Genomic DNA, 57,671 nt, shown 5'->3' on the forward strand with positions numbered 1-57,671 from the left:
GCCGGACGAAATCAGTTACGTGCTTTTCGGTAAAGGAACTGCCTTTGATGAAGTGGTGGACATCGAAGCTGTAGACGGCAGTGACGGATTTAAGATCGACAATAGTGGCAACGGTTTTTTAACCTTTGTCGGTACCATCGGCGACATCAACGGTGACGGCATTGACGATTGCTATTCTGAAAACAATATCATTTTTGGGTCCGAAGACCCTTTTTCAAGTTTTCTCCTTCAAAGTGATTTGGATGGAGACAATGGATTTGTCATTGAAAATTATGTACTCTGTGCGGCTCCCGCCGGAGATGTCAACGAGGATGGTATCGATGATTTGTATTTATCAGGCTCTCAAGCCAACTACATCATATTCGGAACCAAAGAAGGCTTCCCTTCATTGCTGGATCCCTCAACATTAGATGGCATAGATGGATTTCAACTCACGGGACTGAACAACGCAAACATTGGGCGACCCATGGATGCCGGAGATCTGAATAATGACGGGAAGGTTGATTTTTTTACCGATCATTGGTCAGCCCCTGGAAATGTGTACGCCATTTTTGGAGGGGACTATTTTCTGATGCCGTTAAATGATGGATACCCAAAAGCAGAAAATATTACCGATCAGGGGTTTGATATAATAGTCAGCACCCAGGAAAAAGGCACTGTACACTATGCACTTTTTACCAGCGATTATGCCACAGTAGTAGATCATGCGCGAATTTTAAGCGGAGAAGAATCCGTCAGTCATGGAAATTTTGAGGCAGCTACTGCTCATACGGAAATCACCAAGGTGTTGACTGGTCTTGATGCGGGCACTACTTACAAACTCTATCTGTTTTTTGAAGATGAAGTAGCACTCCAGGGTGAAATCCATCTGGTCGATAACATTCGAACTAAAGATGTACCTGAAACTGAAAGAGATGCACTTATTTCTTTATATACAAGTGCGGGAGGAAAAGACTGGACTGACAATACCCATTGGCTGACCGATGAGCCTGTGTCCACCTGGACAGGAATTACTACGTACGGCGGACATGTCACCGAAATAAACCTTTCTGGCAATAGTCTGTCGGGTACCATTCCAATACAATTGGAAGATCTTAAAGAGCTCACAACTCTCAACCTATCAGACAATAATCTTTCTGGAACCATTCCTGATTTGACAAGTCTTCCCAATTTTAATCAGCAGTTTCTCATTCAGAATAATGCTTTTCAGTTTGGAGACTTCGAAAATCAATTTGCGGCCTATGCATCCTCATTTGTTGTATTTACTTATAGTCCTCAGGCCAAAGTGGATGACGTCGAGACCGTGGAAAAAGCCCCTGGAGAGAGCGTAACCCTAACAACCATGGCTTCTGGCTCAGCCAATGAGTACCAATGGTATAAAAATGGAAATCTTATCCCGGGAGCCATATCTTCAAGCTTGGCACTAGAAAGTTTTAACACAGAAGATGCGGCAGAATATATGGTTCAGATTACCAGTACAATCGTAACCGGGCTCACGTTGGAAAGAAACGATATATCTCTTGTTGTTGGCGCGGACACTGAGGCGCCTTTAATTAATTGTCCTGAAAACCAGCAATTGGAATGCCACCAGACGCTTCCCGATTATACAGCACTGGCTGAAGCCAGTGATAATAAAGATGAAAACCCAGATATATCTCAGACCCCTATCGCAGGTAGTCCGTTTACGGATGGCATGGTGGTCACATTGACGGCCACAGACGCCAGCGGCAATCAAAGTACTTGCAGTCTGACAGTAGGCCTTTCTAATGCTCCTACCGTGTCCAACCCGTTAGCCGATCAAGTTATCCCGATGGACGAGGCCTATCAATCGGAAATACCAGTCAACACGTTTACGCAAACTGACACAAATGTAGTTGTGTGGTCAGCAACTTTAGAAGATGGCACAAGTCTCCCCGACTGGCTGAGTTTTAATTCTGACACGAGACAATTGTCTGGTATGCCAACCACGGAAGTTTCTATGGCCATTCAGGTCACTGCCACTTACCCGTGCAACTATATCCTTGCTGATGATTTTGGACTGAATACTGCTGATGAAGTTCTGGCGATTGATACCCCGGTTCTGGTTGGAGACTATTTGGCTTATCCAAACCCCGCCAACGACTTTCTGAAAATTAAACTCAATCATGATCTGAAGGGCGCCTATCAGATCTCTCTCATCAACCTCTCAGGAAAAGAGGTCTACCACAGTCAATTCACAAAGTCTAAGCAACATCATATACTTGAAATGAATGTAAAAGGTATACCGGCCGGCAGCTACATCTTGAAAATATCAAATAATGCAACCATAACAACAATGAATGTTCTTATTCGGTAACGAATTTGAGATTAATAACTAAGTGCATGCCTCAAAAGAGGTGTGCACTGTTATTATTTGACCAAAGTGTCCCCTCAGTTCGAGCATGCTGTGTATGCCAAATTTATTTGGCCAACAAACGAGTAGACTAAAGCATCAGGCTCACTAATCAATCACATTTAACATTTAATTCCTGATGGCTTGTCTTGCGACAGCGAGATTCCCGTCCTTATCTATTGGCACAGGTAAATATTTGTGCCTGTACGTGTTGGTTGGCATTGGTTTCTCTCATATGCTTCCTAGCTATTCGATATCGTGATTACAAAAAAACCAATACTTCTTAAATCAGCATGGATAGAATTATCTCCAGGACTTTCTGAATATGAGTTGATGGCATTATCGTTTTAGGAATAAAAAAACCTCCAACACTTGCGTATTGGAGGTTTGACCGTGGGCCCACCTGGGCTCGAACCAGGGACTTTCTGATTATGAGTCAGATACTCTAACCAACTGAGTTATAGGCCCTTCAAAATAGTCTGTTCGACTGCCTTGAATTTGGAGGTGCAATGTTACATATTTGCCCAAAATTACACAAACAAACAGGTGAATATCAAAACAATAATTTTTGATCTCGGTGGTGTTATTATTGATTTGGACTTCAATAAGACTCCTGAGGCATTCAGTCGACTCACTAGTTGGAAAACCGAAGACATTATTCCGCTTTATTTTGAACCTGGCCTCTTTCAGGATTACGAAAAAGGACTGATCTCCGATCAGGAATTAAGATCGGGTATCAACAGTTTGTTTGGTACAAATCTGACAGACCAGCAAATTGATGAAGCTTGGTGCGCCATGCTCGGCAGTGTGCCAAAAGCCAGGTTAGATTTTATGAATCAATTCCGTAAAGACTACAAAGTCATCGTGCTTAGCAATACCAACGCGATTCACGTAGATTCGTTTAACCAAACCATCCAAAGGGTTTCTGATAAAGACTCTCTGGAAGCTTTTGCGGATGAAGTATACTTTTCACATGAACTCCATATGAGAAAACCGGATTTGGAAATCTATGAGGAAGTATTGAAGCTATCCGGAATTTCGGCCGAACAAGCACTGTTTCTGGATGACACTCAAGCCAACCTGGATGGTGCGGCACAGCTCGGCATCCAAACCCTACTCATTACCCAACCAAATCATATTTTTAACTTAACAGCGCATGTTTAAGGATAAAGCAGAGAAAGTAAAGGTTATTCAGATCGGTTTGTTTGTGGTCACATTGATTGTAACCACCTTCGCCGGGGCTGAATGGATGACAGGTAAGTCATTGTTCTATGGTGAAAACACAATCACAAAAAACGAATTGCTCAACGGCTTGCAGTTTTCCATACCCTTTCTTTTCATTCTTACAGTTCATGAATTTGGCCATTATTTCATGGCCCAATACCACAAGGTGAAAGTGACGTTACCTTTCTACATACCCTTATGGCTAGGCTTTTTGCCAGGTTTTCCATCTCTGGGTTCTATGGGTGCTTTTATCAAAATTCAGGATATCATAGATAGTCGCAAGAAGTACTTTGATATTGGAATTGCAGGGCCCTTGGCTGGTTTTGTGGTAGCACTGTTGGTATTGTTTTATGCTTTTTTGAATTTACCGGAAAGGGAATCTATCTATGAGATTCATCCTGACTATGAAGCCTACGGCCTGGATTATGCGGAGCACGTTTATACGTACGAACATCATCTGAGCCGTCATCGTGATTTCTATCTCGAGGATCGAGTAAAAGATTCGCTGGCACACATTCAGACATACGGATCGACCTATAACTGGGGTTATCCAGATTTTGAGCCCCTCCCCGTATACTACAGTTCAGCCTTGGGCAATAATTTATTGTTCATTTTCCTCGAATACCTTCTGGTGTCTGATGAATCCAAAGTCCCAAATGCCTTTGAATTAGGCCACTACCCTTGGCTTTTTGCTGGGTTTTTAGCGCTCTTTTTTACTTCACTCAATTTACTTCCCATTGGACAGCTGGACGGAGGGCATATTCTGTATGGTTTAATTGGTTACAAGCAACACAAATTGGTCTCACAAGTCATATTTATTGGCTTCCTGTTCTATGCCGGGCTCGGCCTCGCCAACCCACATCGCTTATCCGACGGGCTTGTCCACGAAATCATCTATTTGGGTTTTTTATTCCTTTGCTTCACCAAATTTACTCCGCAAAACAAGGACCGGTTCACCTATGCCTTGGGGTTATTTTCAGCACAGATGGCACTGAATTTCTTTTACCCAATGCTAGAAGGTTATTCGGGATGGTTATTGTTTGCTTTTTTATTGGGTCGGGCACTTGGTATTTACCATCCACCGGTAATGATCGATCAGCCCTTAGATCTAAAAAGAAAAATATTGGGATGGGTCTCTCTGGGGATATTTGTTATTTCTTTCAGCCCAAAACCATTTGAAGTAATTGAGTTTCACAGCAACGAGGTCAAGTCCGAAACGCCAAGTATTCTGTCAGATATAAATCCTTCGCCATATTTCACCCGAATAGACATACCAAATTCACGCCCCCTGGCCTCAATTAATTCCATAAATTCAGGTGTTGAAATCAAGGTATTAGAGGAATCTCCATTGGGGTCAAAAAACTGAGATTTGAATGCTCTTACGGCCTCCATTCTGGTTTCCCAAAAGGCCGAAACATCTACCACAAAATCAGGTTTATGAAAGTCTGTTTGAATGTAGTGGTATAGGTTCTTGATATACCAATTTTGCTGCTGCGCTCCATCCAATTCGGTTTTTACATTTTTGAGCCCAGCCAAAAATGTTGCGCGTTTGACCACCTGAGCAGCTTTACCATGATCAGGGTGACGGTCGGCCAATGCATTTGCCAGAATCGTGTCCGGTTGATATTGCCGTATCTTCTGTACCACTCCCAACACGTGTTCATCATCATTTCTGAAAAATACATCCTGATATCTTAGATTCTCACGAATAATTAATCCCAGTATCTCACCTGCAGCCGCTGACTCTGTATCTCTAATCTCCGGGGTACCGCGGGTACCCATTTCTCCTCTGGTAAAATCTATTATTCCTACTTTTTTACCACTGGCAATCAATGATAGTATGGTTCCTCCACAGGACAGTTCTGCGTCGTCAGGGTGTGCGGCAAAAACAAGAACGTCTAATTTCATCTGTTTATAATTTGTTTCTATCAGTCAGGTAGAACTCTCAAGAAATCCAATTCTAATTAAGTAATACGAAGGCGTCGACCTACCCTCAAGATAGTACTTCTTCTAATCCCATTCAAACGGCAAATTTTATTAATAGATACACCATATCGATAACTAATATGACTCAGGGTATCCCCACTTCTCACGCGGTGATATCGAATCTTTCTGGCTTCAGTCAGATAAGAAAAAGTCTCCGGTGTTACGATAAGCGTTGTAGTTCGAATCGTATTATTGTCAAAATCAAAAACTTCTTTTGGGTTGAAGGCGTTGCCCTGGTAGCGTAGTTCAAAATGCAGATGAGCTCCAGTACTTCTTCCTGTGTTTCCTCCCAAGCCAATCACGTCTCCCGCCTTTACCATATCTCCGGGTTTAAGCAATCGTTTGCTCAAGTGACCGTAAAGTGTTTCCAGTCCGTTGTAATGCCTTATCAGGATGTAATGTCCGTAGCCATATCGATCATATCGAGCGAGACGGACAATTCCATCAAAGGCCGTACGTACAGAGTCCCCTATCTTTAAGCGTAAATCATCGCCATAGTGCCATCTCCACCTTCGTAGGCCAAAAGGAGAAGTTACCTCGGTTTTTGGAATTGGTAAAGACCAATCCAGAGAAGGGTTGTCAAATGTAAGTGAAAGGGCAAGAGTGTCTGCAAACTTTTCTCCATCAATTTCATAGGGATTCACCTTTGTCGTACTCCAAACGCTGTAGTATTCACGCAGGGTGACCCATACAGAATCTACCATCAGCTGCTCTGTCACCTGCACGGGCACGTCATAGGCCAGTACAACTTCAGCTGTGTCCTCATGTGCAAGGCTTAGCTCTCGCTGAAGAGATATTTCCTCTTCCATAGCCAGGCTATCCCAATAGGTATCTTCAATAACAAAGATATCCTCATCGATTTGGACAGTGGTGTCCTCAGGATTGATTGCAACTATTTCTTTGTTTTTAAACTTAAAAAAATCCTTCAGCTTTTTTTTCTGGCTGAAGGATTCTGTGACCATGCTCAATGACATCGTCAAAATGATAAGAATTAATCTTAGCATGAAATATTATTGTTCTACACTTTCAAATTCTTTGGCTGCCAAAAATCTTTCAGCATCCAAGGCACCCATACATCCGGTACCTGCGGCAGTTACTGCCTGGCGATAAACGCGATCTGCTGCATCACCGGTCACAAATACGCCTTCTACTTTGGTTTTTGATGTACCAGGTTCCACGATCAGATACCCCGCATCATCCATTTCTAAATAATCCTTGAAAATGGCAGTATTCGGTGTATGGCCAATGGCCACAAAAAATCCACTAATAGGAATTTCTCTCTTTTCACCTGTTACCGTATCGACCACTCGCATCGCCTCAACTTCATCTTTTCCTAATACCTCATCGGTGGAAGTATTCCAAAGCACTTCAATGTTTGGCGTATTCAGTACACGCTGCTGCATGATTTTAGAGGCACGCATTTCGTCTCTTCTGACCAACAAGTAAACCTTTGGACAAATATTAGCCAAATAGGTAGCTTCTTCAGCTGCGGTGTCACCACCACCAACTACGGCTACTTCTTTGCCCTTATAAAAGAATCCATCGCATACAGCACATGCGGACACACCGACGTTCAATAGTCTTTTCTCAGACTCTAGTCCTAAATACTTTGCACTCGCTCCTGTTGAAATAATTACAGCCTCAGCTGTGATCTCGTGTTTCTCATCTACGATGACTTTGTGAGGATAGCCCGAGAAGTCAACGGAAGTTGCCAAGCCAAAACGGATTTCAGTTTCAAATCTTTCCGCTTGTTTTTGCAAGTCAGTCATCATTTGAGGTCCATTTACTCCATCAGGATAACCCGGAAAGTTTTCTACATCATTAGTAGTTGTTAGCTGTCCGCCTGGCTCCCCTCCTGTGTACAATACAGGCTTTAATCCGGCTCTTGCTGCATATATAGCTGCGGTATAACCCGCTGGCCCTGAACCGATAATCAATACTTTTACATTCTCTTGAGTCATTATTTCAATACTTCTATTTAAAAATGATTTTGCAATTTAGCATGAAGCTAATCGACTATAAAACATTTGATACCAAAAAAAGTTTACACAGATAGATAATATTTATCTATATCGTCATAGGCTTAGGTTAAACAAAAAACCACGCCTTTCAGCGTGGTTTTTATCTATAATTTTAAGAGGCTGTTAATTAGCCTTCGCTTTTCTCAGGTTTTGGCAAAAGTGCTTTTCTAGACAATCTGAACTTACCTGTCTTCTTGTCAATTTCTATCAGCTTCACTTTTATTTCTTCGCCCACTTCCAGTACGCCTTCCATGTTTTCTACTCTCTCCCATTTGATTTCAGAGATATGCAACAAACCGTCTTTGCCTGGCATGAATTCGATAAACGCACCAAATGGCATGATCGATTTCACTTTGCCTTCATAAGTCTCTCCTACATCTGGCGTAGCCACAATGTTGTTGATTCTTCTCAAAGCCTCTTCCATGGCACCACCGTCAACAGCGAATACGTTCACGATTCCGTTTTTATCGTCTTCGCTCACAATCACGGTAGCACCAGATTCTTTTTGAATCTCCTGAATGATTTTACCACCCGGACCGATTAATGGACCGATCATTTCTTTCTCGATTTTGATGGTCTTAGATCTTGGTGCATGAGGTTTCATATCCTCTCTTGACTTGGTCATGGTCTTTCTCATTTCTCCAAGGATATGAGCTCTACCCGCCTTCGCTTGCATCAACGCTTCTGTCAATACTTCGTATGACAAACCATCTACTTTGATATCCATTTGGCAAGCAGTGATACCATTGTCGTTACCCGTTACTTTAAAATCCATATCTCCCAAGTGATCTTCATCACCCAAAATATCAGATAGGATCGCATATTTTCCAGTTTCAGGATCAGAGATCATGCCCATGGCAATACCAGATACAGGCGATTTCAAAGGAATACCTGCATCCATCAAAGCCAATGAACCAGCACATACTGTAGCCATAGAAGACGAACCGTTTGATTCCAAAATATCAGAAACCACACGAATGGTATAAGGATTGTCTTCAGCCTGTGGAAGCATCGGTTTGATGGCTCTCCAGGCCAGGTTACCATGACCTATTTCTCTTCTTCCAGGACCTCTGTTAGGTCTTGCTTCTCCCGTAGAGAATGCCGGGAAGTTGTAGTGCAAGAAGAACTTGTTATATCCTGAATGAACTGCTCCATCCACCATTTGCTCATCAAGCTTGGTACCTAAGGTTACACTTGTCAATGATTGAGTTTCACCTCTGGTGAATACTGCAGACCCATGTGCTGATGGCAAGTAGTCTACTTCTGACCAGATCGGTCTGATTTCGTCCAATTTACGGCCATCAAGTCTCAATCTAGTATCGAGGACACACTGTCTGATCGCTTCCTTTTCTACATCGTGGTAGTAGGTCGCAATCAATCCTTCGTTGTAAGATTCGCCTTCTGGCAATTCCGGAAGTGCTTCTTTGTAGGCATCAATAATCGTAGCAAATTTCTCCTTTCGGATTTCTTTGTTAGGATTACCTTCTTTAGCTACTGCATATACAGCATCAAAAGTCTTCGCTTTGATATCAGCTCTCAATTCTTCATCAGGAGCCTCTTCGTGATCATATTCTCTTTTCTCAGTCTTTCCAACTGCTTCGGTCAACTCGATCTGAAGTTTACATTGGTCAATGATCGCTTCATGACCCGCTTTGATAGCTTCAATCATAGTCTCTTCAGACACTTCGAGCAACTCACCTTCCACCATCATGATATCATCCTTAGTACCAGCGATAATCATATCTAGTGCGGCCCCCTCCAATTGAGTTTTCGTTGGGTTGATGATAAATTCACCATCCTTCTGAGTTACTCTTACTTCCGAAATAGGGCCTCCAAAAGGAATATCTGATACTGCCAATGCAGATGAAGCAGCAAATGCAGCTAAAGCATCTGGTAGATCATTCTCATCAACCGATATCAATGAAATAGCTACCTGTGTTTCAGCATGGTAATCGCTTGGAAACAAAGGTCTCAAAGCTCTGTCAACTAACCGACAAACCAAAACTTCGTTGTCGGACAGTCTCCCTTCTCTTTTCAAAAAGCCCCCCGGGATTTTTCCCGCTGCAGCAAATTTTTCCTGATAATCAACTGACATTGGAAGGAAATCAACTCCTTCTCTAGCTTCTTTATTGGACACTACTGTGGCTAATAACATGGTTTTACCCATTTTCACTACTACAGAACCATTAGCCTGCTTGGCTAATTTTCCGGTCTCTATAGTAATCTCTCTGCCGTCTTTTAATTTGACGGTCTTAGTTACTACGTTTAATGACATAAATAATTTTTTAAATTTTGACTAAAAATTGAGTGTGAGTGAGTGTCAAAATTTGAAATTAACGAGTGAGAAAGAACAAAAAAGGAAGCCTGTGATTGACTTCCTTTTGCGCATATTTTTATTTTCTTAATCCTAATTCAGCGATAATCGCTCTATATCTTTCGATATCACTTTTGTAAAGATAATCGAGAAGACTTCTCCTCTTTCCTACAAGCTTCAAAAGTCCCAACCTAGTAGAGTGGTCTTTTTTGTGTGACTTCAAATGATCTGTCAAGTGATTGATTCGGTAAGTAAAGAGAGCGATTTGAGATTCCGCAGAACCTGTATCCTTCTTAGACTTCAACCGACCATGATTCGCGAAAACCTCTTCTTTCTTATCTGTTGCTAAATACATGCTTAGTAAAAAGTTTAATTAATTATTTTTTTTCGAACGGCAAAATTAGGCATTCAATACTTTAAAACAAAGTTTTGAAGATTTATGATTTGTCATTTCTTCTTGACTGCCACCAGCCCCTTATATTTTCAATCCAAACACTATAAAAGTCCGCATCAAAAATCTTGGCGTCCTTGCGCGCTTGTTTGAGAAAAAATATGCCAACCGGAAATAATATAACATTAGCCATCCATGCGGCATAGAGTCCATCAACAACCCCACTTTTTGCCCATTTATCACCTACACTTGTAAGCACATAGAATATGATGAAAAAGAAGATCGAAATAATAACTGGAAACCCTAGCCCTCCTCGTTTGATTATCGCGCCTAAAGGGGCTCCTATCAAGAACATAGCTATACATGAAAAGGCCTGCGCATACTTTTTATATTTTTCCACTACATGAGAATCCAATGAAGTTTTCAAGCCCTTCATTCTGAGAACTGTACTATTTAGTGTGGATTTCACATTCCTGGCATTGCCCACAGCTCTGGAAAGCACCTGGTCTCTTACTCCCAATTTCTTATATATACTATCCATTTTGAATTTGACCACCGCTATCAAAGAGTCATTGGTAATCAGCAGATTATCAACTCGCAGTTTCTTTTTCTTCTTTCTTTCAGTCTGGCTATTCTTTGGTTTCAAATTCGCAGCGACTAATGCAGCAACTTTCCCCTTCTTAACATTCGACTTTTTCGATACTTTCAACTCGGAAGAAGTATCCTGTTTGGCATTTGCCAGCTCAGAAGGCTTAGACTCGCCGAGTATAGCCGGTATTGTATCCAGCTTCAATTGTTTTCTCAGCTCTTTGAGTGAATCAAGATATTCCTTTTTTTCAACCAGCTCAATTGGCGGCTCTATGTAACCACCTAAGTGTAATTTATAGGAACTTGCAATAGTAGCATATACCTTGAATTTAGAATCGAGTATGGAACTACTCATGGAATCTATACTCTGAGTCAGTGCCTTGATTCCTTTCATGTATCGGTTGTCTGCAAATAAACTCTCGTCGGTATCGTTCAAGTCAAAAGAAGCCAAACTGAATACCAGATCCATATTGGCAAATTTGGTGCGCACAAATTGACTGATTTCATCTTTGCCCCTTCTCCCTGATTTTTTCTTTTCTTCTTCTATATAATGGTTCCCATTATATAGGTCCATTTTAAGATATCGGTCGCCCATAAAGGAATACATTCTGCATGAATCAGCAATAATCACTCTTTTGTTTCCATCCCCAGCCGTATGATCGTATATAATTATATCTTTGATAGATACCCCATCCGGGTATTTTTTACTGATTTTTATACTGTATTTAGGTATACCATTATAAAACTGTCCCTCTCTGAGATCTAATGACGGTTTGGTTTGTTTGATATCATAAAGTAAGCTAAACGCACGCAAATTGGCTGTTGGGACCACCTGATCACTCAATACAAAGGCACCAATGGCCAGCATGACACAGAAAACGAAAGCGGGTAGTATGATGCGCAGCAAAGAGATCCCCGAACCTTTGATAGCAGTAAGTTCAAAGTGTTCACCAAGTTTGCCATAAGTCATCAATGATGATATCAGTACCGCCAGCGGTAAAGCCATGGGCATCTGGTTGATACTAAAATACCCCATCAGTTCGGCCAACACCATAAAACCCAGGTTCTTTCCTATGAAATCATCAAAATACTTCATCATATAGACTAAAAGAAGTATAAAGACCGCAACGAGAAACGTGACTATGAATGGCCCGATAAAAGATTTCAGAATAAGTTTATCGAGTTTTTTCATGCGGAATAAAACATATAGATGAATGAGTAATTCAAAGTACCTGGATAATATTAATCATATTTGTAGAACCGCGGAATTTAGTGCGTTTGGCAAAATCAACCACAATCCATAACAGAATAACTAAAAACAATAATGCTGCCACAAAAAATATCCTTTTAGACTTATTCATTGACTTCTATATTTCGTATAGCCGATTGTACAGAGTGGAGCAAATTTCACATTAATAAATGATAATATAAAGGGAATCTCAGATTGTCGGACAATTTAGCCATACGGAAAATTATTCATATAGATATGGATGCCTTTTATGCTTCCGTAGAACAAAGAGATAATCCTGATTTAAAAGGCAAACCTGTTGCCGTAGGAGGCAGTAAGTCGAGAGGTGTGGTAGCCGCGGCTTCCTACGAGGCTAGAAAATTTGGCGTTCGTTCGGCCATGCCTTCGGTCACCGCTTATCGCAAATGTCCTGATATTGTCTTCGTCAAACCTCGGTTTGATGTTTATAAGGAAGTTTCGCAAGTCATTAGAGGTATTTTCTTTGAATATACCGACCTAGTAGAGCCCCTGTCCTTAGATGAAGCCTATTTGGATGTAACTAATAATAAAATCGGCCTTCCGTCTGCAACACTTATCGCCCAGGAGATTCGAAAGAAAATATTCGAATCTACTCAACTGACATGTTCTGCTGGAATCTCAATTAATAAATTTCTAGCCAAAACCGCCTCAGATATCAATAAACCGGATGGCATGAAGCTCATCAAACCAGAAGAGGCGGTTGATTTTATTGAAAAATTGAAGGTTAAGGATTTTTTTGGCGTCGGTAAAGTTACGGCTGACAAAATGAGGAGAATGGGAATTCATACAGGAGCAGATCTAAAAAGTAAGTCACTTGGGTTTCTCAGTAAAAATTTCGGTAAAAGCGGCTCCTACTATTTCAACATTTGCAGAGGCATAGATGATAGACCGGTCAACCCTAACCGAATCAGAAAGTCAGTGAGTATTGAAAACACATTCGACAATGATCTAACAGACGTGATCGAGGTAGAAACGGAGCTACAGACTCTGGCGGAAGGATTGGAAAAACGCTTATTAAACAATACCATCCAGGGCAAGACGGTCAATATCAAAATAAAATACTCAGACTTCGAACAAGTAACTCGTAGTAAAACCTCCACGCAATGGTTAGGCAAAAGTTCTGAAATAGAACCTCTTTGGAAAGAAATCATACGAGACAAACAATTGGTTGAAAAACCCATTCGACTGTTGGGTCTGGGGCTGTCCAATCTAAATAGTGAGGAAAATGAAACTCAGGGCCTACAACTTACACTTGAATTTTGATCCAAGCTTAACTTACTTTGAGGTTTTTTGAGCCAAATGAGCTTGTGAGCTCTCAAAATCTTCTGGTGTATCAATGTCGTTCCAATAGTAGCCCACCACTTCAATGACACGTGCCTTTTTCTCTGCAGCTAAATGAGTAACCAAGTTAGATATTGATAGTTTCTGATTGGTGGCGATGTGATCGAGCACGTCAAACACATCCTTTTTTACGTAAAAAAGGCCTGTATCATAATAATTATAGCCTTCAATTTCTTTACCAATTCTATTGATATAGTCATCAGCATCAACTTTGGTTACATCTTCCAAATCTATGTGCTCATTGTGCTTACCAGGGATATCAACTGCAAGCTTCAGGAATGCACCTTTATCAAATATGAGTTTGGTTTTCAGGTCATTGAGAAATGCCTCTTCATAATAATGATCGGCCATGGTAAAGAAAAATTCTTCATCTCCGAGCTCATGCACCCAATCTTTGGCAGCATAAAGTGAATAACCATTCTCAAGTTCAAACTTTTCATTATAGATGGTCGTGATATTCGCATCATACTTCTGACGAATCTCATCACATATCTCCTCCAAGGCTGGTCTGTGAAATCCAGTAATTACGGCAAAATCTGTGACGCCTATCTTCTGAAACTGGTCTATGTGGCGTTCCATAAGGCTTTGACCACCAACGGTCAACGCGGATTTGGGTTGCCCATAATTCAAACGTAAGTTTTTGCCAGCAGCGAGTATTACACAAACCATATAGTGATTGTAATCAGTTGATAGGAATGCGCAATGTTAGCGAATTATGAACGATTAATTATGGAATTTGTGATGAAATTAGGCTGATTCCTGAGTGGCAAATTGGAATTCTAATTGCTTCACAAAGTCTTCGTCCATGAATTTTTGCGCCAGCATCACAATTGCGATTGGTACCAATTTAATCAGACAAACGATAAGGTACAGATCAAAACGCCCCATGATGCTAAACAGCATAATTAAAGTGCGGTGCGTATTGGTTCCACCCACGAGTGCCCACCAAAACATAATTGGATTAAATGTTGATCTGTATTTTTCTATAAATCTCTCTCGGTTACCATTATTGAAAGCCGCATCTTCATAAATGTCTCTCATTTCCTCAGTCCGAGTAACCAGCATCCATTGTCTTTTTGTATAATCGATTTCTAAAGAGCGGAAGAATTTGTTCCAAAATCCAGTTTCATCAGCGACTTGAGGAAGCTCTCCTACTTTCTTCACTTTAGAGCTTTTGGATCCAGCTACATAGTACAAAAATTCGCTTTTGTAAAAGTCATAGATTTGAGAAGTGAAGATATGAGACACCACACCCGCCGGGATGGCTAAAAGAAATATCGACCAACCCATCTCTCCTTGCACATAATAAGCACATGCGGCCAGGTAACAGGTAATAAAAATAGCACTATCAATAAAGCCGTCTATAAATCGTCCCAGCTCCGTAGATTGCCCTGTCATTCTTGCAAGTTGACCATCCGCACTATCCAGTACTCCAGCTATAGTTATCAATATTGAGGCCCAAACCGTAATTACCCAACTGTCTTGGTAGAATAGCATATATCCACCGGCCACGCCAACAATCAGACTGATGATAGATACCTGGGTAGGAGTCATATTAAGGAACTTACCCAACTTGGCAAAGTATAAACCAAAAAACCGACTAAACGCGAGATCAAATCGCTCTTCGATATCAATAAGCTTAATAGTGGATTGAACTTCTGCGTTGTGATTCTTGAAGTGGCTCCTTATGCTACGTAACATTTAATGCGTATTAGTGTTGTCAATTCGGTCAATTGAACGCTGACTTCCTTTGCGGCTGCAAATTTAGACAAAATCTGCAACTTTTAGCTCTACCTCTATACGTCGGACTTTTGAAAAAGATATTTCATATTTATTACCGACGCCACTACATGACAAAGCTTGCTGATACCAGCGAACAGTAGTGGGACAAGGTAACTGCGTTTACCCCCCAAACTTTTTTTCAAAAAACTATTCGCAATATCTGGTTGTAATATTTTCCCAATAAAATCTTGGACTATTTCTTGATTTTCAGTAATCATTACTACTTCTTCTTCAAAGTAATAGCTGATAAAATCAAAGTTGCTGCTACCACAGATCAGCTTTTTCCCATCTATAAGGATAGCCTTCAGGTGTGACATCCTTCCCTGGTATTCATAGAAATTAAAATAACCCTTCATCAGTTCATTGGTCAGAATGGCTTTGAATATATTCTTATTATTGATCCCCGGAGAGACGATATCTAATCGTACGTCATCACCTTTATGATTTCTAGTATAACTGAGTAGTGGATCAGACACATAAGGAGAAAAGATTTGTATTGACTCTTTAGCTTCGTCTATATTTTTGAAAATGTCCTTGTAAATGTCCCTGCTGCGATAGCCATCCAGATAATACATTTTGGTATCGCCTAATTCATTGACGGTAGATTGATCATCTTCTGTGACAGATCTGTGAAAGTCATTGGAAAGCGATTGTACCATCTCTTCACTATTCATCTCGATCATCATATCATGCCACTCAAAATTGTGTTCGCAAAAATTGAGACCTCCTATGAAGGAGACTTTTTCGTCTATCACAACCATTTTCTTATGATTCCGATGCGGGTATTTCAAAAACAAGAAGCCTAACGGATTGGTATACTTTACTTTGATACCATGCGCTTTGGCTTTTTCGATAATGGCAGCAGTGTTTTTAACCTCCTCTCTGAAAGCCTCGTCCCTAAAATATGCCCCACTATAAATGAATTGGTCATTGATCACAAACTTAGAATATGAATCCAGACACAACTGAATGTCTTTGGCTGGCGAAGCCATCAATGTATCAATCAGCCATTCGCCTACAGAATCGCCCTCAAATGACATGGCCTGAATGTAAATACTCTTTTGTGCCTGAGCAGCTAATACTTCAAATCGCTCTTTGAAAGCATCTGAATCTACCAATACCTGTCCGGTCATTCTTCTATTTGTGTTTCAAATTTGAAAGTGGCAAAATTAGCTTAAAAGCTCAATTCCTCCTGACTTGCAATGTACAATTGCCAAAAAATGATAACTAATGCTTGAGACTCTTCAAAATATTGTTTTTTTGCGTCTTCAATTAAGTATCCCATTTTTCTATGAAGATAGCTCAAGTATGTCCGTATGACTGGTCTCGACCTGGAGGTGTAAAAGCACACATTGAAAACCTGGCTATTTACCTTCGAAAGATGGGGCATGAGGTGAAGATAATTGCGCCCAATGTAAATGCAGAATCCATAAGCGACTCCAATGTGAAACTCATTGGCAAAGGAAGAAGCACCAATCTTTGGGGTGGAACTGAGATCGACATCAACATCGCTAAAGGAGAGGAAGTAGAAGAGCTCAAGCGCTACCTCAATGAAGAAGCCTTCGACCTGCTGCACTTTCACAATGGCTGGACTCCGTTCATGACCTATCAGGTTAGATATTATTCCAAAGCCAAACATGTAGGCACCTTTCATGACACGCCAGCAGATAACTTCCTTGCACAAAAATTTGTTGGCCCAATTCTGATGCCTTTGGCAGCAAGTCTGGTTTGGAAAGTGGCGGATCATATGATATCGGTGTCGGAATCTCAGGCCAGGTATGTTAAATCCTTCTTATCTAAGAATCCAACCATCATTCCTAACGGTATCAACCCTGAACAATTCAATACGTCATTTGAACCCATCGAAGAATATCAGGATGGTAAATTCAACCTGTTATTTCTTGGGAGGTTCGAAGAACGCAAGGGCTTGTTTTATGCACTTAAAGCATATAGAACACTTAAAGCTAAATATCCGGAAATCAGACTGCTCATTGCTGGAGATGGCGAACAAAAACAAGAGGCGTTGGATTTTGTAGCCGAAAACAAGCTTGACGATGTCATATTTCTAGGGTTCATCGATGAAGAGATCAAAGCTAATCTCATTCGGACGGCTGATATTCTTTTGGCGACTGCCATTTATGGAGAAAGCTTCGGTATTGTATTGCTTGAGGCCATGGCCTGTGGTACATCGGTTGCCGGGTTTGGCAATGAAGGATATCTCAACGTGATTAAGTCTCCCTGGGATGAGTACTTCCCAACTCCCAGAGATTTACAAGCACTCACCGATAAAATCGAGAAGCTCTATCTAAACGAAGATATCCGAAAAGAAATGTCCGAATGGGGTATTGCCGAAGCTAAAACCTATGAGTGGGAACATATTACCAATCAGGTTTTTGAGGTGTATGATGAGGTGATGGCGCGGTAACGGGATCAATGAGTCAATGGTCTAATGATTTAAGGTTTTAATGGTTTGATGATTCATTACTTCATTATCCAATTATAACATTGAATCATTGTAACACTAAATCATTGTTTCATTTCGCCGAGCGAACTAGTCTATTTTTCTAATATCCCTTTCAAATCAGCAGGAGAATAATTAATTGATTTCAAGGTCTTGTTGTCTTCCGTCCTGTAAACCAAAAAGAGTCCGTCAGCTTTCTTAATATAGCTATCGGTTCCTTTGTTTTCTTTGTAGTGCTTGACTGTGGCTTCTGCCTCTTCCATAGTCTTGCAAGCTTTGCTCATGTTGGATCGCTGCACTTCATTGAAAAGCTCTACGAATTTATTCCCCAAACCAAATTCCAAAACTGCTCCTGACAGTACATACTGAATATCACATAACGCATCCGCTACTTCTACCAAATCATTTTGATCAATGGCTTCTTGCAGCTCTTTCAACTCTTCAGAGATCAACTCCACTCTTAAAGCACATCTTTTGGCATCAGGAATGGCGGGCGCATCTACCACCGGATGCTTAAATGTATTGTGAAAGGCGGCTACCTGATTGAGCGAATCTATTTTCTCCATGGGACTAATTATTGATTTGAAAAACGAAAGCTCGAAATTCTTCATTCGAACTTTAAATCCCAAGCGCGAGCGTAACTATCTTGGTTCAAGCTGCACAATGATACAATGAATTAAGGATTTAATGATTCAATGCCTCAGTTAAGCAAGGATTTAATGATCTAATGGTTTAATGCCTCATTAATTCATTAGCTCATTGTATCATTCACTCATTGTCTCATTGCTCCTCCTTCTTCCTGGATTCGTTGCGAATGGCCAATGACAGAAAATATACAAATCCACCAACGACTATGCCCAGAATCAATACCATTCCTACTATTGCTGAAGTACTCATTTTTTAGCTGCGAATTTGTTGTACAAAAATTTATTCATAAAAAATCCTATGAGCATAACTCCGACCCATTGTGTGAGTATAGATGCATTACTGTAGACATCAAAGAAATTCCAATTGCCATTGGCATCGAACCACGGATATTCACTGTAGCCCTGTGAAAGCCACCAATAGATGAGGAACAACGCCAAAACAATATTTCCGCTCATGCATATGACGAAATAATTGGTTGACACTTTGAAATCCGAATCTTCATCAACCATCTCTTCCTTGAATTTCTTTGCCCCGGACTTGACTACGGCGAACAAAATAAATAGGCCTGTAACAATCAGTCCCACGCCCCAAACCCAATCCTGATTACTAAAGAAATCAAGAGAATAAGCCGAAGGAAAGCCAAAAATGATAAAGAATATAATTACTCGAATCATGGCACTCTTTCGATTAAACCCAAGGTCATTCAGGTTTCTGGTAAATAATTCAATCATAGCCAAAAGCGAGCTAAAAGCCGCTAAGAAGAGGGCCGCGAAAAAAATCAATGATAAAATACCTCCTCCCTGAAAAGTGGAAAACAATTTAGGAATAATTGTAAATGTCAGTGCTTGATTACCTGTCTGCAAGTAAGCTACTGCACCTTCAGAAGACGGTGCCAAGGCAAATACTGCCGGTAATATGGCCATACCTGCCAACAATGAGGCCGTGTTATTTCCAAAGGCACTGATAAAAGTATTTAGCGTGACCTCTTCATTTTTTCTCGAGTAAGAAGAAAGTGTCATCATCAGTCCCCAGCCGGCTCCTGTGGACCAAGCCGATTGTGTCAAAGCTTCTATCCATATTCTCGAATTGGAGAAGTCTTCCCAATTGACGGAAAACATATACTCCAGGCCAAGGACACCATTTTCCATATTTAAGGCGATGCTTGCTATGATCAGTAGTAGTATAAACAGACTGGGTATCAATATACGATTCGCTTTTTCCAGGCCTTTTTGTATGCCTTTTGAAAGTACAAATACACCAAGAAGTACGTTAAATATGTATAATCCAATAGTTGTCCAATTGCCATTGGAAATAGACATCCAGAACTGATTGAGATATTCCGGATTCTCAGAAAGTGTTTCTCCTAGTGTCTGAGTAGAGAATAGGTTGCCCAATGAAAACCCAAAGTAGCGGAGGGCCCAAGCTGTAACAATAGAGTAATAAAAGGCGATACCCAATGTGCAAATCGTGACAAAAAAACCCATCCAGGTATACTTTTCGCCAGCAAGTTGAGCATAGGAACCAATTACTCCTCTCTTAAATTTTTTACCAATGGAAAACTCTGCCAGAAGTAGTGGAATAGACCAGATGAATAAGAAAACTATCCAGAGAAGGATAAAGGTACCTCCATACTGCCCGGCTAATCTGGGAAAGCGCCAAAGATTACCAGCGCCTATGGCCATGCCCAGAGAGGCTAAGACTATACCCCAGCGATTACTAAACTGATCTGTTTGACTCATATTTGGTTGTTGTTTTCACAAAACGATGCGATTTCTGTCCGATCAGTTTTGTTACGATCGCCAATATTATGTAAAAAATGGACAGAAAAAAAGAATAGTTATATCTGCGGGGTATTGGTAAAAATAGTATCAAAAAAAGAGGCCTTCATACGAAGGCCTCTACCAATTCATATAATTAATTTACTCGTCAAATTTTTACGAGCTCTAAATTCAATCTCACATCTACGTCCTCTCCTACCACAAGACTTCCCGTATCCAGGGTATCGTCCCATTTTAATTTGAAGTCAAAGCGATTGATAGTGAAGTTGGCCTTGAATCCACTGATAGTTTTGTCACCCATACTGATCATACCACTATAGGTGGCAGGAAAAGTTATTTTCTTACTTACATCTCTAATGGTCAATGTTCCGGTAACCTCATATTGATCATCAGCTGTTTTCTTAAAGGATTCGCTCACAAAAGTCATTTGAGGAAATTGATTAGCATTGAAAAAATCGTCTTCTTTCAAGTGTTTATCTCTAGTTAGATTTTCTGTCGAAACACTTCCTACTTCAACCTTTGCGTCAACCTTCGCACCTTCAAAAGAGTTCTTTTTAGACTCGAGTTCACAGCTAAATTCCGTGAATTTTCCGGTCACTGTCGATATCGCCAGATGTGACACCTCAAACTGAATCGAAGAATGCGCCGGATCAGCTTTCCAACGAGTTTGAGACTGGACGGAATAGACTATGAAAATCGATAATAGTAATAGAAAGGCTCTTCTCATGTTGGTTAATGTTTGTTTGACTTAATATAATCATTTTTAAAATCATAACCTATGAAAAATATGCTATGTTTGGAATTTGATAAACACCCTTACAGATATGAAGGCCACGCGCTATATTCACCTTTTTGCACTCATTTTACTGGGTTGTTCTACTCCAAAAACCAATGAAGAGTCGAGCAATGAAACTAAGGAAACCGTCACTCCTCAACCAGATCACTTCATACAAGCCACTGATGGGAGTTATTATCTATTGGAGGATTTAGTCGGCAAACGAGTCTTTATCAATTATTGGGCCACCTGGTGCAAGCCTTGCATTGCAGAAATGCCAGACATACAAGCCGCTGCAGAAATCCTTAAGGAAGAGAACTATGTATTCTTCCTTGTGTCAGATCAAGACATGGACAAAATCAAAAAATTCGAAACCGAAAAAGGTTTTAATTTGACTTTTGCTAAACTCAATGGGAATATTCAGGACCTGAATATTCAGTCACTTCCAACTACTGTCATTTACGACACGAGTGGTAAGCGCGTTCGCAAAATTGCGGGTGCAGTAAAGTGGGACAGCGAAGATATGCTTACCAGCTTAAGAGAAGTAGAATAATATGAGCGAGTACGGATTTTGGTCTCTATTGCCCCCCTTGGCTGCCATTGGATTGGCGTTAAGAACGAAGCAGGTTTTCCTTTCACTGACTCTCGGAATCTGGATCGGCTGGGTCATCATCAACGGAGGCAATATCCTATCAGGTTCATTTGATACGCTCAATGCTTTTGTGGCGGTATTCGAAGATGCCGGCAATACCAGGACGGTCATATTCACTTTGTTTATTGGTGCATTAATTGCACTAATTCAGAGGTCAGGCGGAGTAGCCGGGTTTATTTCTTTGGTGAAGACTAAATTGGAAAGTCAGGAGGCAAATAACAAAAATCGGAACAATCGCAGACTGGTCCAACTGTTTGCTTCGCTTACCGGAATCGTAATTTTTGTGGAGTCCAATATCTCAATACTTACGGTGGGGACACTTTACAGACCCATATTTGATAATCTGAAAATATCACGCGAGAAGCTGGCTTACCTGGCAGACTCAAGCTCTGCTCCTTCTTGTATCATATTTCCCTTCAATGCCTGGGGAGCTTATATCATGGGGCTTTTAGTTATGCAAGGTTTTGATAAACCTTTTGCGACCATGATGAGTGCGCTGCCCTACAATTTTTATCCCTTTCTGGCACTCGGAATTGTGGCATACATCATATATACCGGCAAAGATTTTGGGCCTATGAAAAAGGCTGAGCAACGAGCCGTTGAAGAAGGGAAGCTGATCGCAGATGGCGCTATTCCTATGATTTCTGATGAGGTATCCATGCTAGAAGCCAAACCAGGTATTGCTCATCGCAGCATCAATATGATTCTACCGATCGTTACTATGATCATCATGATGCCGATGATGCTTGTCTATACGGGTTGGAGTAGTTTGGATACTACCGATGGCAGTTTTATTGATCTGGCGTTTCAAGCCATGGGACAAGGTTCGGGCTCTACCTCCGTGTTGACCTCTGTGGCCACTGCCCTGGTGGTGGCTATTGGCTTGTACAAAGTTCAGGGCCTTTTGGGCATTAAAGAAATGGTGGATTTATCATTAAAGGGCATGTCTGGCATGGTTTCATTGGCCATTTTAATGGTTTTTGCTTTTGCCTTGGGAAGTCTGTGTAAGGAGTTGAAAACCGGACTTTACGTGGCCGAAATATCTAAGGCCTGGCTTTCGCCTAACCTGGTACCTGCCATTGTATTTTTGGTGAGTTGTTTTATTGCCTTTAGTACCGGAACCTCTTGGGGCACATTTGCCATTATGATTTCCATAGCGGTTCCAATGGCTCAATCGATGGGCACTGATCCTCATTTGGCGATTGCGGCAGCGATCGGCGGTGGCGTATTTGGAGATCACTGTTCCCCAATTTCTGACACTACCATTATTTCATCCATGGCCTCTGCCAGTGATCACGTTGACCATGTCAATACACAACTGCCTTATGCGCTGACTGCAGGTGGAGTTACCCTTTTGATGTATTTAGCTTTAGGGTTTTTGATGTGATAATTTCAAGAAAATCAACTCCAGCAGATATCGAGGGGATCCTTGCTCTTCAAGCACAAAATCTAGTGAGCGAACTTAGTGACGAACAAAAAGCAAACAACGGCTTTGTGACTACTCCATTTACTGAGGAATTACTGGAAGAAATTATTGGCTTAGGCTGGGCGTTCGTTACTGAAATAGAAAATCAAGTTGTGGCCTACCTTTTCGGTGGCCCCTGGCCCTTTTATGACAAATGGCCTATTTTCCCATATATGACTGCCAGGTTCCTGTCTTGGCAATTCAAAGGTTGGGAAATCACTACCGAGAATAGTTTTCAGTATGGTCCGGTTTGCATCGATGCTAACCATCGCGGTAAGAAAATCATCAATCACCTTTTCGAAGCCATGCGCATTGATTTCGTAAGCAAGTACCCATTAGCCGCCACTTTCATCAACCAGGCTAATCCCATTTCGACTAAAGCTCATTTAAAACTTGGATGGGAGATCGTTGACGAGTTTGAATACAACGAGAATCACTATTATGGTTTGGCTTACGACATGAGTGATGAGGTTCCTCATTTGCACGAATAATATTTTTTAATGCCGCTTCACTATCACTCGATCTACAATATCTTTTGCTGTTGTGATTTGACTTAGATTCGAATACAGTTTGCCATCTTGTCCCGAATGGTGACCATGTCCGATAAGTTTCATCAAAGAATAAGTGTCGTAAGATCCACTGAAGTGGAATAACTCCGACTGATAAATCAATGCCGGCTGACCTACCTGGCCCGATCCTGAATAGATTTTGTCGTCTGGAAATTGATTTCGATTGTAGTATTCATTCCAATCATAGGACTGATTCACCTCCATCATTATCCTGAAGCTACCCATATGCTCTGATTTCGCTCTCGACTTCACAATAAAGTTGTCCGTTGGTGTGGCGCCAGACACGCCATCCAAATCCAATGCTTTTTCTAGTGGAATATAGAAGCCGTCCAAGGCGCGAATGTTACGTTTGTGTGACCAATACGGCAATGCTTCGGGCCTCCGCTTGGATGATGGCGTCCAAACACCATCTATTTCGACGCCATAGTCGTAAACCCCTGAAGCTATCACTCGCGATACGTACAATGTTTCAAGATATTGACCTTTCGAGTCTTCCACCCATATCGCGAATAACGGATATTGGAAAGCTTCCCCTTTCTTTACCTCAATTTCAAGCCCACCAGCACCTGGTATGTCACTATTCAGTTGTATCATTTGATATTCAAAAGTAGCTTCGGTCTTGCCAGCTTTGGCATTCCTTAATTCATTACCCCAATTGTACAGCTCATTGATTACTGGCATATCCAGATAAGCTCCTAAGCCAATAAATGAAAGTAGAACGATCAAAATCAGGCTTTGATATTTAGCCAGGTGTTTACTGCGCTTACCCAACAGGTAGTTTTTTAGTGGCACTTTGTTGTTGACAATATGTAAGGCTATACTCAAAACAAACAAAAGTGCAAATAGGGTGTGTGTAGCTGCCATGCTCTTTTCGAATGAAAAGAAATACATCACCGCTCCCGAAGCGGCCAAAACAAGAAAAGTAAGGATTAGAAAATTACCAACAAGGCTTCGATTCATAACTTTTATATTAAAAATTCAAAGCTAAAATGAAGAACTAAGTCTGGCAATAAGGGGCAAATTTGCCTCTATACATTTTCCAATTTTTCTCCGAAATCACTCAAAATATTTACCACTTCCGCCAACTCTTTACCCAATAGCGTCATTGAATACTCAACACGTTTGGGGTACTCATGGTAATCTTTGCGCTCCACAAGACCGTCTTCCACCAATTCTCCCAGCTGCTGAGCCAGGGTTCTTTTCGAAGCTTCGTCATTCATTTTTTCCAGGTCTCTCAATCTTACAGTTCCCCGCAACAATTCACTGATTAGCGCAGGTTTCCATTTGCCTGAAATGGCATTCAACGTCCGCTCCAGCGGGCAGTCGCATTTAAGTGGTATTTTCCTTTCGTAGGTGCTCATAAGGTTTATTTAACTCTCCTCCAATTACGGCACCCATCTCTTAAGGTTCGACGGCCATTCAAAAAATGACTTTGGGGCGACCTTAACTTTTCATTAACAATTGATAAGATTTTATTAACAAAATAAGTGCCTGGTCGTGCCTTTATTTGAATTCATAACAATCACTAAACCAATGAAATTCAAATTTATTTTACTTTTAACTATTGCTGGTTATTTCTCAAATGCACAAAGCAACGCCCTAAGAATTCACTCCCAAATCAGGCTTCCGCAGGACAGCGTGGAAAGTCAAAAGCTGATTACCGCACTCAATGAATTCCTCGATGCTGCATCCGAACCGAATGAAGAGAACTCCTGGATACTTGAAACGCAAATAATTGAAACCTATATATTATTAGATGAATTTAAAGACATTAAAAAAAGCAGGGAATTCAGTGACGACACCTTCTACAAACCATACCTGAACAATGTCATTGAACTGAAAAACAACCAATACCTGATTCAACTGTCATATATCGGCGTAGACAATAGCGAGAGTCATTTGAGGGCCAGCTTTGAGTTGATTGCACACCAGGTAAATGACTCCTTTCGATTTTCATCGCCCCTCTTGAGAAATACTGAACATTGGCAAAAGGCCCAGATTGGTAACAATATCTTTCGTTATGAAAAAAGTATCAATATGGACAATGTCGAGACCTTTAGTGCACTGGCTGATACTTTTGATAAGAAATTAAAAGTAGATAACCAGATATCTGAATTCTACTGTACAGAGAACCTACCGGCTCTGTTGAATTTGATTGGTGTACAGTACAGATCGGACTACAACGGGCGGACTCAAGCGAATTTCAGTACCACCTACGAAGGGAAAAAGCTCATTGTCCTGGGCAACGACAATGCTGCCTTCGATAATCTGGACCCACACGACTTATGGCATGATCGGCTGAGTCTGGTCATTTCCAGGCGAAAAGTCAACAAACCCGTCGATGAGGCCTGCGCATATTTATATGGTGGCAGTTGGGGATTAAGTTGGCATGAAATATTCAATATATTTTTAGAAAAAGTGGCAAGCAATAAAAAAACCGATTGGACCGAGATTAAAGAAAACCCCTTGAATTTTGGAGAAAATCGTGCTACGCATCTCATGGCCGACTATGTAGTCAATGCACTGATCGTACAGAAAATTGAAAAGGAAAAGGGTTTCGATGGCGTATGGGAGTTTTTGAATTGTGGGCCATACCAGAAGGGCAATGATAATTATCATCAATCGCTGGAAAGACTGACTGGTATTACAAAGAAAAAGTACAATAAAGCAGTTTGGGAGCTGATTGAGAAGGAAAAGGCAAGTACCAAAAAATCTTAAACTACATAATTACCAATTTTGTCTGAGTATCGAAAGGCGAGGTAATATTTATTTAAACGATGGGAAACAATAGGTCACTAACTAATTGCCTTTTAGGCGCATCCACAATCTGGATAGCATTTTTTTTCCGTCGCGCTTATTTTTTGGCACTTCTATGAATGTCGCATGGTTTGAATCATCTACTTCAATCTTGTACTTAAACACAAAACCCTGAGCGTTTGGCTCCAGGCTTAATAGCCCAAATCGTAAATCGTTAAAATACAGCTGTCCATCCTCAGTGCTTATGGTGTACCATCCTTCAGTTATGGAAATCATTCGCTGCACTTGTTCGCTTTCCTTGAAGTCACCCAACAGGTCATGATTTTTAGGGTAGGACTCAAAAGTGATGGGATTTGAATCAAAAAAAGAATAGTGGCCTAATAAATAAGCATTTTCAGTTTCCACATTGGCACTCCAAAGTATAGTATTCATGGGTGAAGGACGGGTATCTAATTGTGTATAGTCAATATTTTGCGTTTTCAACGTGGATTCAAATTGCGCAAAGGCAGTCCATTTTAAAAAAAAGGTGAGTAACAAATAAGAGGAGCTCACATACAAACCCATTCGGTTATAAAATTGACGCTTCACAGTCGTCCGTTTTTGCCGCATCGCTAGGATTAAAAACACTAAAAAAGGCAAGGTATATAGCGGATCAATGACAAATATGGTCTTAAATGCTAGCCGCAGATCTAAAGGCCAAAACAACTGAGTGCCCCAAGTCGTATGCGCGTCCAGGACGGGATGTGTAACAAAAGCCCAGAAAAACAGCCAAGACCAACTTTTGAAGTCCTTTAAAGTTTCAAAGCGAGAAACCAGCCACCCAAAAATGGGAGCAAACAGTATCGAAAAAATAATAGAATGGGTAAATCCTCGATGAAAAGCAAGTGCTGTTACTGTATCTGTAAAGTGAGAAGCCAGCACGTCTAAATCCGGAATCGTGCCTGCAACGGCACCATAGAACATAGCCTTATTTCCTACTTTTTTTCCTAAAACAGCTTCACCAACAGCCGCACCTAAAACAATTTGTGTAACAGAATCCATGTAATTTTTAAAAACCTATGCTGGTCTAAGTCCTTCCGGACACAAGTTTGTTACTTGCACCTTTTTATTTCACCCCGCTCTCCAACAACTTCAATGTTGCTCTTTCCACATCCAGCTGAGCCCTGACACCAATGGGCAAGGTGGCATTGTCATCGATATGACCAATGGGTAGTCCATATAATACAGGCATTTCCAACTCTCCAAAACGATCTCTCAAAACATTTTCTAAACTGGTAGATAGCGCAAAATCCGGGTCTTCCGGTTTAGTCTCGCAACCATTAAACACTCCCATCGCAATCCCCTTGGCCTTATCCAGTTTTCTGGAATTAAGCAGTTGCGTAAGCATCCGATCAACACGATAAGGAGACTCACCTACATCTTCTATGAAGACAATCTTATCGGTAAAATCAATATCATACGGCGTCCCCATAAGGGAACACATCAAACTTAGATTACCACCAACTAAGGCCCCCTCTGCCTGGCCGCCTACCAATGGTAAGGTTTGGTATGCAAGATCTTCTTTCTCTCTCCAATCTTTTGGAACTTCAAACTTCATTCCTGCGCGTCCTTTCACCAAAACTTGTTCAAATCCTTTAGTTGTAAACTCAGAATATTCAGAAGCTCCGACTGGACCGTGGAAACAGACCAATCCCGTTTTTTTATGAATGCCGTATAGTAAGGCTGTGATATCGCTATAACCCACTAGGACTTTCGGATTACTTTTGATCAAATCATAATTGATATCTGGCAACAAACGCCCGGAACCATATCCACCCCTTGCGCATACAATTCCATTGATGGTTTCGTCTTCAAACATCTCGTGCAAATCCTCTAGGCGCTGCTTATCAGTACCGGCAAGAAATCCTTTACGAACGCTCATGTTCTCAGTAAACCTTACCTTAAAACCCATGGATTCCAGATTATTTACTGCTTTTTCAAAGGCCTGTCTCGAAACTGCGCTGCCTGGCGTAATTAATCCAATGGTATCCCCTTTTCTGAGTGCCTTTGGCTTAATAATATCTGCCTCCGCGGTATTGTGTGCACCAGCTGCGTTCATAGTAAGCATGGTAGTTGCCGATACTACAGCAGATTTCTTTACAAAACTTCTTCTGTCCATGGAATCGAAAATAGGTAATTAGACAGGGAAATCAGTTTTGAACAGCATAAATATTAGCATATACATTTGATCTAATCCAGTAATGGGGCCACGACTTTCGTATTTATATACAATTTGCGATACTCCTTTGGGCTTACTCCAGTGATGGATTTAAACCTTCTATTGAAATGAGAGATGTTATTGTAACCGACTTCGTAGCAAATTTCAATTACATTCTTATTGGTTTCTAAAAGCAATTCTGAAGCGACCGACACTCTATACTCATTCAAAATTTCAGAAAAGGTTTTAAATAATTTTTCTTTCAAAAACCGACAGGTGTAAGTGACCGACAATGATAGCTCTTCCGCCACTTGTTCGATGGATATTTGATTGCGGTAGTTTGTTTCTATCGTCTGATATACCTTTTTTATTCGCTGGCTTTCTCTATCACCTACGGTGCAACTTGCAGCAGTAGTGTTGAGCAGTTGGTAGGAGTCAGTGTTTGACAGAATACTCAAAACAGTCAAAAGCATTTGGAACCTTTGGAAACCGACAGATTTTGTCATTTTTAATAAAATCTGCCCTACCTCCTCTTTTATTTCATTGGAATAGGAAACTCCATAAGGTGAGATCTTTTTGAATTTATGAATAGCCCTTAACTCAGGTATATTGAAGATATCCTGATTCATAAACGATTGACTAATCTGCACGGCAACGGTAGTATAGGGTTCACTACCTCCTGTGCCAAATCTATAATGCGGCACAAATGGTCCTATGGCGATCAAATCTCCATCACTGAATACTGAAGCATGATTTCCAACCTGCCTTCTCCCAACTCCATTGGAAATATATGCGATTTCATACTCTGGATGAAAATGCCAATGAGGATTACTACAGAGTTCATTTTCAGAAAAGGTGAGCAACTTAAATGAGCTGCCACTATCCGGTATTACTTTTTCAAATACCCCAGCTTCCAACATATTATTATAATATTTAAAACAAAAGCTAATATAGTGTCAGTTTTTAAAAATCCAATAGTGGTTCAAGCTGGTTTTTTAGATCAGATTTGCTTCAACATTTAATTTTAAACAGTAAGAAAATGCAATCGCTCGAATTATGGTTTGGATATTTAGCTGTAGGCTTAACAATATCCAGTTTTGTTCCTCAGGTTTGGCGTTCTATTCGAACACGTTCCGTTAGGGATTTGTCCATTTGGACATTGATCATTTTTGTCTGTTCGTCCAGTTGCTGGCTGACCTATGGCATACTCATTCAAGATGTACCGATCATCTTGACCAATACGATTATTGTGATTCTTCAAATCACTCTACTCTATTTGAAAATTCAGTACCGTCCTGGAAAAGTAAATACGAGAATCGAACATGTAGCCTTTTGGGTAAAAAACCTTGAGCACATGGCAGATTTCTACGCCTCTCACTTTAGTGCCACTAAAGGCTCATTGTACACTAACCCATCAAAGAGGTTTAGTTCATATTTTCTTTCTTTTAAAAATTCGGACACAAGGATAGAACTCATGCATAATCCGGAGATAGGAAAAAATCAAAATAGCAAAGACCCTACATACGGACTGACCCATCTGGCGCTTTCCGTGGGATCTACAAAACAGGTCGAGGCATTAACCGAAAAGTGTAGAATCAGTGGGCTTAAAGTAATAACCAAACCTAGAACAACTGGTGACGGATATTATGAAAGTGTGATTCTGGACCCAGAAGGCAACTGCATTGAATTGACAGCATGAAGACTAAGGACAAAATAATTTTTGATATCGGAGGTGTACTTATCGGTTGGAATCCCAAGATAGTGTATGACCATATGTTTGATAGTAAAGATCAGCAAAATTGGTTTTTTCAAAACGTGTGTACACCTGAATGGAATAGAAAGCAGGACGCAGGTCGAACACATGAAGAAGCGACCGATGAGTTGCTTCACAAATTTCCTGAATGGGAAAGGCAAATTCGTGCATACTATGACAGGTGGCCAGAAATGGTCACGGGTGAAATTTCAGAATCTGTAGATATTTTAGAAAACCTGAAAGCCAAAAACCACCAACTCTACGCGTTAACCAATTGGTCTGCTCAGTCATTTGCTGTGATTCGGGAAACTTATGATTTTTTCAATCTGTTTGACGGTATTGTGGTTTCTGCACATGAAAGACAAACCAAACCTGACGAAGGTATTTACTTTACGCTTTTGTCCCGATACAGTCTTGATCCTGAAAGTTGTATTTTCATTGATGATACGAAGAAGAACATAGACACTGCTCACAAGCTGTCTATGAAAACCATACATTTCGTTTCGTCAGAGCAAATGAAAACTGACCTTGAAAATTATGGCGTTTTATAGCATCGTTAATTAAGCGATCTCATTAATTAAAAACATTTCACTTCAGCTAAAGCAGCGAATTGCAATCCGTCAAAAGCCGACTTTGCAATGACTTTGAAGTATCTAAAAGTATTGGGTTCGACTAGTTCAATATGTTGATAGGTATTAATTTCCTGAAGCACATAATCGCCCTGGCTTTGCCAGGCCATATTATCTATGCTTGTCTGAATTTCAACATCCTTGATCTTTCTTGAACCGTCCCGTTGTAAAAAGGAAAATCCATTAATTACTAGTTCCTCATTCATATCAACTACCAATTCATGTGGATATTCAGTGGCATCAACTGTCCAGCGTGAATGCCAGAAAGTGGAAGGATCATCATCAATTACATTATTGGCAAGACTTGAGTTGGACTCCTCCTGAGAGCTGAAAGAAACAATACTCCAATTACCTACTTCAAGATTTACTCTATCTTCGTTATTTATATTGATATCTATGATTGGCACTCCATTTGAAAATTCGTAGCTGAAAGTTTTTGTTGTCCTTTCCCCATTCTCATGGTTAAACAATAGCCTTAGGATATATGGCACATCTCCTCTTTTAAACAACTCGCTTATTGGCATAGATATACTAAACTCATTGCCTGTAACTGGTACAGCCCAGGTTACTGCGTCATAATTGGTGTTGGCACCAGTACCGTCATCCGAGGCATCATTGTAAAAGCCAATGTAATTAACTTTTGCTTCAGTTTGAAAGGTTCCGGACGCCTTGATCTCTCCATTTTCAAAGAATGCCTTGAAAGTTTTTATTTCAACGGAGGCTCCTGTGTAAAAAACATCGGTGCTAGTATTAAAGACCTGATTGTTATTCAGAATTGCACAACTGGCCTCAGTAATAAAAGTAGGTGAACTCCCATAAGTTGTATTACCAGCTCCCATCAGTGCCGTTCCTTTGTTCACATTACCCAAGTCCGAGCTCCTTTCTTTGTTGTGAGGAAGATTGAGCCCGTGCCCCAGCTCATGCATCAGTCCTCCTATCCATTTACTTGCATCTGTACCTTTTTTGGAGGATTCTCCAAAGTATTGAATATCCATATCCGGAAAGTCCAAAGCAAAGCACCATTTGCCCAGGCCATAAAAAGGAACAACCTGAGCATTGTCCTGGTTGCTTACCGGAATAATTACAATGTAATGGTCGCTTTCACTTTCTCCCGGATTTGCAGCAAAGTACTCTTCAATTTCAGTTTGTGCTGTTGCTCCACCACCGTTATATGGGTAGCTACTTGTAGGGTTCTTAGCATTCAAATAAGTTATTTTCACCCTTTGATGGGCTTCATCTACCTGCATGTTAAAGGTCTTGTCGCCAAAACCATTAGCTCTCATATTTTCCTTATAAAAATTTTGACCATGAAGAAAAATTTCACTCAATCTTTTGTGAGAATCCTTATGGTCTTTTTGATCTGTAGGGATAAAATAGATAATGTTTAAATTATATTTTGCCTCTGAGGTATAATTGAAAACTATCTCTTCATTCATTTCTTCCTCTGCTACCTCTTCCATTTCATCTGACGAACAAGCCGTCATCGCCAGCAACAAAAAAAGTGTACCTAGTCTGCCGTTACTTATTACAAAATCTCTCCTCATGCCTAAAATTTTAATTACTTTTAGCAAAAGTAATTTGTGCATGCACCAGCCATGTGGAAATTTTGGTCGACTAATGGGTTATTTTTAATCAAAGGAATGTTTGATTAAAATACTACCGATCAAACTTTATCATAAACTGGATCGAAAACACAGACAAGAATTTTTGTTTGTTTACACTACGACTCATATCAAACTGCAAGAGAAGCTTGTTAACCAAAAGGTATTTAGCGTAAATCATTGCAAAAAAAAAGAGGATATCAATTGCTTAATACCCTCTTTTACCTAACCATTTGATTCAACTAACTAATCAAAATGAATTTCTATCGTACCACGACTGATATTTCCGTCTGCATCCGTAGCCGTAACAATCAAATAAAGATGTTCTCCGGTTTCTAATTCATCCAGTTCGGCTTGACTAACCACTATAGATTCATTGGCAAGGAGTTCAGCAAGAGACACTGATGCCTGACCTTCAACCTCGAATTCCTTTTCAAAAATTTCTTCTTCTCTTGTTCTGCCATGGCTATGCCCATCGCCTGATTCTGCTTCCAAATGACCGACCACAACCAATACATGATCAAGAGTGCCTGATTCGTCTTCCACTTTTCCATAGATACTTAGACTTTGATCAACCACACCTTCCAGTTCAGAAATTTTCGTCCCCCCTTGATCGGTAAAATCAACATGTGCCATGGTTTGATTAGTCAACCAGATCTCAATTTCCACACTGGAAGCATCTTCAAAAGAAGTAGCGTTTCCTGCAGCATCAATCGCCTGCATAATGAAATGATAGGGCCCTGCTGTACTTGTGGCATCAACAGATATTTCCTGCGTGACGTGAGCCGATGTACCTTCCACGGTAAAACTCTGATCGTAGTTGAAGTTTGCTAGTGTTCTGCCATGAGAATGACTATCGAAGTTGTCATGAACGGTGATACTATATGTTGCCAAATTGATATCATCGGTAAGATCGCAATGCACATCGAGTGTTCCTCCTGCAGCAAAGGATTCGCCTGCTACGGGATCCTCAAGTGTGATGGTTGGGGCGGTCGTGTCTACAGAGTCATCATCATCACAGGAATATACAAATGGTAAGGCCAGAGCAGCCATGATCCAAACTTTTGTCTTTTTCATTTTAGTTTTTATTTAATGCAATAATGTTGCAATTATAAAACTAATGTTACTGAATTGCAAAAGGAATTCGTAAAGAAATCACAAAATTCCTTCCCTGCTCCGGCAGATTCAGCAGTCTGTAGCGGCTGAGATGGTTGAAGTAATTGCTATTCAAAAGGTTTTGTGCAGAAAATGTAGCTTGAATCGTTGTATTGCTGCCTATACTGAAATCAAATCCCGTATTTACCCCTAATAACCAATATCCCGGTGTGGTTCTCTCATTGCGATCGACTCGATTCTGATCAAAAACCCGTTTTACATTTGCACCCAGATGAACGCCTTCAATCCAACCTTTTTCAATATCAAACCCATACTCTAGCTCAGTATAGAGAGATCCTGGCGGTGTGAAAGGGAGGGGCAGTTTGGTATCTAGGTTGTAATTATATACATATTCATATGCCGCACGCCAATGCAATTTTTCCAATGGATGGTACTCTATGGCAATCTCAGTACCGGAAAAGATGGCATCATGTTGCAAATACTGGTAAATCTGACCGCTTTCCGCCGGTACAAAGGGATTAAAGCCTGAGGAAAATTCACTGGTTGAAGACAGATAAATAAAATTTTTGAAGTAGGAAGCAAAGGGTGTAATTACAAAACTAAAATCCTTACGTTGATAGTTGAAGACAAAGTCCATTTGCAACCCTCTTTCAGTAGTAAGTGTACTATTTCCTAACTCATAGCGAAAAGTTCCATGGTGAAGTCCGTTGATGGACAATTCATTGGCAGTCGGTACGCGATAGCTTGTTCCCAGATTAATCTTTGCGTTCAAATTTTCATTCGGGTAGTATGACAGTCCCAATGCGCCTGAAAAATTGTAATAGTTACGATCAATATTTCCGTTATACTGAAAAAAATTCTCTTCATCAGATTCGCTATAAGCACTTATGTCTCTATTAGCCAAATCAAACCTTAGCCCTCCGGTAGCTGTGAATTTATTGGCCCAGCTATATTCTTCATAAACAAACAAACCCAAATTGGCACTGCTAAACTCAGGTAAGAGAAAAGCAAACCCATCCCAGTTGTGCCATTGATACTGACTCTGAAAACCTATGACTCTCATATGATCTTCCGAAGAATGCCAAAAGTACCTAGCATTTGCCGTCAATGTCTGTAAATCTAAACCATGTTCGAGTGAACCATCAGGCCCTATCTGACGACCATGTGCTGTTGGGTCAGAATGTTCTTCTCTTTTGTTTCGCTGATAACCCAGATCAACCTCAACCCATCTTTGACCCACTAGTATATTGGAGTTAGAAATGATCTTTAAATGTTTGGTTTCCTGTCGCGGGATATCGATATTTCCATAAGACCCGTCATGTGTCAGTTGAAAAGATCTAGGAATTCCTACGGCTCCAACGAACAATCCTGCTTTCTGATGAAAATTACTCACAGTAATTGTCGAATAACCCCAATTCTTTTTTATACCGGTCATCAACGAGAAATTTCTTTCATTGCCTGCCGTATTTTTCAACCGATCATTATAAATAGGAAGAAGATATCCATTGTAGGTAAAGTCAGAAGCAGGGACTTCGTAATCCTCAAAGTCTTGCGTGCTAAATCTTCCTCTATATACCCAGTCTTTTACTTTGCCCTGAACTACCGTAGAAGTACCTATCAAATTATTATTTGACTTATAAATGCCCTGAACATTCCCTTCAATCATTTGGTTCTGCGGAACGCTTGGAGGGAAAACATTAATGATCCCGCCCAAACCATCTGAGCCATACATAAGAGATCCGGGGCCTTTTATCACTTCCACTCTACCGGGCTCAAACATATCCATCTCCAACCCGTGATCTGTACCCCACTGCTGCCCTTCTTGCTTGATTCCTTTGTCATTTACAATTACACGATTAAAACTCATACCACGAATTACTGGCTTGGATATACCAACACCAGTATTAATTGCACTTACTCCAGGTATATTTTCGATCGAATTGACAAATGTCCCCTTCCTGTTCTTTGCCAAGTATTCAGCGTCAAGTATTTCCATGGGAAGCGTCTGTTCTTTTGGACCTACCTTGTAATGGTTCGATTCAACTACTATTTCGCTTAATTCAAGTATAGTTGGTTCAAGTCTGACTTCTAATTTTTTCGTGTCAGGACCGGTAATTTTTATCAATGTCTGAGCCTTGTACCCCAGGGAGCTGATGTGCATGTGATAGGTCGCAGGTCTAATATTTTCAAAACGAAATTTTCCCTCCAAATCAGTCAGTTGGCTTCGATTCAACTCATGTATGCTTACAACGGCTCCCGGAAGAGGCTCGTTCGTCTCCGCATCATGTACAAAGCCAAAAAGTTGTGATTGTGCAACAGCAGATAAGCTTATCAGCATACCTACCATCAAACCAAAAAGTCCTTTCATTATTTAAGCCTCGACGTTACAGGTTCCGCAAATTCCATTGACGATGACATCAATAGCTTCCATTTGGTATCTATTAGGTAGTTGGACGACAGGTAATTCAAGAGATTCCTCAATACACTCCAATTGGCCACAAGAAGTGCATTTGAAATGCACATGGTCATGTTGATGCTCACTGGGGCTGCAAGTGTCAAAACAAAGGCCATAACACGCAATGCCGTTATCATTAGGAATCTTATGTAGCACCCCACTATCAATAAAGCTATGTAGGGTGCGGTATAACGTCACACGGTCATATGCGGAAAGCTCTTCTTCCAAATCCTTTTGAGATAAAGCACGCTGCTCATTGATAAACAAATCCAGTACATCCAGACGGCAATCAGTAATTCTCATGCCATGTCTTTTTAGTATTTCCTTTCGGCCTTTCGTTTCCATAAGTGCAAAAGTAGCCATTTTGCAACTTTATTGCATAAAATAAGTAGAAAAGTTCTCACTACTTTAACTCCTCAAAAAGCTTCTTTGGATAATCTGTAAATACGGCCTCCACTCCTTGATTATAAAGGCTGAGTGCTTGCTCTAAAGTTTCAACGGTTTTCACTTTTTCTCCTTCATGTATCCATGCCCAAATGGCTCGTTTTCTTTTTAGCACGTGGTTCACTACTCGAGATGTAAGTACTCTGATACTTCCATAAGTCTGAGGAATCATCAAATAGTCTGATTGGAGAGGAAAAAGAAAATCCAGAAATACAAAACTGCTGTAAATGAGTTTTTTGGCCTCCTTGGATGCTGCACTGTATTTCCATCCAGGTTTTCTGATTTTGAATTCGGAGATGATCTTATCATTTGCACTGACTATTGTAGGAGGTTGATCTATCGGACTAGCCTCAATAATTGAAATGACTTTACTAATGATAAGGGGATTGGGACTATGTATGTCGAATACAAATTCCGCTTTTGGGAATTTTTTCACTACTTCTATCAAGGTAGGTGCCCGCAACGGAGAGTCTCTGAAGAGGTATTCATCATCTAACCTAAAGGTATGACCCACGTTTAAAGTTCTTAATTCAGAAAGGGTAAGATCTGCTATTTTAAAATCTTCTCCTGTGATGCGCTTTGTATTTGCATCATGAAAAAGCACCACCTCACCATCTTTGGTTAACTGTAAGTCCATTTCAATAGGCCATTCAGGGTTCACACGCAGGCAATGTTCAATACCCAAAATAGTGTTCTCAGGGTTCTCCCCTCCTCCACATCGATAGCAAATTACTTTCATGATCATAAGACATGAAATAGACGACCTACACTCATTATCAATCCATATTTATAATTATTCTCATTAAACAAACTTCCATTTACCTACCAATGAATGAAATTTTTAGTTAAATAATTTAGTTTTATAACTAAATATTTAGTTATACATTTGAATTGGAAATTATGATCACATAAACTGACATGTAAAATAATCTCACTGGCAAGTGAAGATTAAATCATGGAAGTTTCCGCTTCGGTGCTGACCAGCCAGTCGGACCAATCCTGGCGGAGAACTGCTGATCGCTAAAAGTAAATCATAGCAGATGAAGGAATTAACTAAGGCTGAGGAACAAGTAATGAAGGTACTATGGCAAATAGAGCGCGGTGTCGTCCACGACATCATTGCTAAATTGCCTGAACCAAAACCAGCCTACAACACTGTATCGACCATCGTACGGATATTAGAAACCAAAAAATTCATAGATCACAAAGCCTATGGCAAGACCTATGAATACTTCCCTATTGTTGCCAAAAAAGCGTATTCAAAGTTCTATTTGTCCAATTTCATGGATGGCTATTTCGGAGGTTCGTTTAAAAATCTGGTGTCCTTCTTCGCTGAAGAAAACGATCTGAACGTCAACGAACTGAATGAACTGATTGAAATAGCCAAAAAAGACTCAAACGATAAAAATCATGAATAGCATATTTAACTATTTCTTCGAATCAGGCATCACCATTTCGGTGGCCGCCATATTCTTTTTGTTGGTTCTGAATAAAGAGAAGTCCTTCTTGTTCAACCGGTTTTACCTGCTCGGTAGTGTGTTGCTTTCTCTCATTATTCCGCTCCTTCATTTCGATCTAGGAAATATTCCGCCAAATCTCGTGGCAGGAACAATTTTGCTAGATACAGTCGAATTAGCTGGTATGGAGGCTAATGATCAGTTCTTATTTTCCTTTGAATTTTGGATAGGGTGCTATTCAGTCTTCGCACTACTCCTTTTGGCCCGAATCATTTATAAAGTAACTGCTTTGACAAGATTGGCGCACACGTCTAACAATTCTAACCATTCTCAGTCTAAAGAACTCACTAACAGCAATGAGGCATTCACCTTCCTGAATTCAGTCTACGTGGGTGATCAAATTTCGTCTGAAGAAAAAGAAATCATTCTATCACATGAGCATGTTCATGCCAGAGAAAAGCACTCCTACGATATACTATTTTTCGAGATTGTGTGTGCCATTTTTTGGATCAATCCTATTTATCTCATGATCAAGAAACTTGCTCGGGTCAATCACGAATATCTGGCTGATGCCCATGCCGTAAATCAATATAACAAGGACAGTTATGTCCGTACCCTAGCTGTACACACCATAAAGAGACAGGGATTTGCTCTTGCTCATCAATTTTACAATTCGTCTACATTAAAAAGAATTAAAATGATAAATCAACAAAACAATCAAATTATGAAAATCAAACAGATAACCCCTTTTGCTCTGGGACTGGCAATAGTCATGGTTTTTGGATGTGAAGATGCAACAGAACAACTTAGCAGCATGAATGATCAGGAAACGATCGCCGCCATTACCAAAGTACAAACATCAGCTGTCAAGGAAGTAGAAGGCATGAAAGGCGTTTATGACATGGTCGAAAAACAACCTGGCCCTGAAGGTGGAATGACGGTATTTTATCAGTGGGTGGCGGAGAACATGAAATACCCGACACAGGCAAGAAAAGCCGGTGTAGAGGGGCGTGTTTTTGTCCAATTCATCGTAGATAAAGCCGGCGAGATTACAGCAGTAAAATCCATCAAAGGCATTGGAGCCGGATGCGATGCTGAAGCCGTTAGAGTTATGAAAAGTGCTGCTAGATGGACCCCCGGTCTAGTAGATGGGAAGCCAGTTTCAGTTCGAATGATTATGCCAATCTCTTTCAAATTAACAAGCAGTTGATCCCAAAGCCAAAAAGTGAAGTTAGTACAGCCCAGGTTTTAATATGACCTGGGCTACTCTGTTCACTACTACTTTCGTCATTCACGGCTATCGACTGGCTCTGTTACATTTCAATCTTTCTCCTTGTTTGTTTTTGATCTATTCGTATTATCATTGGGTTCGTGAAAGGACTTAAGGTAATTTTTTGGGTAGTAGTGTTATTGCTAATGAGTAAATCTTTAATTATCTCATGGTTCAATCTACCTTCTATGCAATCAGTTGAGGACTGCCCCGAGTTCAGCCAGCGGACAATCTACACCGTCCATCATCAGAGAGACTGGACAGACACTAAAAATGTGTCAGATTTTTGTCTATCCTATAAAATGGAAAGCGGCACGTTAGAACAAGCGAGAGATTATAAAAATCAAATATCTAACCCAAAGGCAGAATCATATCCTGAATTTTGGGGTAAACTTTATGGAATGCTTGCTGCGGCAGACCAGGATCAAATAAAGGTATTGGTGGATTCTTTAGATCAAATAGCACAAGCAGAAGAACTTGATTACGTTGAATTCGCTCATGCTGTAGTCAAATTAGTCCAGGACATTCCCTACCAGTACATTATATCGAATAAATGCACAAGTGATTATTCTGATTATCCTTGTTTTGGAAATCAGCGGTATGGCATTACAACGCCAGTGGAATTTCTCTATACGCTAAGGGGGGACTGCGATTCGAGGACCGTACTGCTCTATACCATTCTAAGTCAATATAATTACGATCCGGTGATCTTAATCAGTAAAGAGTATCGACACTCCATGTTGGCACTAGATATTCCTGCTACTGGCGAATACCTTAAAATCAAGGGAAAAAAATATTACTTTTGGGAGACTACCAGTACCGGTTGGGAACCCGGCATTATTCCTCCTGGAATGGACAATAAAGAATATTGGAATATCGCACTAAAACATGAACTCTAGCATCTTTCTTCTAGGTATCATCGAGATACTATCGGCCGTCAGTATGGGTCTGATTATATTATCAACCACCTACAAAATCCTAAAATGGTATGGCAAGTGGAGATTTGATATCGGCCATAACAATGTAGCCTATAGTATATTTATCGCCAGCGTATTATTTGGCATGGGACTGATGGTCAGCGGTACCATCGAACCTATAGTGTCATCCTTTCGATTACTTTCAAATACCGAAAGAAGTACTTCCGTCCTCATCTTGACATTTTTGCTTCGAGGTGGCCTCTATATTATCATAGCCTATAGTGCCGGGCTAGCCATCAGTTTGGTCGGTATAATTATTTATTCAAAACTAACTCCGATAGATGAATTTGTTGAAATGAAAAACAACAACATAGGTGTGGCAATCATTTCAGGAGCCATAATCATCACTCTTATTCTTTTGACTAAAGATGGTGTCGCATTAGTGATTGAATCCCTGATTCCTTATCCTGAGTTGCCACCTAGATAAATCAAACGACAACGTTTGCTGAGGTCTCAGACCATTAGCAACACCAATTATGAGACTATTTCATACTGCCCATCCAACACCTTTACATTAAAGGGCATGTATTGGAAGTTAGTAATTTGAACTTTATTGGGTCCGAACCTTTTTTTAAGCTCTACCACAGAATATGAATTCCTTTTGGAACATATGTCGTGATACAGTTGGTGGATCTGAGGTTTTAGACTTCCAGATTTTATCCCATCGACCTGTACGATTACCTCTCGAAGATCCTTACCGAATCCCTTTCCATGAAAATGAAAATGGGCTCGTTCCACATCACTTCTCGCATACTTTGCATACGCTTCTTGATCAATTAAAAAATCCTCTAATCCTTGTTCCCTATTCCACAAGCTTAACTGATCTACCATATAGTGAAGAGTCATCTGAGCTATTTCGCCTTCCCTGTAGCTTCCTCCCAAATCCGAATGCACGCCGGGAAACCATACTTCATGAGTAATACCTGCTTTGTGATTCATCAAAGAAGGTTTGAAGGCCTTTCTGGTTTCATCTATACCTACAAGATGTACTGCACGTCTAATGTTGGATGCAATATGTTGATCTGTGAATAGGTCTTTTTTCCTTAGTCCAAACGTACTAAGAATGTTATTGAAAAGCCCCAAGGCACTTACGGTATCCCACACTCCTAAAAATTCAATGTCTACTGCTTTAGGTTTACCAGCACCAAAGACTACTCCAGCGATACGTTGCTCAATCACTTTCGTCTCCTTGTTCTCCTTAGGTTCAAGTGTAATCTCAATACTTGACGGTATCCCATCATTTTTGATTTTGGTTGCAAGAATACGGGCCGCAGCAGCTCCTCTGCTAAATCCGAAAATGTATATTCTGTCTCCGTTTTGCCAGTCCTGCACCAGGCGAGCGTAAGCTCGCTCTACAATGCTACCAACCCCTTTTCCGTCTGCACCCTTCCATTTATTACCAATCCAGCCATTATCGTTGTCATTACCCACACCTCTATGATATCGAACAACCTGCTTATTCAAATCATTCTTAAAGATCCTAAAGAGGTGAACAATATTGGTCACCAATCCATCACCCTTCTCCCCTGTCTCATCATTCCAGGTGCCATCCAGCAAGATGATGTGTTTCCGTGCAATTGGAATAGCATCATGATCTTTATCATAATGCTGAACAAATGTTGTTTTTGCCATGAGGTTAGTATTTTGGTTTATTTAAGATTTTGTTGGTCAAGAAACAATAGGGTATCGGCGAAGATATTTTTACCAATCAGTTGGTCCATCTCCTTTGCTCTCCATTTCACTTCATAGAAGTCCTCTTCATCGTTTGTGAAGATTGGCGTAATTCCTAACTCCGCTAATTGCTCGTTATTAGGATATCTTATAAGAATTTTTTCTTGATTGGTTACCCCCATTAAAAAAAGTTCCCACCATTGATTGTCATTTTTTACATTCAGTACAAACTGTTCTCCTACAGATCGCAAAACTGCTTTTCGTCCCAATTGTGCCTCAAGTATTTCACGGGTGGTATAATAAATAGAATCATTCCTTATTTCATATGGATACCCTATTCCGATTATTCGTTGCTGAATTGAATCATAAGGGTAAGCCTTGTTGTCGTTAAAAATAGCATACTGCGTAGTATCTCTGGTCGAATATGGAATCGATATTTTCTTATACTCTATATTGGCAAAATAAAATTTACCAACAATCAGCGAGTCGCTCCCGTCTGTCCATACGCCACGAAAAGCTTCTGGAAAAGCATAAATATTTTTTGAATCTATTGGCTGTGGTCTGTCAAAATAGTGCTGACTGCATGACAGCAACAGACCGACAAATATCATTTGAACGAATTTTGGAAAACAATGACCAAAGGTCTTTCTTAAGGTTTGCACAACGTTAGGTTTGAAAGTCGAAAAGGAAAAATGCAATAGTCTTACAGACCAGCATCGGAGAAAGTTAAAAAAACTACCAGACACTCGCAATGTTACCTTGACGGAATTAACATTTCAACAATTTCATAATTCCCATTTCGATAGGCCGTCACCAAGAGTTTAGTTCCATCAGGAGACCAGTTTGGTAAGGTATCACCATCATCGTTAAATGTTATTCTTTTAGCGTTTGAGCCATCTGCTTGCATGATGTGGATTTCCGGTCTACTGCCTTCCATGGATTGTGCATAAGCAATCTGCATTCCGTTGGGAGACCAGGACGGGCAAAAGTTATGTTTAGGCCAATTAGTCAATCGCTTTTTGCCCGTTCCATCAATATAGATTGTATAAATTTCATCGTCTTGATTCCCAGTTTCATGACGGGAGAAAAAAAGGATTTTTTTACTGTCTGGCGACCACCTTGGATAAAAGGATCTGAAGCCGTAGTCTGCCAACTCTACCTTGACCTTTCCAAGTAAATCTATAATAACCAGTCTGGACGAATCTCCTTGAAATTTCTCTGAGTATGCAATTGAAAATCCATCAGGAGAATAATGCGCAAAAATGGGTTCAGTCTTGGCTACAGGTATTTGAATCGCTTTTACCTTATCATTAAATAGATTTGCCGTGTACAGCTGAAATTTACCAGATCGATTGGACTCAAAAAGAATCTCATCTCCATTGGGATGCCAGCTGGGTCTTCTATCTTCAGATGAGTCTCTGGTAATTTGCCGAACCATAGTACCATCGGTATTCATCACGTACAGATCCCAATCTCCGCTTCTATTCGATTCAAAGAGAATCTGGCTGCCATCCGGAGAATAACTGGCATAACGATCATTGGAAGGATGATTGGTTAGATTTGTCTCACTTGGACCTTGAAAGCCATTAAGTAGAGTTACATATAGTAGCAGTCTGATCATTTCGAAATAACATAAACTAAATCGGTTATTGAAAGTTAGCTATAATTAACCAACGACCTATTTTGGTTTATGAATTGCAGACCATAAATAACAAAAAGCCACTCGCAACTAAGCAAATGGCTTTCTAAAAATGGATCGCTTTTGCCAATCCATCAGCGCGTTTTTTACATGGCCTTTTCCTTTACGGTCTCCAGATCGGCAAACATATCATCCATGCCCTTTTTAATCATTTCTAACACGTTAGTCTTATATTTTTCCTTGTCACCGATATAGTTCCACATATTAGCACTCGAATTGAGTACATCAATTTCCTTTTGCTCGACGTCTGAATAAAAGTCTTCGACCCCCTTGGCGTTATTACTTCCAATATAGCCTCCCACTTTACCTTTTTGCCAGGTGGTGGCAGTCATTACATTAGCAGCCGTCAATTGTGGAAATGTCTTAACTGAAGCCGTACTTCCCAGAGCAGCTGATTTGAAAGTAATAAAGTTAATAGTAGACGAGAATCCGGTGTTGAACCCACTAAATTTAGCATCATAACACAGTCCGTGTGCACAGTTTCCTGCAAGAGCGAGTGGCCCGGAACCTGAATATGGAATATTCTCTCCTTCTGGCCAGGCCATTAGGTTATGATTCTTTTTTGTGTGATTGTTTTCTGTACCTCCGATTCGAAGTGTAGACTTTCCTTTTTTCGCTGCCTTACTGTATTTTTTTGAGGCTTCTATTACAGCTTTGGTGGGAGACGCCACATCTACTCCTCGTTTTTTCCATTGCTCCTTAAAATAGGCATAGGCCTCATTGACAATTTCCTGTGCCAGCGGCTCATCAATTTGCGTCAAATCAGCCCGAATGCCAACCTGTGCACCACCACCACCCTGGTCTTCACCAAATCCATATAGAATCAGGTTGATTGAAAAGTTGTCAAGCACCATTTTATTTGTTTCTACCAAAAGGAGTTTGTTTTTACCCATTATGGTATTCTTTGTCTTTCCCATTTCTACCTGAGAAAATAGCGGAGTGATGACTCCACCGATTAAAATCGTTGCGATAGCAAATTGTCGTTTCATGGCTTCTGTTTTTAGATGGTTTCCTTTATAATTTTTTTATGCATTTTTATTGGTTCTGAGGCCCTGCCGGATTCGGTTTGTGACTTGTCAATCATCAATTCTTTTATAATTTATGCAAAGCGACTTTACTCTTTGATTTTCACAATAATCTATGAACTACTTTTGAAGTAAGGTAGATAAAGTTGTAAGCTGAAAACATCCGTATTAGTAGGTATTTTGATGTACATTGAACAAAAAAAACCCCGTCGGAATCCGACGGGGTTTCAATTAATGTTTATTTCAAATAGCCCATAGTAGGTTATCCGAGATATCAAATTTATTTGTATGGCAGAGACCTGGCACCTAGCAACAGCTTATTTTTTGTAAAAAGCCCGATGAATTCCTTTGATTCATACGGGCTTTTCTCGCAGTTATCGAAAAGATCAATTTAGTGATGCTATCTATTTGATTTTAAGTGTTGTCCCAATCATAACCAAAACTTGGTAATGATTAATATTAGTTAATTGCAAATTCGTTAGATGGCGTTCCTTTAAAACATCTAGGTATGACTGGAAAAGTTTCGGTGAGCACATAGTAATAGGTACCATCAGGGTATTCGGGAGTAACACCCGTTCTACCATTACACTCATCCAGGTCTCCCTGTCCTTCTATGTACTCGTAATCATTGGAATAGGTGCCGTTGTAATCTCCGCAAGGGGCTGTTACGCCATCACCCTCTCGCTCTCCTGATCTTAGCGTAAAGCCTGAGGTCAGGGATTTCACATCAGAAGAGCTATTGTCTGCCGTGCTGTAGCCATACTTATAATAGATTGGAAATCCATCGGCAGCATAACCCACTAAGGTCATTACCGGATTTTCTTCATCCAAACTCAATGTTTCGATATACAAGCTCGGGAATCCATGGTAGTGATATTTGCCTTGCGGCTGAACATGTGCATTATTACAATCGAAACCCAAATCAAGATTGACGGCTTCCATATTCCACTCCCAGTTTACACTTGGGTCTGTAAATGGAACCGTGTGAGGCCATGGTTCAGCAGGCAAAGGGTCTAACTCAATACCTGAGAATACGATACCAAAAGAATAGGCTGGGCCCGAAGTCATTGATAATAATTCTGTAGTTTCACCTGCCAATTCAGGCGTCGCATCCAATTCAAATGTTTGTGACTGCACCGTAATCGCATTGGGGTTTAGCGCACCCTGATCCTTCCCAAACAATCCAAATTTATGATCGGGTATCGAGTTGGTTGTAATAGTTCTGATATCATTTGCTTCGTCGAGCACATTGGTGAAAGTTGGTGCATCCAATGATGCGCTTGTATGATCTTCACCGCATTCTCCTCGTGTCTGGTCTACTTCCAATTGTGTGGTGCAATCATCGGTTGTCGTAGTACCGGAATCGTTGTCATTTATGGTCAGTGTAACGGCTCCAGAGGCTGTTACATCGCCATCTACATCGGACAAAGTCAGGATGATGGTCTCGTCCTCTTCGTCTGCTGAGTCATCGATTAGTGTTATATTCAACGAAGCCTCTGAAGCTCCTTCTAGAATCACAAGACTTCCTGATAATTCTTCGAAATCCTCTGCGGATGTTGCTGTACCGGACACTGTGTAATTCACCGTGATATCACTTCCTGAAGTATTAGTCAGACTTGAACTTGCAGTTATCAATATAGTACCGTCTCCTTCATTATAAGTCGTTTTGTCACTAGTAATGGAAATGCTTGCATCAAAGATCTCAGATGCTGAATCCTCATCACATGCAGAAAGGATGACAACTAAGAATAGCATACAATTAAAAATTACTCTGTTCATATTAAGTTTATTTAAAGATTTAACCAGCCTCCTGTCAAGACCAAAATTTTCTAGAAAAACTACCTCTGCGCAATGACAGAGGTAGCGTCATTAAGATCACACCATCCGTCTGATGGTGGTCAGCGCGATATTTTTATGATCAGTTTCCTTATCGCCTGGCACTCATTTCGAATCAATAAATCAAAAGTAGATCAGAAGCTTATTCCTTCGATGGGCTATGAGATGACAAATAGTAGACATTGGATTGAGGCAAAACGGAATACTTCAGTCTCTCATTTGAGTGAATCGAGCATTTCAAGGAATTATAGTTTGAATAATAATTTGCCGAACCAATAGCGACCAGTTAGATTGGACTGTCTGGCTTTGACATGATAGGGATAAATGCCATCAGCAACCTCTGCTGAATGATTTTGCTTATCCGGCAGAACGTTAAATACATTTGACGCACCGAGGTTAAGTTTTATATTTTCAGTAAGTCTAACGGTTGTGTTTAGGTCGACCAGGCAGATCGCACCAAAGGTCTGATCTCTGGGCTCAATTTCTTCGGTAAACTCATTCAATACCCAATTATCCGAATGACCATCATCCGGATGAAGATATTTGACTTCTCCCAGCCTGTTCATGTTCACAAAGACTTCCCATCGATCAAATGTCACGGTAAGTCTGGAATTCCATTGGTTTTGTGGAATAAAAGTTTCTATCAGTGCGACGTCTTCTCTTCCAAAAATAAATTCTTGCTTATCAGCTAAAGCTACAGGTAGACGTATATCTCCCTGTAATCTGGTTTTGAACACACTAAACATGGATCTCAAATGAACCTCACTACCTAACAAATTGAACTTTAGTGCCATCAAGGCATCCATTCCTCGCGTACGTGAATCAAAGCCGTTGAAAAAAAACTCCGCCTGATAATTTCCTAAAGGTTCTACGAAGGCTGCCACTTGGGGAAAGTTGGCCGGATCGACCCGACCAGACAACAGAATCCTGTCTTCAAGATCAATTTGAAAGGCATCTACACTGAGTGATAAATTTCTATTGATGGCAGAGGTGAAACCAAACCCAAAGTTTTCAGACAATTCCGGATTCAGCTTTTTCAGATTAAACGCTTTGTATAGTGCGCTTTCGGAGTTGAAGTTGATCACATTGAGCAATTCTCCATCCACCAGTTGTACTGACCGTCTCCGATAAAAAAGTTGTTGAAGACTGGGTGCTTTGAACCCAGTGCTAAAAGAGGCCCGAATAACAAACTGTTTTGAAAACTTATACCTTCCGGCCAACTTAAAATTAGAATGTCCGCCAAAGTCACTGTAAGACTCCTGTCGTGCAGCTGCCTCTAGCAGCAATTTATCTTGCCATCCAAAATCAAGTTCTACATAGGCCGAAGCATTTGATCTCAACTCTTCTAGCTGATCCTCTTCGGAGACACCATAATACCCTTGGATGCCAGCCTGCCTCGTCGCACCGGACTCGGTAGTAGTTTCTCCATCTACATATGAAGATATTTCCCCTTTCTCAGTTCCATAAGCCTCCAGTCGAAATTCCGAGCCAAATGATACTTCGAAATGAGATCTGGGCCATCTGAAGGACCTGGTGGCGTCAAAATTAAGCACATTATGTCTATAGAAGTAACTACCTGCAAAAGCAGAAATTGGAGATCTGATGCCCAGGGATGCATTGTTAGAATTGAAAACTGAAACTTGAATGGTATTATGGCCATGGTTATAGCCAAAGTCAAGAGACCAGTCGTTAATCTCTCCTCGCAAACCGGCAGCTAGTGATTTATCAAAAATATCGGCATGTAACTCCGGTGAGAAACCATAAGGATAAAGCAAGTCCAACACCAAAGCCTCCTCGTACGGAAAGCGGTACATGGCGTGTATTTTCTCATTTCTGTAATTGATGCTTCCAAATGAATAGAGATCAATATGATCTGTCAATTCGAATGCACCGTTGTACATCAAAGTTGAATTTCGATTCGAAGGTGTTCCGATAGCTGCCACTCTTTCCTGATCGAATGGCGTTTGACTAAAGAATTCATTTCTATAATCCTCACTATGATCCAGACTATCATCGGTGATTATTCCGGTATAGTTACCAGAACGATTGACCATTTGCTGGTCAAAAAAAGATCCCGTCATATTCAGATAACCTCGTTGTCTGATAGGAAATCCATGATTGACTGAGAGCATCCGTAGTTGACCATCGCTCCTGGAAGAAGATCCGGCCTGTAAGGCCAGTTGCGCACCCACTTTTTCTTTTAGCATGATATTGATCACACCGGCGATAGCATCAGAACCATACTGTGAGGATGCACCATCTCTCAAAACTTCAATTTTATCAACGGCCATGATCGGGATCGCATTGAGATCCGTGCCACTTGCCCCTTTTCCAAAAACATCATTGAAATGTAGAAAGGCACTTTTATGCCTTCTTTTCCCATTGACCAAAACCAAAACATGATCAGGCTCAAGTCCCCGCAAAGAAATAGGAGCTACAAAATCAGTTCCTTCTGCTGTGCTTTGTCGCACCGAAAAAAAGTTGGGCAATAGTTGATGAAGGGCCTCTGCCAATGTGGGCCTACCAGTGTTGAGCAGATCTTTGGCATAAACCACATCAATGGGTACTGGAGATTCCAGTTGATTTTGAGAAATATGAGACTTGCTTCCCAGAGATACATCTGCATCCATCAGGTTGCTTCTTAGCTGGAAATCAACTTCAATTTGCTGCAAATTATGAACGGCTATGATTTTTACCACAGGTTCATAACCACTAAGCGATACATTGATCTCATACAGCCCTGTGTCCAACTCGAATGCAAAGTATCCATCGGCATTGGTGTAAGTGCCATAGGCCGTATTCAGGATATTTACATTTACATCAGAAAGTGGTCCGAATCTGTCCGTGACGGTTCCCGTAATGAAACCATATTGAGCCAAAAGCACGCCATTAGTTAACACAATCAATAATATTGTCCCAATTAACCCCTTCATTGCTCGATAAGATAAACTTTGGTAGATGAGGTGGTTGCTGTCCGACCATCGACAGTTTGCACAGAGAGATTATAGAGGCCCGGAGATTCTACGGAAAGGGCCTTTCCTTCTCCTATCTTTTTGCTGTTCCTTAACCAGGTAAATATTCCTTTCACATTTGACTTAGCGTGCAGTGTTCCAGATTTTTTAAAGCTTATAGACTCCCCTTCTTCAATGTAAACCTGGAGTTTTACAAAGGATTTGACGGAGACATGAATCGGCTTGGAAATGAGTATTTGGCCTTGATAGCTGATACCTTTGACTTGATAACGGCCAGTTTTGTTAATCAAAATATTGGAGGAATTACCGATCTGCCGACCATTGAAATACCACACGAAAGACACATCCTTCAAATTAGATTTGGCATGCAAATAACCTTCTTTTTCAAACAATACTGAATCTCCTTCCAAAATTGATATTTCGATCTCGCTTTCCGGGCGTCTTCTTAATATATAAGGTTCAGTAAGAGACGTGGATTCCCATGGTATTTGTCTTCTGGACGAGTTTTCAAGCACATAACTTCTTACCTGTTCAAACATGTCCTTGATCTCAAGATCATATTGTGGCAGATATTTGAGTAGTGCTTCAGTGAACATTCCATTCTGCCCTTCACCATCAGAAGCTACTTTGCCCGGACTGGTCGCAAAAGAGATAATGGTTCCTTCGGGGGCATCCATAAGCGCCAGTCCTTCATGAAGCTGGCTTGCTTCTCCTTGAGAGAAGGGATTTTTCCGACAGGCATCTAGAATGATTACATTAATTTTAGTTTTGGCAAGTTTCAGCGAATTCAAAATTGCACTTGCAGGTACACAATTCTTTCGAATATCTGTGATGGAATTGGCATAAGCATCCACCGGAACCAAATAATTTTTTCCAAGCATTTCGATGCCATGCCCGGCATAGTAAAACAAGATCAGATCATAGTCCTGCACACGCTGGCTGAAGGTCTTGATTGACATCTTTGTTTCCTCCTTAGTTTTGTCCAAAAACGACAGCACATCAAAACCCATTGTTTCGAGTGTGGCAGTCATGTGCAATAGGTCATTTTTTGCATTGGGCAGGTCGTCCAGGTATTGATAGGAAGCGTTGCCCATCACCAGTGCCAGTTTTTTCTCGCTATACACTTGAGACCAGCTTAAACTCTGGCAGAATAACATCAAGCCAATTGCAAAGTTGACTTTCAGCCCCCATATTTTTCTTACCAGATTGTGTTGCGTTACCCACATTTTTCTAATTCGTAGCCTGCAGTCCCATCAATGGTCCTTACAGCGGCAAAATATCCAAGAGCCTCAAATTCAGAAACAACATGGTCAGCAAAATTTCTGGTAAAAAAAGGTTCTAAAACGTAGGTAAAACCTGAGCCAATATATTCGCTTCTCATCTCTGCTCCCGAAGCCTGCAAGCGCTCGTGCTGTTCTTTTTCCTGGGGTACAATCTGCACCTGGAAGTAGTCATCATAATTCGTTGATGGATAATGTCTGAAAGCTTCCCCGACTTCATCAATGATGTATTGATTTTCAGGTCGGCTATGCCCACTCTGGTCGGAAAGTTCCTGTATCAATTCAAGTAATAGCTTGACTTCTTTCTTCCCCGGGTTGAGCTCCAGGTACTTTCTCATTTCAATGGAAAAATTAAAGAGGGCGGAAACATCCGCCCTTTTAAACCTACTCATAAGCTTATCCCAAGATATATCAATCTCCCAATCGTCAGCCAATGTTTCTACAAAATTCTTTTCGTTTTCCTTCAGTATCTTATCAGTCAAAGCGGTTGCCGCTAGTAAGTCAATGACTTTGTTCCTTGATTCTACCTGAAAAATATATTTGGCCAGATTAAATACTTCTTTTGTTTCATGACCAATGGATCTCCCGATCAGGCTCAACCAATGATGTCTTTTGTTTCCCGCGACCCAAATACCGCCAGCCACCAAAATCTGCACTACCGAAGCTCCCAACCAAATCGCTCCATCCACAAATCCCTGCCATTGTTGTTCGAAGAAAAAGTTCAACGTGAAAATGGATCCCGGTATCATACCCGTTGCTCGTGCAGAAATCGAAATGCTATCTGCTACTTCTTTGATGTGCTTTCTTGACCAAAGCTTGTTCAAAGTCAAATAGACCTCTACCACCGAAAAAAGCACTGCTCCGTAAGCCAGAAAATGGATAAGCTGCTGAAACATAACCCGCTATTTAAGGATCAGGCGTTTGACGTATTGATGTTCATGAGTTACAAACCTGAAAATGTACAAACCGCTTTCCAACCCCGTCAGGTCAATTTGAGCTTGGCGGCCGGAAATCCCATTTATTTGCTCGTTCCATACCTGGTGTCCATATATATCAAAAACAGCCAATTTTCCCTCAAAATCTCCCTCGTTAGTCAAAACCAAATTCACCAAACCTTCTGTAGGATTAGGAAAAAGTGACATTTCGCTGACTATCTCACTCTCTTCCTCTTTGACTTCTATTCGTCCTTCAGTCGATTCATCATTTATTTTTCGGATTTTCAGGTCTGAAATAAAGCCTTCCATGTCTTTGCTAGCCTGATTATTTGACCTGCCTATGTCGACCAAATCCTCTGATATCCAGGCCGCAATTCCTGATTCCAAAGCTGCCAGTTGTCCGTTGATGTAAATCTCTCTGGTGCCATCTTCTTTCAAATAGGTGAATCTCAGGTGATACCATTCTTGAGCCTCCAGGGTTTGTGAAGTGGTCTTTTGAATTCCGTCAAACTTAAATCTCACCTTCGCATTAGATCTTACAAAAAGTAGCAGTCCATTCGACACATAGGTGCCTAAGATTGAATTATCAGAATCAATCGATGGGAGTTTTACCCAAGCACTCACCGTGAAACTGTTGTCTGACATACCCATGTCATCTGCCTGTGCGAGCTGAATGTAGTCCCCACTACCATCAAAACTCGAGACAAACCCTCGTTCTGTATCTTCAACAAATGTAACATCACCTTCGGCGGTACCATGAAAACCATTTCCGCTGGTATCAAATGTGGTAGCTGTCAGCGGGTAGTAGGCCATCAATTCTGCAGAATGTCCGCTGTAGTTCTCGAAAACCTCATCCTCAGTAAGTGCTTCTTTCCAAATTCGGAAGTCATCCAGATAACCTGTAAAATACTCACTTTGGGCTAACCCAATGGTTACTTCATCCAAACCTTCGAAGGCACCTTTATCTGAGATCGTCGCATCACGTTCTCCATCTACATAGATGGTCATGGTGGCTGCATCTGCGTCATAGACATACGAAACAAAATGCCATTCATCTGAAGCAATGGATTGCACGCCCTCCAGGTCATTGTTGAAGAAACTCATATGAGCGCTACCCGCCTCAATACCAAGATTTAAACCTTGATTATCATCTTCTACGCTGGTTCCAATAATGGGCAAAGTAGTACTGGCATCAGTAAACTTGACCCATGTACTTACAGTAAAACTTTCATTGACCAAATCTAAAGCCTGGCTCGTGGTAAGCGTGATATAACCACTCGTTCCATCAAAAAAGGCCACTTCACCCCGTTCGTCATCATCAACAAAGCTCACCCCACCTGCTATAGTACCTTCAAAAAGGTTATCGCTAATGTCATTGGCCGCCGTGTCCAGTGGGTAATAAGCCACCAGGTAATCCGAACAGGTGCTTGTGATCACTATTTCTTTTTCGACATCCATCGAGCACTCTCCCAACGTAGCAGTCATATTGACCATATAATCCCCTACGGCACCAAACAAATGCGCAGGATGCTGCTCGTCGCTGGTATTACCATCACCAAAACTCCATAGCACTGCATCAGGCTCAAGGTCAGAAACTTCAATAAACTGGACCGTATCCGAGGTACAACCAATACCACTTACCAAAAAATTGGGCTGGATGACGTCATCCGAAAGTGTGACGATCACCTCATCAGAGGCCGTACAACCTAATTCATTGCTTACTTCTATCGAATAAGTACCGGCTTCTTCTACCAGGATACTTTCAGCACTTGCTCCCGTAGACCAGGAATAAGTGGCCAGTCCCTCTTCGGCAACTAAAGTAACCGGAGCTCCCTGACAAATCACCTGATCCTCACCAAGATCTATTTCTACAGATTGCACCTCTACTGCCAGACTATCGAGTAGCGTGCAAGCTTCCTCATCGACGACCTGTATAAAGAATTGATCATCTTCAAAGGCATCCCGACTGTCTTCCACGCTACTATCATTCAGCCACAGGTACGAAACAAAAGTATTTTCGGGTGTAACAGATATTATATCCCCCAGGCATATAAAAAGCGTATCAGGTGTAAAGATGGCAGTAGTAGGCAAATCAAATTCATAAGCTCCTATATCTGGTGTGGCAGGAGTGCGGTCTATATTGTTGTAATCCGTGAAAACCGGATGATCAAGTGCTTTACCCGTATTGCTTACACTGTAGTGACAGATGTTTGGCAGACCGTCCTGAGGAAATTCCAGATTAAAATTGGTAGAATTCTGATCCAAACCGCTAGATTGATGCACTGCCAGGGTTGCTCCCAATGTAGATAGGATACCTTCGGAATAGATGACATTGTAGTCCGCATCGTGAAACACACTCAATATGGCAGAATAGACCGAGCCCTCACCATAGTTCATCAGAATATTGTTGTACAAAGAGACATCAGATCCCCCAGTAAATGCGGCCACACTCAACAACGAGGACATACGGACAGAATTATGTACGAAATCAAGTTTAGTCGCCAAATCAAAATTAACACCGACCATACTGTTGGTGGTATTGGATAGTTGCAGGTAATTGTTGCTTACCATGTTGATCGTGCTGTCCGATATTGAAGAGCTTTGAAATTGCATGCCTTTGGCTCCATTATTGAGTTTGACGGTATTTTGGTTAACCACAAAATCAGATGAGCTCCAGAGTTCCAGTCCAATGGAATAAGCAATGGCACTTTCCTCATTTTCCACATGGTTGCCCTGTACTAATGCATGAGAAACACTAAGTGATAAAGACTGTATACTCTGATTGTAGAACTCATTGTTTTCAATGGTCACCTCAGTGGTTCCAAATGAGCTCAGTCCATAGTAAGCATTTCTAAATAAACAATCACTGACAGTAATATCATGGGCTCCACCGCTACTAAAAAACAGCAATGTGGGAAAAGAAGAAAAGCCCAATCCGGTTTGACCAAGGAAATAACAATTATCGAATGTAATTCCGGATACCGTGGCATCATTACCGACCGTCACAACACTCGCGTAATTACCAGAGCTGCTATTTTGAAACGTCATGTTTCTAAACAAAAGACCCTGGGTACCATTGATGCTCAAAGTATAGTCCCGATTTTCTGAGTTTACATCATAATACAAAAGAACGTCCTCTCTGGTACCCAAACCAACAAACGAGATCACATGGTCATTACTTCCTGTGATATTTGAACCATCCAAAGCCAACTGTTCTTTGTAGTTCCCCGACTGTACATTGAAAGTCACATCACTGTCAATACCATTGGTTTCCATGTCTGTGATGGCTGCACCAAATGAAGCATAGTCGCCTGTTGCTCCTATTGTATAGGTACCACTAAGTTGAGCATAACCTTGCTTTGTTAGCAAAAGCAAACACAACAAAACAAGACCCAATGATTTTAAAATTAGATTGATCATAACTTAAAAGCGATATGCGTAATTAATTGTCGCAATGGTTTCTCCGTAAGAAGTCGAACTGGACGTTTCTTCGGTCGAGCTGGTGACAATCGTACGTTGGATAAAACTAATATTGGCAGAGATCGTGTGACTCGACTTGAGCTGCATAGATCCGGTAAGCAGGGCATTAAACGTCTTATTACCCTCCGAGCTGAAATAGTTTAAGCTGGTTTGTGTGGTCAGTTTGTCGTTGAAGAAGTTTCTCTTGGCAGAAACACCGGGTCCTAAACGTGTAGTAACTATGCCGCCCAGATCATTTTTGTTGTAATTGAACCTAACGCTCATATCCGTATTGATACTGCTTAGTTTGACGGTATAGTTAAAAGTACCTGTCATAACCAGGTTATTCGAACTTCTGTCTGCAGATGCAAAATCATCAGATACAGACTGGCGGCTCAGGTTCACACTAAAGACATGACTATCCTTGGATTTACCACCAAGCATGTAAGTACCGTAAACTGAAGTAGCCTTGGTCACTACCACTGCATTCAAACTATCCAAAGCGGAATTAAGCACATATCTTACCTGCGCTGAGTAGTTCGAAAAACTCATGCCAATAGAAAAGGGGTTTTGCGCATAAACAATATTGCCGGCTGCAATTGTTCTGCTGGATTCCGATTGCTCCGTGCCAAACAAATTGTTTCGTTGTAATCCCCCATTGACAGAGAGGGCCAGTTTCTTCTTAAATATCGAGGTAGCATAGGCCGCTGTGATGTTTTCCATATCATTGTTGAAGAAATATGCACCCATGGTTTGATAATCAGGATCAATTCGTTCATAGGTACCTGACAGAGTGTGACCGGACAGACTATAGGACGTAGAGAACTTAAAGGCATTCCTGATCACCGTAGAAACTTTTTTATCAAGGCCAAAAGCCGAAAATAGCGCATCATTTCCTACGCTTTCATCACGGATATCAGTGGTATAGGCTGACCTGGCAAATTCTCCAGACAACGAAAGATTCTTGACTTTGGAAAACTTCCAGGCTACGCCGAGTACTTTATTTTCTCCAGGAAAAACGGTAGTCGAATCAGGAATCACATCCCAGGAGTCTTCGTCGTCCCGAGCACTGAAAAACATGAAGTCGACATAATTGCTATCATCGCCATATCCGACTTTTCCACCATATCCAATTCTATTAAAACTGGGCACAAAGGCTTGATTTGTGGCTATATCTATAGGAACTGCAGAAGCAAACCTACCGTACGTAGCAGCTACTCTTATTTTACCAGGATTCAGTTCAAGCCCTCCACCGAGAAAAGTATGTCCTGCCAGCGTATAAGTTGAGTAGGTCATATTCGAGTAGCCTATATGTGCCTTAGCCCATTTGTAAGAAGGTTTGATCGAAAGGCGGTTATAGGGTTGTGCAAAAGAGGTATTCTGAGAGGTCAATGTACCTGAGAGCGGAACAGCTATACCAAATATGCTGAAATTCAAACGACCGCTCAAAGTCCATATATACGGATCCTGCCGACCTTCGATACCATTGGCCATATAGAATCTATTCTGAGCGGAGATACCCCCAGAAACTTTAATCGCTTTTTGTTCCCCCAGTTTATCCAGGCTTACATCCTGACCTGAAACCAGGGTCACTACAAGGCTACTGATCAACAGTAGCACAAAGGATATTTTCTTTATGTCTAAAATCATAGTTGTAACTGAAGCGCAATACAATATTATTGGATTAAACAAGGCGAAAATTATTTCCTTGTAGACATGTAGTGGACATCAATATTCCACTTTAAAAAAGCACAAATAGTCATTTAAAAGGCTAGAGGCTTTTTGATCAGCGATAGGTTGATTGATTGCTTATACCCATTCGCCGCGCATGGATGAACAATTGGATCACTTGATCTTTATCTTAACCGGCTCACTTAGCTGGCTTTTCGATCCGTTTTTGTGAATTACTTTCACGGCGTAGAAATACGTGCCTGGTTGCTTGAGTACTTCCGAAAATTCGGTTGAGTTCTGAGTTACAGTTTTATAACTCTTGACTTTTTCATTGTCTTTGTTTCTATAGATAATAAACCGGTAATCCCCTTCTGTTTCCGCATAATCCCAATCCAGGGATACCTTGCGGTCGTTTTTATCGAAGTCAGCAGAAAGGCCCGATACCTGGTCCATTTTCTTCTTGTCAATCATTTTACCGCGGAGCGGAAAGGAAAGCTCAGATTTCAATCCACCATCATCGATTGCCTGTAACCTGTATTGATAAATGATCCCTTTTTCGACAGTTGTATCACTATAAGTAGTTAGCGTCGGGTTGTCGATCTCAATTTCAACGGTTTCTTCTTTATGGGTTCTAAATAAAAGCTGCTTTACCACATCCTGGCTGCTACTAGGTGCCCAGAAAAGGTCGATGGAGTGCTCTGTGGCCCTTATATCCTTAAAAGCCGGTGTCGAAGGGCGTAAGATATCTGGCTTAATGGCTTCCGCAATTTCAGAAAATTCTGAGTGATTATAGCTTTTATCTACCGCTTGTACTTTATAGTAAATTTTCTCCGT

The 57,671-nt window shown here is 40.8% G+C and carries 48 protein-coding genes, 1 tRNA gene and 1 pseudogene (1 of these 50 running past the window's edge); 15 read left to right on the forward strand and 35 right to left on the reverse strand.

Annotated features, from left to right (window positions below; genetic code table 11):
• On the forward strand, positions 1 to 2,335 hold a 2,335-nt coding region (locus ABJD64_RS17325; RefSeq protein ID WP_348181615.1), incomplete at its 5' end, for a T9SS type A sorting domain-containing protein.
• 430 nt (positions 2,336 to 2,765) lie between these two features.
• On the opposite strand, the gene ABJD64_RS17330 is transcribed toward ABJD64_RS17325, so the two are convergent.
• Positions 2,766 to 2,839, reverse strand: a tRNA-Ile gene (locus tag ABJD64_RS17330).
• Positions 2,840 to 2,917: 78 nt separating this feature from the next.
• Here ABJD64_RS17330 and ABJD64_RS17335 point away from each other — a divergent pair.
• Positions 2,918 to 3,535, forward strand: a complete 618-nt coding sequence (locus tag ABJD64_RS17335) for an HAD family phosphatase (protein ID WP_348181616.1) — start codon at positions 2,918 to 2,920, stop codon at positions 3,533 to 3,535.
• Positions 3,536 to 3,620: 85 nt separating this feature from the next.
• Positions 3,621 to 4,391 (forward strand): annotated as a pseudogene (locus ABJD64_RS17340) (site-2 protease family protein); the annotation flags it as partial.
• 395 nt (positions 4,392 to 4,786) lie between these two features.
• On the opposite strand, the gene bshB1 reads toward ABJD64_RS17340, so the two are convergent.
• The 6 genes from bshB1 to ABJD64_RS17370 form a co-directional block, all read right to left on the reverse strand.
• Complete coding sequence (gene bshB1, locus ABJD64_RS17345; protein ID WP_348181617.1) at positions 4,787 to 5,503, reverse strand: bacillithiol biosynthesis deacetylase BshB1; 717 nt, start codon at positions 5,501 to 5,503, stop codon at positions 4,787 to 4,789.
• Between the two features lie 56 nt (positions 5,504 to 5,559).
• Complete coding sequence (locus tag ABJD64_RS17350) at positions 5,560 to 6,585, reverse strand: M23 family metallopeptidase (RefSeq protein ID WP_348181618.1); 1,026 nt, start codon at positions 6,583 to 6,585, stop codon at positions 5,560 to 5,562.
• A 6-nt stretch (positions 6,586 to 6,591) separates the two neighbouring features.
• Positions 6,592 to 7,542, reverse strand: a complete 951-nt coding sequence (gene trxB, locus ABJD64_RS17355) for a thioredoxin-disulfide reductase (RefSeq protein ID WP_348181620.1) — start codon at positions 7,540 to 7,542, stop codon at positions 6,592 to 6,594.
• 187 nt (positions 7,543 to 7,729) lie between these two features.
• Positions 7,730 to 9,877, reverse strand: a complete 2,148-nt coding sequence (pnp, locus tag ABJD64_RS17360; RefSeq protein ID WP_348181621.1) for a polyribonucleotide nucleotidyltransferase — start codon at positions 9,875 to 9,877, stop codon at positions 7,730 to 7,732.
• A 118-nt stretch (positions 9,878 to 9,995) separates the two neighbouring features.
• Positions 9,996 to 10,271 carry a 30S ribosomal protein S15 gene (gene rpsO / locus ABJD64_RS17365; RefSeq protein WP_348181622.1) on the reverse strand — a complete coding sequence of 92 codons (276 nt, stop codon included), beginning with the start codon at positions 10,269 to 10,271 and terminating at the stop codon, positions 9,996 to 9,998.
• Between the two features lie 82 nt (positions 10,272 to 10,353).
• The gene (locus tag ABJD64_RS17370; protein WP_348181623.1) at positions 10,354 to 12,087 is read right to left on the reverse strand and encodes an LptF/LptG family permease; all 1,734 of its coding nucleotides are present in this window, start codon (positions 12,085 to 12,087) and stop codon (positions 10,354 to 10,356) included.
• A gap of 252 nt (positions 12,088 to 12,339) precedes the next feature.
• On the opposite strand from ABJD64_RS17370, the gene dinB reads away from it, so the two are divergent.
• The gene (gene dinB / locus ABJD64_RS17375; protein ID WP_348181624.1) at positions 12,340 to 13,425 is read left to right on the forward strand and encodes a DNA polymerase IV; all 1,086 of its coding nucleotides are present in this window, start codon (positions 12,340 to 12,342) and stop codon (positions 13,423 to 13,425) included.
• 12 nt (positions 13,426 to 13,437) lie between these two features.
• On the opposite strand, the gene ABJD64_RS17380 is transcribed toward dinB, so the two are convergent.
• The 3 genes from ABJD64_RS17380 to ABJD64_RS17390 all read right to left on the reverse strand — a co-directional run bounded on the left by ABJD64_RS17380 (position 13,438) and on the right by ABJD64_RS17390 (position 16,418).
• Complete coding sequence (locus ABJD64_RS17380; protein ID WP_348181625.1) at positions 13,438 to 14,172, reverse strand: NTP transferase domain-containing protein; 735 nt, start codon at positions 14,170 to 14,172, stop codon at positions 13,438 to 13,440.
• A gap of 78 nt (positions 14,173 to 14,250) precedes the next feature.
• A complete protein-coding gene (locus ABJD64_RS17385; protein WP_348181626.1) occupies positions 14,251 to 15,204 on the reverse strand; it encodes a CDP-alcohol phosphatidyltransferase family protein in 954 nt (317 codons plus the stop codon).
• Positions 15,205 to 15,299: 95 nt separating this feature from the next.
• A complete protein-coding gene (locus ABJD64_RS17390; RefSeq protein WP_348181627.1) occupies positions 15,300 to 16,418 on the reverse strand; it encodes a phosphatidylserine/phosphatidylglycerophosphate/cardiolipin synthase family protein in 1,119 nt (372 codons plus the stop codon).
• 158 nt (positions 16,419 to 16,576) lie between these two features.
• On the opposite strand from ABJD64_RS17390, the gene ABJD64_RS17395 reads away from it, so the two are divergent.
• Positions 16,577 to 17,710 carry a glycosyltransferase family 4 protein gene (locus tag ABJD64_RS17395; RefSeq protein WP_348181629.1) on the forward strand — a complete coding sequence of 378 codons (1,134 nt, stop codon included), beginning with the start codon at positions 16,577 to 16,579 and terminating at the stop codon, positions 17,708 to 17,710.
• A 131-nt stretch (positions 17,711 to 17,841) separates the two neighbouring features.
• Here ABJD64_RS17395 and ABJD64_RS17400 read toward each other — a convergent pair whose 3' ends face one another.
• The 4 genes from ABJD64_RS17400 to ABJD64_RS17415 all read right to left on the reverse strand — a co-directional run bounded on the left by ABJD64_RS17400 (position 17,842) and on the right by ABJD64_RS17415 (position 20,899).
• Entirely contained in the window at positions 17,842 to 18,312 is a 471-nt protein-coding gene (locus tag ABJD64_RS17400) for a nucleoside triphosphate pyrophosphohydrolase family protein (protein ID WP_348181630.1), read from the reverse strand.
• 214 nt (positions 18,313 to 18,526) lie between these two features.
• Positions 18,527 to 18,643, reverse strand: a complete 117-nt coding sequence (locus tag ABJD64_RS17405; RefSeq protein ID WP_348181631.1) for a MetS family NSS transporter small subunit — start codon at positions 18,641 to 18,643, stop codon at positions 18,527 to 18,529.
• Positions 18,640 to 20,133: a sodium-dependent transporter gene (locus ABJD64_RS17410; RefSeq protein ID WP_348181632.1), complete on the reverse strand. Its 1,494-nt coding sequence runs from the start codon at positions 20,131 to 20,133 to the stop codon at positions 18,640 to 18,642. Before ABJD64_RS17410 ends, ABJD64_RS17405 begins: the two co-directional genes overlap by 4 nt.
• A gap of 187 nt (positions 20,134 to 20,320) precedes the next feature.
• Positions 20,321 to 20,899 carry a YceI family protein gene (locus tag ABJD64_RS17415; protein ID WP_348181633.1) on the reverse strand — a complete coding sequence of 193 codons (579 nt, stop codon included), beginning with the start codon at positions 20,897 to 20,899 and terminating at the stop codon, positions 20,321 to 20,323.
• A gap of 97 nt (positions 20,900 to 20,996) precedes the next feature.
• Here ABJD64_RS17415 and ABJD64_RS17420 point away from each other — a divergent pair, with 97 nt between their 5' ends.
• From ABJD64_RS17420 to ABJD64_RS17430, 3 genes are all read left to right on the forward strand, one after another.
• Complete coding sequence (locus ABJD64_RS17420) at positions 20,997 to 21,500, forward strand: TlpA disulfide reductase family protein (RefSeq protein WP_348181634.1); 504 nt, start codon at positions 20,997 to 20,999, stop codon at positions 21,498 to 21,500.
• A 1-nt stretch (position 21,501) separates the two neighbouring features.
• Positions 21,502 to 22,986, forward strand: coding sequence for a Na+/H+ antiporter NhaC family protein (locus tag ABJD64_RS17425; protein ID WP_348181635.1), 1,485 nt, complete (start codon positions 21,502 to 21,504; stop codon positions 22,984 to 22,986).
• A 65-nt stretch (positions 22,987 to 23,051) separates the two neighbouring features.
• Entirely contained in the window at positions 23,052 to 23,555 is a 504-nt protein-coding gene (locus ABJD64_RS17430) for a GNAT family acetyltransferase (protein WP_348181636.1), read from the forward strand.
• A gap of 6 nt (positions 23,556 to 23,561) precedes the next feature.
• Here ABJD64_RS17430 and ABJD64_RS17435 read toward each other — a convergent pair whose 3' ends face one another.
• Positions 23,562 to 24,593 (reverse strand): hypothetical protein, encoded by a 1,032-nt coding sequence (locus tag ABJD64_RS17435; RefSeq protein ID WP_348181637.1) that lies wholly within the window; start codon positions 24,591 to 24,593, stop codon positions 23,562 to 23,564.
• A gap of 68 nt (positions 24,594 to 24,661) precedes the next feature.
• The gene (locus ABJD64_RS17440) at positions 24,662 to 24,994 is read right to left on the reverse strand and encodes a helix-turn-helix domain-containing protein (RefSeq protein ID WP_348181638.1); all 333 of its coding nucleotides are present in this window, start codon (positions 24,992 to 24,994) and stop codon (positions 24,662 to 24,664) included.
• 172 nt (positions 24,995 to 25,166) lie between these two features.
• On the opposite strand from ABJD64_RS17440, the gene ABJD64_RS17445 reads away from it, so the two are divergent.
• Positions 25,167 to 26,351 (forward strand): hypothetical protein, encoded by a 1,185-nt coding sequence (locus ABJD64_RS17445; protein WP_348181639.1) that lies wholly within the window; start codon positions 25,167 to 25,169, stop codon positions 26,349 to 26,351.
• A gap of 81 nt (positions 26,352 to 26,432) precedes the next feature.
• Here the strand turns inward: ABJD64_RS17445 and ABJD64_RS17450 are convergent, their stop codons facing one another.
• From ABJD64_RS17450 to ABJD64_RS17460, 3 genes are all read right to left on the reverse strand, one after another.
• Positions 26,433 to 27,431, reverse strand: a complete 999-nt coding sequence (locus ABJD64_RS17450) for a metal-dependent hydrolase (RefSeq protein ID WP_348181640.1) — start codon at positions 27,429 to 27,431, stop codon at positions 26,433 to 26,435.
• A 64-nt stretch (positions 27,432 to 27,495) separates the two neighbouring features.
• Positions 27,496 to 28,548 (reverse strand): LD-carboxypeptidase, encoded by a 1,053-nt coding sequence (locus ABJD64_RS17455; RefSeq protein WP_348181641.1) that lies wholly within the window; start codon positions 28,546 to 28,548, stop codon positions 27,496 to 27,498.
• 71 nt (positions 28,549 to 28,619) lie between these two features.
• On the reverse strand, positions 28,620 to 29,507 hold the full coding sequence (locus ABJD64_RS17460; RefSeq protein WP_348181642.1) for an AraC family transcriptional regulator: 888 nt from the start codon (positions 29,505 to 29,507) through the stop codon (positions 28,620 to 28,622).
• A 119-nt stretch (positions 29,508 to 29,626) separates the two neighbouring features.
• Here ABJD64_RS17460 and ABJD64_RS17465 point away from each other — a divergent pair, with 119 nt between their 5' ends.
• Positions 29,627 to 30,286, forward strand: coding sequence for a SemiSWEET transporter (locus tag ABJD64_RS17465; protein WP_348181643.1), 660 nt, complete (start codon positions 29,627 to 29,629; stop codon positions 30,284 to 30,286).
• Positions 30,283 to 30,891, forward strand: a complete 609-nt coding sequence (locus ABJD64_RS17470; protein WP_348181644.1) for an HAD family phosphatase — start codon at positions 30,283 to 30,285, stop codon at positions 30,889 to 30,891. Before ABJD64_RS17465 ends, ABJD64_RS17470 begins: the two co-directional genes overlap by 4 nt.
• A gap of 26 nt (positions 30,892 to 30,917) precedes the next feature.
• Here the strand turns inward: ABJD64_RS17470 and ABJD64_RS17475 are convergent, their stop codons facing one another.
• From ABJD64_RS17475 to ABJD64_RS17495, 5 genes are all read right to left on the reverse strand, one after another.
• Positions 30,918 to 32,513, reverse strand: a complete 1,596-nt coding sequence (locus tag ABJD64_RS17475; protein WP_348181645.1) for a discoidin domain-containing protein — start codon at positions 32,511 to 32,513, stop codon at positions 30,918 to 30,920.
• Between the two features lie 303 nt (positions 32,514 to 32,816).
• On the reverse strand, positions 32,817 to 33,647 hold the full coding sequence (locus tag ABJD64_RS17480) for a DUF4625 domain-containing protein (RefSeq protein WP_348181646.1): 831 nt from the start codon (positions 33,645 to 33,647) through the stop codon (positions 32,817 to 32,819).
• Positions 33,648 to 33,693: 46 nt separating this feature from the next.
• Positions 33,694 to 36,054 (reverse strand): TonB-dependent receptor, encoded by a 2,361-nt coding sequence (locus ABJD64_RS17485; RefSeq protein ID WP_348181647.1) that lies wholly within the window; start codon positions 36,052 to 36,054, stop codon positions 33,694 to 33,696.
• A 3-nt stretch (positions 36,055 to 36,057) separates the two neighbouring features.
• Positions 36,058 to 36,504 (reverse strand): transcriptional repressor, encoded by a 447-nt coding sequence (locus ABJD64_RS17490; RefSeq protein WP_348181648.1) that lies wholly within the window; start codon positions 36,502 to 36,504, stop codon positions 36,058 to 36,060.
• A gap of 40 nt (positions 36,505 to 36,544) precedes the next feature.
• Complete coding sequence (locus tag ABJD64_RS17495; RefSeq protein WP_348181649.1) at positions 36,545 to 37,324, reverse strand: glycerophosphodiester phosphodiesterase family protein; 780 nt, start codon at positions 37,322 to 37,324, stop codon at positions 36,545 to 36,547.
• A gap of 301 nt (positions 37,325 to 37,625) precedes the next feature.
• Here ABJD64_RS17495 and ABJD64_RS17500 point away from each other — a divergent pair, with 301 nt between their 5' ends.
• From ABJD64_RS17500 to ABJD64_RS17515, 4 genes are all read left to right on the forward strand, one after another.
• Positions 37,626 to 38,003: a BlaI/MecI/CopY family transcriptional regulator gene (locus tag ABJD64_RS17500; protein WP_348181650.1), complete on the forward strand. Its 378-nt coding sequence runs from the start codon at positions 37,626 to 37,628 to the stop codon at positions 38,001 to 38,003.
• Complete coding sequence (locus tag ABJD64_RS17505; protein ID WP_348181651.1) at positions 37,996 to 39,252, forward strand: M56 family metallopeptidase; 1,257 nt, start codon at positions 37,996 to 37,998, stop codon at positions 39,250 to 39,252. Before ABJD64_RS17500 ends, ABJD64_RS17505 begins: the two co-directional genes overlap by 8 nt.
• A 248-nt stretch (positions 39,253 to 39,500) precedes the next feature.
• A complete protein-coding gene (locus ABJD64_RS17510; RefSeq protein WP_348181652.1) occupies positions 39,501 to 40,211 on the forward strand; it encodes a hypothetical protein in 711 nt (236 codons plus the stop codon).
• The gene (locus ABJD64_RS17515; RefSeq protein ID WP_348181653.1) at positions 40,201 to 40,716 is read left to right on the forward strand and encodes a DUF350 domain-containing protein; all 516 of its coding nucleotides are present in this window, start codon (positions 40,201 to 40,203) and stop codon (positions 40,714 to 40,716) included. Before ABJD64_RS17510 ends, ABJD64_RS17515 begins: the two co-directional genes overlap by 11 nt.
• 47 nt (positions 40,717 to 40,763) lie before the next feature.
• Here the strand turns inward: ABJD64_RS17515 and ABJD64_RS17520 are convergent, their stop codons facing one another.
• The 11 genes from ABJD64_RS17520 to ABJD64_RS17570 form a co-directional block, all read right to left on the reverse strand.
• Positions 40,764 to 41,921 (reverse strand): DUF2235 domain-containing protein, encoded by a 1,158-nt coding sequence (locus ABJD64_RS17520; RefSeq protein WP_348181654.1) that lies wholly within the window; start codon positions 41,919 to 41,921, stop codon positions 40,764 to 40,766.
• Positions 41,922 to 41,938: 17 nt separating this feature from the next.
• Entirely contained in the window at positions 41,939 to 42,571 is a 633-nt protein-coding gene (locus ABJD64_RS17525; RefSeq protein ID WP_348181655.1) for a hypothetical protein, read from the reverse strand.
• 143 nt (positions 42,572 to 42,714) lie between these two features.
• Entirely contained in the window at positions 42,715 to 43,581 is an 867-nt protein-coding gene (locus ABJD64_RS17530) for a hypothetical protein (RefSeq protein WP_348181656.1), read from the reverse strand.
• A gap of 164 nt (positions 43,582 to 43,745) precedes the next feature.
• Positions 43,746 to 44,648 carry a hypothetical protein gene (locus ABJD64_RS17535; protein ID WP_348181657.1) on the reverse strand — a complete coding sequence of 301 codons (903 nt, stop codon included), beginning with the start codon at positions 44,646 to 44,648 and terminating at the stop codon, positions 43,746 to 43,748.
• A gap of 495 nt (positions 44,649 to 45,143) precedes the next feature.
• Positions 45,144 to 46,463 (reverse strand): YHYH protein, encoded by a 1,320-nt coding sequence (locus ABJD64_RS17540; RefSeq protein ID WP_348181658.1) that lies wholly within the window; start codon positions 46,461 to 46,463, stop codon positions 45,144 to 45,146.
• 302 nt (positions 46,464 to 46,765) lie between these two features.
• Positions 46,766 to 49,453: a TonB-dependent receptor gene (locus ABJD64_RS17545; protein ID WP_348181659.1), complete on the reverse strand. Its 2,688-nt coding sequence runs from the start codon at positions 49,451 to 49,453 to the stop codon at positions 46,766 to 46,768.
• Positions 49,450 to 50,718: a caspase family protein gene (locus tag ABJD64_RS17550; RefSeq protein ID WP_348181660.1), complete on the reverse strand. Its 1,269-nt coding sequence runs from the start codon at positions 50,716 to 50,718 to the stop codon at positions 49,450 to 49,452. The genes ABJD64_RS17545 and ABJD64_RS17550 overlap by 4 nt, the downstream gene beginning before the upstream one ends.
• Positions 50,709 to 51,668, reverse strand: a complete 960-nt coding sequence (locus ABJD64_RS17555) for a hypothetical protein (RefSeq protein WP_348181661.1) — start codon at positions 51,666 to 51,668, stop codon at positions 50,709 to 50,711. The genes ABJD64_RS17550 and ABJD64_RS17555 overlap by 10 nt, the downstream gene beginning before the upstream one ends.
• Positions 51,669 to 51,674: 6 nt before the next feature.
• Positions 51,675 to 55,127 carry a LamG-like jellyroll fold domain-containing protein gene (locus tag ABJD64_RS17560; protein WP_348181662.1) on the reverse strand — a complete coding sequence of 1,151 codons (3,453 nt, stop codon included), beginning with the start codon at positions 55,125 to 55,127 and terminating at the stop codon, positions 51,675 to 51,677.
• Positions 55,128 to 55,130: 3 nt separating this feature from the next.
• Entirely contained in the window at positions 55,131 to 56,816 is a 1,686-nt protein-coding gene (locus ABJD64_RS17565) for a hypothetical protein (RefSeq protein ID WP_348181663.1), read from the reverse strand.
• Positions 56,817 to 57,011: 195 nt separating this feature from the next.
• A protein-coding gene (locus tag ABJD64_RS17570; protein WP_348181664.1) for a hypothetical protein crosses the window boundary here: on the reverse strand, positions 57,012 to 57,671 show its 3' portion. 1,728 nt of this gene lie beyond the right edge of the window; the window shows 660 of its 2,388 coding nt (coding positions 1,729-2,388); the start codon falls outside the window, past its right edge — the gene reads right to left on this strand; it ends in the stop codon at positions 57,012 to 57,014.

The organism is Reichenbachiella sp., assembly GCF_039944555.1.
Taxonomy (GTDB): domain Bacteria; phylum Bacteroidota; class Bacteroidia; order Cytophagales; family Cyclobacteriaceae; genus Reichenbachiella.

What these genes read in the sequence shown, in the direction of transcription:
- ABJD64_RS17380 (WP_348181625.1), bottom strand. Translation starts at nt 14,172, where the DNA reads ATGGTTTGTGTAATACTCGCTGCTGGCAAAAACTTACGTTTGAATTAT.
- bshB1 (WP_348181617.1), bottom strand. Translation starts at nt 5,503, where the DNA reads ATGAAATTAGACGTTCTTGTTTTTGCCGCACACCCTGACGACGCAGAA.
- ABJD64_RS17400 (WP_348181630.1), bottom strand. Translation starts at nt 18,312, where the DNA reads ATGGAGAAAATAGATTCGCTCAATCAGGTAGCCGCCTTTCACAATACA.
- ABJD64_RS17555 (WP_348181661.1), bottom strand. Translation starts at nt 51,668, where the DNA reads ATGTTTCAGCAGCTTATCCATTTTCTGGCTTACGGAGCAGTGCTTTTT.
- ABJD64_RS17520 (WP_348181654.1), bottom strand. Translation starts at nt 41,921, where the DNA reads ATGGCAAAAACAACATTTGTTCAGCATTATGATAAAGATCATGATGCT.
- ABJD64_RS17410 (WP_348181632.1), bottom strand. Translation starts at nt 20,133, where the DNA reads ATGAGTCAAACAGATCAGTTTAGTAATCGCTGGGGTATAGTCTTAGCC.
- ABJD64_RS17535 (WP_348181657.1), bottom strand. Translation starts at nt 44,648, where the DNA reads ATGAAACGACAATTTGCTATCGCAACGATTTTAATCGGTGGAGTCATC.
- ABJD64_RS17470 (WP_348181644.1), top strand. Translation starts at nt 30,283, where the DNA reads ATGAAGACTAAGGACAAAATAATTTTTGATATCGGAGGTGTACTTATC.
- ABJD64_RS17500 (WP_348181650.1), top strand. Translation starts at nt 37,626, where the DNA reads ATGAAGGAATTAACTAAGGCTGAGGAACAAGTAATGAAGGTACTATGG.
- ABJD64_RS17485 (WP_348181647.1), bottom strand. Translation starts at nt 36,054, where the DNA reads ATGAAAGGACTTTTTGGTTTGATGGTAGGTATGCTGATAAGCTTATCT.
- ABJD64_RS17465 (WP_348181643.1), top strand. Translation starts at nt 29,627, where the DNA reads ATGCAATCGCTCGAATTATGGTTTGGATATTTAGCTGTAGGCTTAACA.
- ABJD64_RS17490 (WP_348181648.1), bottom strand. Translation starts at nt 36,504, where the DNA reads ATGGCTACTTTTGCACTTATGGAAACGAAAGGCCGAAAGGAAATACTA.
- ABJD64_RS17525 (WP_348181655.1), bottom strand. Translation starts at nt 42,571, where the DNA reads ATGATATTTGTCGGTCTGTTGCTGTCATGCAGTCAGCACTATTTTGAC.
- ABJD64_RS17445 (WP_348181639.1), top strand. Translation starts at nt 25,167, where the DNA reads ATGAAATTCAAATTTATTTTACTTTTAACTATTGCTGGTTATTTCTCA.
- ABJD64_RS17415 (WP_348181633.1), bottom strand. Translation starts at nt 20,899, where the DNA reads ATGAGAAGAGCCTTTCTATTACTATTATCGATTTTCATAGTCTATTCC.
- ABJD64_RS17495 (WP_348181649.1), bottom strand. Translation starts at nt 37,324, where the DNA reads ATGAAAGTAATTTGCTATCGATGTGGAGGAGGGGAGAACCCTGAGAAC.
- ABJD64_RS17530 (WP_348181656.1), bottom strand. Translation starts at nt 43,581, where the DNA reads ATGATCAGACTGCTACTATATGTAACTCTACTTAATGGCTTTCAAGGT.
- ABJD64_RS17420 (WP_348181634.1), top strand. Translation starts at nt 20,997, where the DNA reads ATGAAGGCCACGCGCTATATTCACCTTTTTGCACTCATTTTACTGGGT.
- rpsO (WP_348181622.1), bottom strand. Translation starts at nt 10,271, where the DNA reads ATGTATTTAGCAACAGATAAGAAAGAAGAGGTTTTCGCGAATCATGGT.
- ABJD64_RS17435 (WP_348181637.1), bottom strand. Translation starts at nt 24,593, where the DNA reads ATGAATCGAAGCCTTGTTGGTAATTTTCTAATCCTTACTTTTCTTGTT.
- trxB (WP_348181620.1), bottom strand. Translation starts at nt 7,542, where the DNA reads ATGACTCAAGAGAATGTAAAAGTATTGATTATCGGTTCAGGGCCAGCG.
- ABJD64_RS17505 (WP_348181651.1), top strand. Translation starts at nt 37,996, where the DNA reads ATGAATAGCATATTTAACTATTTCTTCGAATCAGGCATCACCATTTCG.
- ABJD64_RS17455 (WP_348181641.1), bottom strand. Translation starts at nt 28,548, where the DNA reads ATGGACAGAAGAAGTTTTGTAAAGAAATCTGCTGTAGTATCGGCAACT.
- ABJD64_RS17550 (WP_348181660.1), bottom strand. Translation starts at nt 50,718, where the DNA reads ATGTGGGTAACGCAACACAATCTGGTAAGAAAAATATGGGGGCTGAAA.
- ABJD64_RS17510 (WP_348181652.1), top strand. Translation starts at nt 39,501, where the DNA reads ATGCAATCAGTTGAGGACTGCCCCGAGTTCAGCCAGCGGACAATCTAC.
- ABJD64_RS17450 (WP_348181640.1), bottom strand. Translation starts at nt 27,431, where the DNA reads ATGGATTCTGTTACACAAATTGTTTTAGGTGCGGCTGTTGGTGAAGCT.
- pnp (WP_348181621.1), bottom strand. Translation starts at nt 9,877, where the DNA reads ATGTCATTAAACGTAGTAACTAAGACCGTCAAATTAAAAGACGGCAGA.
- ABJD64_RS17370 (WP_348181623.1), bottom strand. Translation starts at nt 12,087, where the DNA reads ATGAAAAAACTCGATAAACTTATTCTGAAATCTTTTATCGGGCCATTC.
- ABJD64_RS17390 (WP_348181627.1), bottom strand. Translation starts at nt 16,418, where the DNA reads ATGACCGGACAGGTATTGGTAGATTCAGATGCTTTCAAAGAGCGATTT.
- ABJD64_RS17425 (WP_348181635.1), top strand. Translation starts at nt 21,502, where the DNA reads ATGAGCGAGTACGGATTTTGGTCTCTATTGCCCCCCTTGGCTGCCATT.
- ABJD64_RS17545 (WP_348181659.1), bottom strand. Translation starts at nt 49,453, where the DNA reads ATGAAGGGGTTAATTGGGACAATATTATTGATTGTGTTAACTAATGGC.
- ABJD64_RS17440 (WP_348181638.1), bottom strand. Translation starts at nt 24,994, where the DNA reads ATGAGCACCTACGAAAGGAAAATACCACTTAAATGCGACTGCCCGCTG.
- ABJD64_RS17475 (WP_348181645.1), bottom strand. Translation starts at nt 32,513, where the DNA reads ATGAGGAGAGATTTTGTAATAAGTAACGGCAGACTAGGTACACTTTTT.
- ABJD64_RS17350 (WP_348181618.1), bottom strand. Translation starts at nt 6,585, where the DNA reads ATGCTAAGATTAATTCTTATCATTTTGACGATGTCATTGAGCATGGTC.
- ABJD64_RS17480 (WP_348181646.1), bottom strand. Translation starts at nt 33,647, where the DNA reads ATGAAAAAGACAAAAGTTTGGATCATGGCTGCTCTGGCCTTACCATTT.
- ABJD64_RS17460 (WP_348181642.1), bottom strand. Translation starts at nt 29,507, where the DNA reads ATGTTGGAAGCTGGGGTATTTGAAAAAGTAATACCGGATAGTGGCAGC.
- ABJD64_RS17565 (WP_348181663.1), bottom strand. Translation starts at nt 56,816, where the DNA reads ATGATTTTAGACATAAAGAAAATATCCTTTGTGCTACTGTTGATCAGT.
- ABJD64_RS17395 (WP_348181629.1), top strand. Translation starts at nt 16,577, where the DNA reads ATGAAGATAGCTCAAGTATGTCCGTATGACTGGTCTCGACCTGGAGGT.
- ABJD64_RS17385 (WP_348181626.1), bottom strand. Translation starts at nt 15,204, where the DNA reads ATGTTACGTAGCATAAGGAGCCACTTCAAGAATCACAACGCAGAAGTT.
- ABJD64_RS17560 (WP_348181662.1), bottom strand. Translation starts at nt 55,127, where the DNA reads ATGATCAATCTAATTTTAAAATCATTGGGTCTTGTTTTGTTGTGTTTG.
- ABJD64_RS17540 (WP_348181658.1), bottom strand. Translation starts at nt 46,463, where the DNA reads ATGAACAGAGTAATTTTTAATTGTATGCTATTCTTAGTTGTCATCCTT.
- ABJD64_RS17405 (WP_348181631.1), bottom strand. Translation starts at nt 18,643, where the DNA reads ATGAGTACTTCAGCAATAGTAGGAATGGTATTGATTCTGGGCATAGTC.
- ABJD64_RS17515 (WP_348181653.1), top strand. Translation starts at nt 40,201, where the DNA reads ATGAACTCTAGCATCTTTCTTCTAGGTATCATCGAGATACTATCGGCC.